54 protein-coding genes and 1 tRNA gene (2 of these 55 cut by a window edge) are annotated in these 56788 nt (G+C 65.7%); 39 read left to right on the top strand and 16 right to left on the bottom strand.

All coding sequences use genetic code 11. The features are described from left to right. The 3 genes in view from OHB26_RS08660 to OHB26_RS08650 are tightly spaced (at most 17 nt apart) and all read right to left on the bottom strand, a layout consistent with a single transcriptional unit that may run on beyond the window. Positions 1-852, bottom strand: partial view of a thiolase domain-containing protein gene (locus OHB26_RS08660; RefSeq protein ID WP_330183681.1) — the 5' portion only. The gene continues 315 nt to the left of window position 1, outside the view; the window shows 852 of its 1167 coding nt (coding positions 1-852); the start codon lies at positions 850-852; the stop codon falls past the left edge of the window. Next, the gene (locus OHB26_RS08655; RefSeq protein ID WP_330183680.1) at positions 849-1928 is read right to left on the bottom strand and encodes a thiolase domain-containing protein; all 1080 of its coding nucleotides are present in this window, start codon (positions 1926-1928) and stop codon (positions 849-851) included. The genes OHB26_RS08660 and OHB26_RS08655 overlap by 4 nt, the downstream gene beginning before the upstream one ends. Before the next feature lie 17 nt (positions 1929-1945). After that, the gene (locus OHB26_RS08650; RefSeq protein WP_330183679.1) at positions 1946-2911 is read right to left on the bottom strand and encodes a Zn-ribbon domain-containing OB-fold protein; all 966 of its coding nucleotides are present in this window, start codon (positions 2909-2911) and stop codon (positions 1946-1948) included. A 62-nt stretch (positions 2912-2973) separates the two neighbouring features. Between OHB26_RS08650 and OHB26_RS08645 the strand changes: the two genes are divergently transcribed. The 3 genes from OHB26_RS08645 (at position 2974) to OHB26_RS08635 (ending at position 6957) form a co-directional block, all read left to right on the top strand. Continuing rightward, positions 2974-4011 carry an LLM class F420-dependent oxidoreductase gene (locus OHB26_RS08645; protein WP_330183678.1) on the top strand — a complete coding sequence of 346 codons (1038 nt, stop codon included), beginning with the start codon at positions 2974-2976 and terminating at the stop codon, positions 4009-4011. A gap of 185 nt (positions 4012-4196) precedes the next feature. Beyond that, entirely contained in the window at positions 4197-5843 is a 1647-nt protein-coding gene (locus OHB26_RS08640; protein ID WP_330183677.1) for an acyl-CoA synthetase, read from the top strand. A 118-nt stretch (positions 5844-5961) separates the two neighbouring features. Then, positions 5962-6957, top strand: coding sequence for a sigma-70 family RNA polymerase sigma factor (locus OHB26_RS08635; protein ID WP_330183676.1), 996 nt, complete (start codon positions 5962-5964; stop codon positions 6955-6957). A gap of 123 nt (positions 6958-7080) precedes the next feature. Here OHB26_RS08635 and OHB26_RS08630 read toward each other — a convergent pair whose 3' ends face one another. Next, positions 7081-7500, bottom strand: a complete 420-nt coding sequence (locus OHB26_RS08630) for a VOC family protein (protein WP_330183675.1) — start codon at positions 7498-7500, stop codon at positions 7081-7083. A 177-nt stretch (positions 7501-7677) separates the two neighbouring features. Here OHB26_RS08630 and OHB26_RS08625 point away from each other — a divergent pair, with 177 nt between their 5' ends. Continuing rightward, entirely contained in the window at positions 7678-8874 is a 1197-nt protein-coding gene (locus OHB26_RS08625; RefSeq protein WP_330183674.1) for a glycosyltransferase, read from the top strand. Between the two features lie 59 nt (positions 8875-8933). Continuing rightward, positions 8934-9629, top strand: a complete 696-nt coding sequence (locus OHB26_RS08620) for a maleylpyruvate isomerase family mycothiol-dependent enzyme (protein WP_330183673.1) — start codon at positions 8934-8936, stop codon at positions 9627-9629. Positions 9630-9817: 188 nt separating this feature from the next. Here OHB26_RS08620 and OHB26_RS08615 read toward each other — a convergent pair whose 3' ends face one another. Further along, entirely contained in the window at positions 9818-10939 is a 1122-nt protein-coding gene (locus OHB26_RS08615) for an acyl-CoA dehydrogenase family protein (RefSeq protein WP_330183672.1), read from the bottom strand. A 96-nt stretch (positions 10940-11035) separates the two neighbouring features. Then, positions 11036-12229: an acyl-CoA dehydrogenase family protein gene (locus OHB26_RS08610; RefSeq protein WP_330183671.1), complete on the bottom strand. Its 1194-nt coding sequence runs from the start codon at positions 12227-12229 to the stop codon at positions 11036-11038. A gap of 155 nt (positions 12230-12384) precedes the next feature. Here OHB26_RS08610 and OHB26_RS08605 point away from each other — a divergent pair, with 155 nt between their 5' ends. The 13 genes from OHB26_RS08605 to OHB26_RS08545 all read left to right on the top strand — a co-directional run bounded on the left by OHB26_RS08605 (position 12385) and on the right by OHB26_RS08545 (position 25111). Then, positions 12385-12573, top strand: a complete 189-nt coding sequence (locus OHB26_RS08605) for a ferredoxin (protein ID WP_330183670.1) — start codon at positions 12385-12387, stop codon at positions 12571-12573. Between the two features lie 45 nt (positions 12574-12618). Then, positions 12619-13518 (top strand): 3-oxoacyl-ACP reductase, encoded by a 900-nt coding sequence (locus tag OHB26_RS08600; RefSeq protein WP_330183669.1) that lies wholly within the window; start codon positions 12619-12621, stop codon positions 13516-13518. Between the two features lie 301 nt (positions 13519-13819). Then, positions 13820-14584, top strand: a complete 765-nt coding sequence (locus OHB26_RS08595) for an MlaE family ABC transporter permease (protein WP_330183668.1) — start codon at positions 13820-13822, stop codon at positions 14582-14584. A 4-nt stretch (positions 14585-14588) separates the two neighbouring features. After that, the gene (locus OHB26_RS08590; RefSeq protein WP_330183667.1) at positions 14589-15440 is read left to right on the top strand and encodes an MlaE family ABC transporter permease; all 852 of its coding nucleotides are present in this window, start codon (positions 14589-14591) and stop codon (positions 15438-15440) included. A 25-nt stretch (positions 15441-15465) separates the two neighbouring features. Continuing rightward, positions 15466-16695, top strand: a complete 1230-nt coding sequence (locus tag OHB26_RS08585) for an MCE family protein (protein ID WP_442942991.1) — start codon at positions 15466-15468, stop codon at positions 16693-16695. Next, a complete protein-coding gene (locus tag OHB26_RS08580; protein ID WP_330183665.1) occupies positions 16692-17720 on the top strand; it encodes an MCE family protein in 1029 nt (342 codons plus the stop codon). Before OHB26_RS08585 ends, OHB26_RS08580 begins: the two co-directional genes overlap by 4 nt. Beyond that, positions 17720-18781, top strand: a complete 1062-nt coding sequence (locus tag OHB26_RS08575; RefSeq protein ID WP_330183664.1) for an MCE family protein — start codon at positions 17720-17722, stop codon at positions 18779-18781. The genes OHB26_RS08580 and OHB26_RS08575 overlap by 1 nt, the downstream gene beginning before the upstream one ends. Then, a complete protein-coding gene (locus tag OHB26_RS08570) occupies positions 18778-20022 on the top strand; it encodes an MCE family protein (protein ID WP_330183663.1) in 1245 nt (414 codons plus the stop codon). The genes OHB26_RS08575 and OHB26_RS08570 overlap by 4 nt, the downstream gene beginning before the upstream one ends. Continuing rightward, on the top strand, positions 20019-21245 hold the full coding sequence (locus OHB26_RS08565) for an MCE family protein (protein ID WP_442942879.1): 1227 nt from the start codon (positions 20019-20021) through the stop codon (positions 21243-21245). Before OHB26_RS08570 ends, OHB26_RS08565 begins: the two co-directional genes overlap by 4 nt. Beyond that, positions 21242-22651 carry an MCE family protein gene (locus OHB26_RS08560; RefSeq protein ID WP_330183662.1) on the top strand — a complete coding sequence of 470 codons (1410 nt, stop codon included), beginning with the start codon at positions 21242-21244 and terminating at the stop codon, positions 22649-22651. The genes OHB26_RS08565 and OHB26_RS08560 overlap by 4 nt, the downstream gene beginning before the upstream one ends. Continuing rightward, positions 22648-23544: a hypothetical protein gene (locus OHB26_RS08555; protein WP_330183661.1), complete on the top strand. Its 897-nt coding sequence runs from the start codon at positions 22648-22650 to the stop codon at positions 23542-23544. The genes OHB26_RS08560 and OHB26_RS08555 overlap by 4 nt, the downstream gene beginning before the upstream one ends. Further along, a complete protein-coding gene (locus tag OHB26_RS08550) occupies positions 23541-24029 on the top strand; it encodes a h domain protein (RefSeq protein WP_330183660.1) in 489 nt (162 codons plus the stop codon). Before OHB26_RS08555 ends, OHB26_RS08550 begins: the two co-directional genes overlap by 4 nt. Before the next feature lie 140 nt (positions 24030-24169). Then, the gene (locus OHB26_RS08545; RefSeq protein ID WP_330183659.1) at positions 24170-25111 is read left to right on the top strand and encodes an oxidoreductase; all 942 of its coding nucleotides are present in this window, start codon (positions 24170-24172) and stop codon (positions 25109-25111) included. 81 nt (positions 25112-25192) lie between these two features. Here OHB26_RS08545 and OHB26_RS08540 read toward each other — a convergent pair whose 3' ends face one another. Both OHB26_RS08540 and OHB26_RS08535 read right to left on the bottom strand, forming a co-directional pair. Then, a complete protein-coding gene (locus tag OHB26_RS08540; protein ID WP_442942878.1) occupies positions 25193-26746 on the bottom strand; it encodes an alpha,alpha-trehalose-phosphate synthase (UDP-forming) in 1554 nt (517 codons plus the stop codon). Beyond that, complete coding sequence (locus OHB26_RS08535) at positions 26682-26858, bottom strand: hypothetical protein (RefSeq protein ID WP_330185920.1); 177 nt, start codon at positions 26856-26858, stop codon at positions 26682-26684. Before OHB26_RS08535 ends, OHB26_RS08540 begins: the two co-directional genes overlap by 65 nt. 198 nt (positions 26859-27056) lie before the next feature. Here OHB26_RS08535 and OHB26_RS08530 point away from each other — a divergent pair, with 198 nt between their 5' ends. From OHB26_RS08530 to OHB26_RS08510, 5 genes are all read left to right on the top strand, one after another. Then, positions 27057-27860: an alpha/beta fold hydrolase gene (locus tag OHB26_RS08530; protein ID WP_330183657.1), complete on the top strand. Its 804-nt coding sequence runs from the start codon at positions 27057-27059 to the stop codon at positions 27858-27860. A gap of 139 nt (positions 27861-27999) precedes the next feature. Beyond that, a complete protein-coding gene (locus OHB26_RS08525) occupies positions 28000-28242 on the top strand; it encodes an MbtH family protein (RefSeq protein WP_019931522.1) in 243 nt (80 codons plus the stop codon). 182 nt (positions 28243-28424) lie between these two features. Further along, positions 28425-28496, top strand: a tRNA-Thr gene (locus OHB26_RS08520). Positions 28497-28706: 210 nt separating this feature from the next. Further along, complete coding sequence (locus tag OHB26_RS08515; RefSeq protein WP_330183656.1) at positions 28707-29441, top strand: response regulator transcription factor; 735 nt, start codon at positions 28707-28709, stop codon at positions 29439-29441. Continuing rightward, positions 29438-30901 (top strand): sensor histidine kinase, encoded by a 1464-nt coding sequence (locus OHB26_RS08510; protein WP_330183655.1) that lies wholly within the window; start codon positions 29438-29440, stop codon positions 30899-30901. Before OHB26_RS08515 ends, OHB26_RS08510 begins: the two co-directional genes overlap by 4 nt. Here the strand turns inward: OHB26_RS08510 and OHB26_RS08505 are convergent. After that, positions 30877-31302 carry an HIT family protein gene (locus OHB26_RS08505; RefSeq protein ID WP_330183654.1) on the bottom strand — a complete coding sequence of 142 codons (426 nt, stop codon included), beginning with the start codon at positions 31300-31302 and terminating at the stop codon, positions 30877-30879. The two genes, OHB26_RS08510 and OHB26_RS08505, sit on opposite strands and share 25 nt — an antisense overlap. Before the next feature lie 294 nt (positions 31303-31596). Between OHB26_RS08505 and purD the strand changes: the two genes are divergently transcribed. Beyond that, positions 31597-32883 (top strand): phosphoribosylamine--glycine ligase, encoded by a 1287-nt coding sequence (purD, locus tag OHB26_RS08500; RefSeq protein WP_330183653.1) that lies wholly within the window; start codon positions 31597-31599, stop codon positions 32881-32883. Between the two features lie 98 nt (positions 32884-32981). Here the strand turns inward: purD and OHB26_RS08495 are convergent, their stop codons facing one another. Continuing rightward, on the bottom strand, positions 32982-33761 hold the full coding sequence (locus OHB26_RS08495; protein WP_330185541.1) for a M23 family metallopeptidase: 780 nt from the start codon (positions 33759-33761) through the stop codon (positions 32982-32984). 593 nt (positions 33762-34354) lie between these two features. On the opposite strand from OHB26_RS08495, the gene OHB26_RS08490 reads away from it, so the two are divergent. From OHB26_RS08490 to OHB26_RS08470, 5 genes are all read left to right on the top strand, one after another. After that, positions 34355-35527, top strand: coding sequence for a pyridoxal phosphate-dependent aminotransferase (locus tag OHB26_RS08490; protein WP_330183652.1), 1173 nt, complete (start codon positions 34355-34357; stop codon positions 35525-35527). A gap of 91 nt (positions 35528-35618) precedes the next feature. Beyond that, positions 35619-36224, top strand: a complete 606-nt coding sequence (locus OHB26_RS08485; protein ID WP_330183651.1) for a TetR/AcrR family transcriptional regulator — start codon at positions 35619-35621, stop codon at positions 36222-36224. 205 nt (positions 36225-36429) lie between these two features. Then, on the top strand, positions 36430-37851 hold the full coding sequence (gene purB, locus OHB26_RS08480; protein ID WP_330183650.1) for an adenylosuccinate lyase: 1422 nt from the start codon (positions 36430-36432) through the stop codon (positions 37849-37851). Positions 37852-37872: 21 nt separating this feature from the next. Next, entirely contained in the window at positions 37873-38310 is a 438-nt protein-coding gene (locus OHB26_RS08475) for an HIT family protein (RefSeq protein ID WP_330183649.1), read from the top strand. 129 nt (positions 38311-38439) lie between these two features. After that, the gene (locus OHB26_RS08470) at positions 38440-39399 is read left to right on the top strand and encodes an alpha/beta hydrolase (protein WP_330183648.1); all 960 of its coding nucleotides are present in this window, start codon (positions 38440-38442) and stop codon (positions 39397-39399) included. Between the two features lies 1 nt (position 39400). On the opposite strand, the gene OHB26_RS08465 is transcribed toward OHB26_RS08470, so the two are convergent. Beyond that, the gene (locus tag OHB26_RS08465; protein WP_330183647.1) at positions 39401-39694 is read right to left on the bottom strand and encodes a DUF397 domain-containing protein; all 294 of its coding nucleotides are present in this window, start codon (positions 39692-39694) and stop codon (positions 39401-39403) included. Positions 39695-40060: 366 nt separating this feature from the next. Here OHB26_RS08465 and OHB26_RS08460 point away from each other — a divergent pair, with 366 nt between their 5' ends. Further along, positions 40061-42223 (top strand): S9 family peptidase, encoded by a 2163-nt coding sequence (locus OHB26_RS08460; protein ID WP_330183646.1) that lies wholly within the window; start codon positions 40061-40063, stop codon positions 42221-42223. A 53-nt stretch (positions 42224-42276) separates the two neighbouring features. Here the strand turns inward: OHB26_RS08460 and OHB26_RS08455 are convergent, their stop codons facing one another. Further along, a complete protein-coding gene (locus OHB26_RS08455; protein WP_330183645.1) occupies positions 42277-43797 on the bottom strand; it encodes an amino acid permease in 1521 nt (506 codons plus the stop codon). After that, positions 43797-45218, bottom strand: coding sequence for a glutamate decarboxylase (locus OHB26_RS08450; protein WP_330183644.1), 1422 nt, complete (start codon positions 45216-45218; stop codon positions 43797-43799). Before OHB26_RS08450 ends, OHB26_RS08455 begins: the two co-directional genes overlap by 1 nt. A 44-nt stretch (positions 45219-45262) precedes the next feature. Between OHB26_RS08450 and OHB26_RS08445 the strand changes: the two genes are divergently transcribed. From OHB26_RS08445 to OHB26_RS08430, 4 genes are read left to right on the top strand one after another with little or no spacing between them, the layout of a single operon-like run. Next, complete coding sequence (locus OHB26_RS08445) at positions 45263-46174, top strand: glutaminase (RefSeq protein WP_330183643.1); 912 nt, start codon at positions 45263-45265, stop codon at positions 46172-46174. Positions 46175-46195: 21 nt separating this feature from the next. After that, positions 46196-47626 carry an APC family permease gene (locus OHB26_RS08440; RefSeq protein WP_330183642.1) on the top strand — a complete coding sequence of 477 codons (1431 nt, stop codon included), beginning with the start codon at positions 46196-46198 and terminating at the stop codon, positions 47624-47626. Continuing rightward, positions 47623-48087 (top strand): hypothetical protein, encoded by a 465-nt coding sequence (locus OHB26_RS08435; protein WP_330183641.1) that lies wholly within the window; start codon positions 47623-47625, stop codon positions 48085-48087. The genes OHB26_RS08440 and OHB26_RS08435 overlap by 4 nt, the downstream gene beginning before the upstream one ends. A gap of 13 nt (positions 48088-48100) precedes the next feature. Next, positions 48101-49459: a dipeptidase gene (locus OHB26_RS08430; protein ID WP_330183640.1), complete on the top strand. Its 1359-nt coding sequence runs from the start codon at positions 48101-48103 to the stop codon at positions 49457-49459. 120 nt (positions 49460-49579) lie between these two features. Here the strand turns inward: OHB26_RS08430 and OHB26_RS08425 are convergent, their stop codons facing one another. After that, complete coding sequence (locus OHB26_RS08425; RefSeq protein WP_330183639.1) at positions 49580-50224, bottom strand: MBL fold metallo-hydrolase; 645 nt, start codon at positions 50222-50224, stop codon at positions 49580-49582. Positions 50225-50406: 182 nt separating this feature from the next. Here OHB26_RS08425 and purS point away from each other — a divergent pair, with 182 nt between their 5' ends. After that, complete coding sequence (gene purS, locus OHB26_RS08420; protein ID WP_330183638.1) at positions 50407-50640, top strand: phosphoribosylformylglycinamidine synthase subunit PurS; 234 nt, start codon at positions 50407-50409, stop codon at positions 50638-50640. Then, the gene (gene purQ / locus OHB26_RS08415) at positions 50637-51314 is read left to right on the top strand and encodes a phosphoribosylformylglycinamidine synthase subunit PurQ (RefSeq protein ID WP_067568440.1); all 678 of its coding nucleotides are present in this window, start codon (positions 50637-50639) and stop codon (positions 51312-51314) included. Before purS ends, purQ begins: the two co-directional genes overlap by 4 nt. 131 nt (positions 51315-51445) lie before the next feature. Here purQ and OHB26_RS08410 read toward each other — a convergent pair whose 3' ends face one another. Further along, positions 51446-52534, bottom strand: a complete 1089-nt coding sequence (locus OHB26_RS08410; RefSeq protein WP_330183637.1) for a substrate-binding domain-containing protein — start codon at positions 52532-52534, stop codon at positions 51446-51448. A gap of 43 nt (positions 52535-52577) precedes the next feature. Here OHB26_RS08410 and OHB26_RS08405 point away from each other — a divergent pair, with 43 nt between their 5' ends. After that, complete coding sequence (locus tag OHB26_RS08405; protein ID WP_330183636.1) at positions 52578-53015, top strand: MarR family winged helix-turn-helix transcriptional regulator; 438 nt, start codon at positions 52578-52580, stop codon at positions 53013-53015. Between the two features lie 104 nt (positions 53016-53119). Here OHB26_RS08405 and OHB26_RS08400 read toward each other — a convergent pair whose 3' ends face one another. After that, positions 53120-54181: an ABC transporter substrate-binding protein gene (locus tag OHB26_RS08400; RefSeq protein WP_330183635.1), complete on the bottom strand. Its 1062-nt coding sequence runs from the start codon at positions 54179-54181 to the stop codon at positions 53120-53122. A gap of 215 nt (positions 54182-54396) precedes the next feature. On the opposite strand from OHB26_RS08400, the gene OHB26_RS08395 reads away from it, so the two are divergent. Beyond that, entirely contained in the window at positions 54397-55716 is a 1320-nt protein-coding gene (locus OHB26_RS08395; protein WP_330183634.1) for a M18 family aminopeptidase, read from the top strand. A gap of 140 nt (positions 55717-55856) precedes the next feature. Continuing rightward, positions 55857-56788, top strand: the 5' portion of a protein-coding gene (locus tag OHB26_RS08390; RefSeq protein WP_330183633.1) for an HNH endonuclease signature motif containing protein. Its footprint extends 565 nt past the window's final position; the window shows 932 of its 1497 coding nt (coding positions 1-932); the start codon lies at positions 55857-55859; the stop codon falls past the right edge of the window.

Below are 56788 nucleotides of genomic sequence, written 5' to 3'. Positions count from 1 at the left end.
GATTTCGGCCGCGTCGATCTCTTCCAGCGGATTGGTGATCCCGGCCTGCTTCCACAGCGCGGCGGCGGCGGCCTGTCCGGCCTTGGGGTTCACCTGATCGCGTCCGGCGTAGGCGAGCGGTTCGGTCCGCATGGCGGTGCCGTGGATCCAGGCCACCTTCTTGCCGGTGGCCTCGACGGCCTTGGCCGAGGCCTCGTCACCGATGACGATGGCGCACGCGCCATCCGAGGACGGGCAGGTCTCGTCGAAACGGATGGGGTCCCAAAGCATTTGGGATGCCATCACCGATTCCATGGTGATGTCCGGCTGCTGCAGGTGCGCGAGCGGGTTCCGCGCGCCGTTGCGGCGATCCTTCACCGCGACCATGGCGCCGATATGCAACGGCGCGTTGGCACGGCGAATGTAGGCGCGCACGTGCGGGGCGAAGTAACCGCCCGCGCCCGCGCCGACCGGCATGGTGAACGGGACCGGATTCGACAGTGCCCACATGGCATTCGACTCGGACTGCTTCTCCCAGGAGAGCGCGAGCACCTTGCCGTGCACGCCCGCCTGCACATGGCTGGCGGCCACGACGGCCGTCGAGCCGCCGACCGAACCGGCGGTGTGCACGCGCAGCAGCGGTTTTCCGGTGGCGCCCAAGGCATCCGAGAGGAACAGCTCCGGCATCATGGAGCCCTCGAAGAAGTCGGGGGCCTTACCGATCACCACGGCGTCGATATCGGCCATGGTCAGGCCGGAATCCTCGAGCGCACGGTCGATAGCCTCGCGGAGCATGCCCGCCATCGAGACATCGGACCGCTTGGTCACGTGATGCGTCTGGCCGGTGCCGAGTACGGCAGCGGGGTTGGTCATGAGCGTGCCTCCAGGGTGGCGACCAGGTTCTGCTGCAGCGCCGGACCGCTACTGGCATGTGCCAGTGCGCGATTCGCGGTGCCATTGAAGATTTCGGTGGCGGCGAAGCCGATGCGCTCGAGCCCGGCCGCGAACATCGGATTACCCGAGAGCGGGCCACCGGACGGGTTGATCCGGGTGGAGCCGTTCAGCCCCAGCGCCCGCGCGAGGATGAGCTCCTCGTGGCTGAACTGCGCGTGCAGCTCGGCGATATCGAAATCGGTTGCGCCACCGTTGATCGCGGCCTTGGCGGCACGCTCGGTGGACTGCGAGACGGTCAGATCGCGCGCACCCAGGATGGGGGAGTCGATGTAGTGCGCGATACCGCTGATCCAGGCCGGACGCTCGCGCAGTTCCCGTGCCTTGTCGCCGACGGCCAGCACGATCGCGGCAGCGCCATCGGTAATGGGCGCGATGTCATGGGCGCGGAACGGATCGGCCACATACTCCGCGGCCAAAAGCTTTTCGACATCCTGCTCGGTGCGCGCGGTGGCGCTGCCGCCCTTGGCGGCGGCATTGGCAGCGGCGCGCGCGGCGACCTCGGCCATCTCGCGCTCGGTCCAGCGACCGGAGTCGATACCGGTACGAGCCTGCAGGCCCGCCATGGAGACCGAGTCCGGGCCGAGCGGCGCGACCAGGTACGGATCGGTCTGCAGCGTCAGCACCTGGCGCAGCGTGCCCGCCGAGGCCTTGCCGAAGCCGTAGACCAGCGCGGTCTCCGCCTGCCCGGTACGCAGTTTCACCCACGCCTCATACAGCGCCCAGGCCGCGTCCATCTCCACGTGCGATTCGTTGATCGGCGGCACCGCGCCGATGGAGTCGATCGCCGAGATGAACGAGAAGGCGCGTCCGGCAAGGTAATCCGAGGAGCCCGAGCACCAGAAATCGATATCGGACTTGGTGATGCCGAGATCGGCGTAGAGCTCGGTGAAGCACGGCGCCAGCATCTCGACGCCATTGGTGGTGCCGAAGGTCTCCGGCACATGCGGTGCGTGGGCGAACCCCACCACCGCGATCTCAGTTGCGTTGCCGCTCAAGGTAATTCAACGCCTCTCTACAGGTGGTGCGCGAACGAGTCGTACTCGGCGTCGGGTTCGCCGGTGGGCCGGAAGTGGTCGATATTGGCCATCGACAGGCCCCACTCCTCGCGCGGCTTCCACACGGCCTCGACCTTCATGCCCATGCGGACCTCACTCGCCTCCACGCCCAGCACCAGGTGCAGGAACGGGATGTCGGTGCCGTCGAGCAGCACGTACGCCGCCACATACGGGGGTTTGAGGCGCTGGCCCATGAAGGGCACGTTGACGATGCAGAAGGTGGTCACGATGCCCTTGTCGGACACCTCGACGTAGTCGTCGGTCGGCTCACCGGTGCGCGGATCCGCGCCGCGCGGCGGGAAGTAGACCTTGCCGTCCATCCGGGCCCGCGCGCCGATCAGCTTGCCCTCGGTGAGCCCCTTCAGGAAGACGGTCTCCTGCGGTGCGGCGGTGTGCTTGAAGGAGAGGTCGATCGGAGTGATGATGCCGGTCACCGGCTCCGCGTCGGCGGCGGAATCGGCGGGGGCGGTGGAGGTCTCACCCGGTTCGAAACAGGCGATGTCGTGGATGTCGCCGGTCCGTTCGGCGGCCCAGCGGGCGCGTACCCGCATACCGGTGCTGATATCGGCCGGTGAGGCCACATCCACCGCATGCAGCAGGGCGGTATCCGCACCGTCCAGCTTGATGAGCGCGTAGGCGAACGGGCGGTCGAAGGGCTGGCCCGGCAGCGGTTCGGCCACCCAGCTCCACGACTGCACGGTGCCGATATCGGCCACGTCGACGAATTCGGTCAGGGCATCCGCGGTGATCGGATCGAATTCCGCGGGCGGCACGATCACGCGCCCATCGGAACCGCGCACCCCGACGACCCGCCCGGCACGCAATCCGGTGAGGAAGCGTCCGATGGTCGGTCCGGTGGAGCGGGTGTAGTCGAACTTCATCACCAGCGGTGCTGCGAGTACTTCGGTGTTCCCCAGAGTCACGCGATCGAGTAGAACAGGTTCTAATGATGGTGGCAAGAGCCCACATGGGAAGGGAACCGGACATGCGCTTTGGGTTGCAACTCGGATACTGGGGCGCGCAGCCGCCCGCCAATACCGCGGAGTTGGTGGCGGCCGCCGAGGAGACCGGATTCGACGCCGTCTTCACCGCCGAGTCCTGGGGTTCGGACGCCTACACCCCGCTCGCCTGGCTGGGGTCGAGCACCAGCCGGGTCCGCCTGGGCACCTCGGTCGTGCAGATGTCCGCGCGCACGCCCACCGCCACCGCCATGGCCGCGCTGACCCTGGATCACCTCAGCGGTGGACGGCATATTCTCGGGCTGGGCGTCTCGGGTCCCCAGGTGGTCGAGGGCTGGTACGGGCAGTCGTTTGCCAAGCCGTTGCAGCGCACCCGCGAATACGTCTCGATCATTCGGCAGGTCCTCGCGCGCGAGGGCAAGGTGCAGAGCGACGGACCGAACTTCCCGCTGCCCTACAACGGTGCGAACGCCACCGGATTCGGCAAACCGCTCAAGTCGATCACCCATCCGCTGCGCGCGGACCTGCCCATCTGGCTCGGTGCGGAGGGCCCCAAGAATGTGGCGCTGACCGCGGAGATCGCCGATGGCTGGCTGGCCATCTACTACACCCCGCGACTGGCCGATATGTACAACGGCTGGCTGGATGAGGGCTTCGCCCGCGCGGGTGCCCGGCGTTCGCGGGAGGACTTCGAGATCGCCGCGACCGCGCAGGTCATCCTGACCGACGACACCAAGGGTGAACTGGATCGGTTGCGGCCGTTCTTGGCGCTGTACATCGGCGGTATGGGTGCGGAGGATATGAACTTCCACGCCGAGGTGTACCGGCGGATGGGCTACGGCGAGCAGGTCGATGAGATCACCCGACTGTTCCGCACCGGACGCAAGGACGAGGCGGCCGCGGCGGTGCCGGACGAGCTGATCCTGGACACCACGATCATCGGCGATGAGGCGCATGTGCGCGAACAGTTGAAGGTGTGGGAGCAGGCGGGCGTCACCATGCTGCTCGTCGGCGTGCGGGATGTGGCGCAGTTCGAGCGGTTGAAGCCGCTCATCCAGTCGTAGAACTCGTTCTAGATTGGCAGCCCACCCGGGGCGGGGTTCGTACCCGCCCGCCCGGGTGGGTTCGCTTTTGTCATGTTCCTTTTCGGCATGCCTGGCCGTAGGCTGTGGCAGGGGCCACACCGGTTTGTCCGATGAGCGGGAAATCGCACCTTGCGATTAGTGAGAACACGTTCTATTTTCGACCTGTGAGCTACAACATAGCGGACCTTGTCGAGCACGCCATCGATCTGATGCCGGAGCGGGTAGCTCTGGTGGACGACCACCGGGAATTCACCTACGCCCAGTTCGAAGCGCGCTGCAACCAGCTTGGCCATTACCTGCAGGAACAGGGCGTCAAGCCCGGTGACAAGGTAGGCATCTACGCGCGTAACACCATTGAGGCCGTCGAGGCCATGGTGGCGATCTTCAAGATCCGCGCGGTGGTCATCAACGTGAACTACCGGTACGTCGAGAACGAGCTGCAGTACATCTTCGAGAACTCGGACATGGTCGCGCTCATCGCCGAGCGTCGCTACAGCGACAAGATCGCCAATGTGCTGCCCAAGGTCCCGGCCATCAAGACCGTGCTGACCATCGAGGACGGCACCGACCTGCCCGCGCCCGCCGGTGCGGTCGAGTACGAGACGGCCCTGGCGGCCAGCTCCGATGTGCGCGACTTCGACGAGCGCTCGGCCGACGACATCTTCATGCTGTACACCGGCGGCACCACCGGCCTGCCCAAGGGCGTCATGTGGCGGCACGAGGACTGGTGGCGCGTACTCGGCGGCGGCATCAACTTCGTCACCGGCGATCGTGTCGAGGACGAATGGCAGCAGGCCAAGGTCGGCGCGGGCAACAGTCAGCTGGTGCGCTACCCGATCCCGCCGCTGATCCACGGTGGTTCGCAGACCGCGGTGTTCCACAGCCTCTTCGACGGCGGCAAGGCCATCATGCTGCCCGAGTTCAGCGGGCACGGCGTGTGGCAGGCCATCGACAAGCACAACATCAACCTGATCTTCATCACCGGTGACGCCATGGCGCGGCCGATGCTGGACGCGTTGAAGGCCGGCAACCCGGAAACCGGTGAGCCGTACAAGCATTCGGCGCTCTGGGCGATGGCCTCCAGCGCCGCGCTGTTCTCGCCCACGCTCAAGGACGAGTTCATCGAGCTGCTCACCACCACCATGATCACCGACTCCATCGGCTCCTCGGAGACCGGTTTCGGCGGTCTGTCCGTGGCCACCAAGGGCGCCACCCACACCGGCGGCCCGCGCGTGAAGATCGACGCCTCCACCAAGGTCATCGACAATGAGGGCAATGAGGTCGAGGCGGGCTCCGGTAAGACCGGCCTGATCGCCCGCACCGGCCACATTCCGCTGGGCTACTACAACGACCCGGTCAAGACCGCGGCGACGTTCAAGGAGTTCAACGGGATTCGCTACTCCATCCCCGGCGACTTCGCCCGCGTGGAGGAGGACGGTTCGGTGACCATGCTCGGTCGCGGTTCGGTCTCCATCAACTCCGGTGGCGAGAAGATCTACCCCGAAGAGGTCGAGGGCGCGCTCAAGGCGCATCCGGAGATCTTCGACGCGCTCGTGGTCGGCGTGCCGGACGAGCGCTGGGGCCAGCGCGTGGTCGCGGTCGTGCAGTGCCGTAGCGAGAACCGGCCGACCCTGGAGGACCTGCGTCCCACGCTGACCCAGGAGATCTCGTCCTACAAGATGCCGCGCAGCCTGTGGTACGTGGACGAGATCAAGCGCTCTCCCGCGGGCAAGCCGGATTACAAGTGGGCCCAGGCGCAGACCGAGGCCCGCGAGGCAGACAACCACTCGCACGCCCCGAGCACCAAGTAGGTCGCCGAGTAAGTCTCGAGCACTCCTGAGACTCCTGTGTCCGCCTGTTGCGAAATGGGCGGGCACAGTCGTTTTCGCTCTCTATTTCTTGTCGGTGCCTTGTGCCAGAGTGTTTGGCATGAGCGAGACAGGCGGCGGATCCACCACGATCACCGACGAGGTACTCAAATCCTTCGAGGGTCATCGGCGTGAGTTGTGCGCCTACGCCTATCGAATGCTCGGCTCCTCGTTCGAGGCCGAGGACGCGGTACAGGAGACCTTCACCCGGGCGTGGAAGTCGTACGACGCGTTCGAGGGCAGGTCGAGCGTGCGGTCCTGGCTCTACAAGATCTGTACCAATGTCTGTCTGGACATGCTCGACGGTCCGCAGCGCCGCGCCCGGCCGATGGATCTCACCGGTGCGAGTACACCCGACACCCCGCTGCCGCCGCCGGAGCCGGATTACGTATGGGTGGAACCGATTCCGAACGGTCTCGCGTTCGGCGCGGACCCGGCCGAGGCCGCCAGCGCGAAGGACACGCTGCGCCTGGCTTTCGTCGCCGCGGTACAGCATCTGCCCGCCACTCAGCGCGCCATCCTGATCATGCGCGAGGTGCTGCGTTTCTCCGCCAACGAGACCGCCGATATGTTGAATGTGTCTCCGGCATCGGTCAACAGCGCGCTGCAGCGTGCCCGCGCCACCATGTCCAAGGCGCAGGAGGTCTCCACCGCCTCCGATGTGTTCGACGAATCCAATGCGCGGCAGCGCAAACTCGTCGACGATTTCGTGGCCGCGTTCGAGTCCTACGATATGACCGCGCTCACCGAATTGCTCAAAGCCGATGTGGCACTGTCCATGCCGCCGTTCTCGCTCTGGATCTCCGGCCCCGAGAATGTCGCGCAGTTCATGCTCACCACCGGTTCGGCCTGCCGCGATTCCCGCATGATCCCCCTCGGCGCCAACGGAATGCCCGCCTTCGGTCACTACAAGCCCAGCGCCGACGAGCCCGGTGTCTGGGTCCCCTGGTCGATCACCGTGCTGGAGCTGGACGGCGATCGCATTGCCGGTCTCAACTTCTTCTTGGATACCGACCGCCTGTTCCCGCTTTTCGGACTTGCGCCGGAACTGCGGTAGAACTGGACTCCGTCGCCGCGTAGGTGGATGCGCCGGGGTGGTCCGGCGCAGCGCGACGACATGCGTGAACGGCCCGCGGGGAGAGATCCCGGCGGGCCGTTCGCATCTCACATGGACGAGAGTTCAGTTCGCACCGGGGTACGCCATGTGGAAGGGCTCCCACTGGTGGCCGTCGGGGTCCAGGAAGGTGCGGCCGTGCATACCCACCTCGGCCTCCTGGGCGCGCTTATCGGCATTGACCTCCTCGGTGCCGCCCGCCGAGAGGGCGGCCGCCACCAGGCTGTCGACCTCGGCGGCGCTGCCCATGGACAGGGCATAGAGGCCACTCACAGTGGCGGTGGTGTCACCGATCGGGCGGGTGCTGAAGGTGGTGAAGAAGTCCTTGGTGAGCAGCATGGCGCAGATGTTGTCGTCGATGACGATGCAGGCCGCGTTCTCGTCGGTGAAATCCTGATTGACCTTCCAGCCCAGCGTCTCGTAGAAGTTCTTGGACCGCTCCAGATCGGCGACTGGGAGGTTGATGAAGATCATCTTGCTGGCCATGGTGTTTCGTCCTCTCATCCGCAAACTCTTTGCGCGTCCGTAGGTGTCACAGGTGAGGACGAGGCACACGAGGGAAACTAATCGGTGCGCCTTCGGTGTGGCCTGTGACACATGATTTGGCGATCGGGAAGTCGCCACGCCGCCGACCGTGACAGAGTGGCTGACAGGAGGTGCCTGATGAAGCACAGCTACCTGGTCGCCCTTACCGGCAGCGGTGGAACCGTGCCGTCGGAGCTGGGGGTGGTGCGCAGGCTGGTCGAGCGCGGGCACCGGGTCACCGTGCTCGCCGAGGAGTCCCTCGCCGCCGAGGTCACGGCCACCGGTGCGCGCCCGCGCTCGCGAGCGGGCGCGGGCTTCGCCCGCGATACCGTCGCCGAAATCGACTCCGAGCGACCGGATCTGGTGCTCGCCTCCTACTTCGCGTTCGGGGCCATGGTGGCGGCGCAGGCGCGGGACCTGCCGTTCATGGTGCTCATACCGGGTATCTACCCGCTGCCGGTGGAGGGCGGACCGCCGCCGGGCACCGGATTCGGGCGGGCCGGGGGACCGGTGGGACGCTGGCGGGATCGGCTGGTCGGATCCATGGTGCAGCGGCGCTGGGATTCCGAGCTGCTGCCGCAGTTGAACGCATTGCGCGCGGATTTCGGGCTGGAGCGGCTGGCGCACTATCAGGATCAGGTCCAGCTGGCGCACCGGCAGCTCGTATTGTCCAGTGAGGCGTTCGATTTCGTGGCGCAGCGGCCGGACGGGGTGCGCTATGTCGGACCCATTCTGGATGATCCGATCTGGGCGTGCGATGCCGAGTGGACGCTCCCCGAGGGCAGCGATCCGCTGGTGCTGGTCTCGCTCTCCAGTACCGAACAGCGCCAGGCCGAATGCCTGCAGCGGATAGCCGATGCGCTCGGGCGGCTGCCGGTGCGCGGGGTGATCACCACCGGTCCCGCGGTGGAGGTCACCGCGATCACCGCACCGCCCAATGTGTCGGTGCTGCCCGCGGCCCCGCATCACGAACTCATGCGGCATGCCAGTGTGGTGATCACGCACGGCGGGCACGGCACGCTGGCGAAGGCGTTCGCCGCCGATCTGCCCGTGGTGCTGCTGCCGCACGGCCGTGATCACGCCGACAACGCCGCGCGGGTGCGTGCGCATCACGCCGGAATCACGTTGTCCCGCACCGCGACTCCGCAGCAGATCGCCGCGGCGGTGCGAAAGGTGCTGCGCACTCCCGTGCACTATCGCGCCGCCGCCGAGCTCGGCCGGGTATTGCGGCGTGACGCCATGAGCGATCTGCTCATGCGTGAATTGGAGCCCTCCGCCGACCACCCCGACCCGATATTCGATCGCATTCTCCCGGTGCGCGAATTCGAATCCTGACGGCGTGGTGCCCAGCGGTACCGGGCGCACCCGGCCGAACGGGGTTTACCGTGATCGGCATGGACTATCTGGCCCTGCTCTGCGCGAAGCTCACCGAATTCGGTGAGCTCATCACGCCGGAAACCGATCTCGCCGCGCCGGTGCCGTCCTGCGGCGACTGGACCTTCTACGACCTCACCGATCATCTCGGCCAGGGCAATATGTGGGTGGTGACCGCCGTCGCCGAGCTGCGCGGTGACTATCAGGGGGCGCCCGCACCGAAAGACGCTGTGGCACTGCGGGAGTGGTACGACGAGACCGCCGATGCGATCGTCGCGGCGCTGTCGGCGGATCCTGAGCAGGAGGCGTGGACCTTCACCCGTTCCATGCCGCGCACCGTCGGATTCTGGCGTCGGCGGCGGGCGCTGGAAACCCTCATGCACCTCTGGGACGGTCAGCACGCGCTCGGCGAGGCCGAGGCCTTCGCCACCGATCTGGCGGTCGACGGGATCAATGAGGTCTTCGAACTCTTCGCGCCCCGCATGATCGACCGCGGTCTGGCCGCCGCACCCGAGGCCGCGCTGCGGGTACGCGCCACCGATATCGCCGAGAGCTGGATCTACGGCCCGGGTGAGCCGGTCGCCGAAATCGCCGGTACCGCTTCGGATCTGCTGCTCGCACTGTGGCAGCGGCTGCCCGCGAACGATCCGGCGCTCGCCTGGGGCGGGGATCGCGTCGCCGGGGAGAAAGTCCTCGCCGGACCCTTGGTTTCCTGAACCTCGAGGAGCTCTCCGTCATCCCGGCATGCTTTTGGCCGGATCCACCGGTTCTGTTGGAGCACTGTGGATCCCGGCCAAGCGTGCGCTGGGATGACGAGGTGGGCCGTGCCCGAGAGCGGGGTGGGCGCATGCGAAAGGCGGCGGCACCGAAGTGTCGCCGCCCCGCATTGCCCTGTGCCGCGCGGTTACGCCTCGGCGAAGGAGGCGCCCAGGGCGCGCAGGTGATCGGTCGCGCCGCCGAGCGCGAACTCATTGTGCTTGGCGGCGGTGAAGTACTGGTTCACGATGTGGTCGCGGTCGATGCCGACGCCGCCGTGGACGTGCACGACGGTGTGGGCGATGCGGTGCCCGGCATCGGCGGCCCAGAACTTGGCGGTGTGCACCTCGGCGGTGGCGGGCTGCCCCTCGGCCAGCAGCCAGGCGGCCTGCTGAACGGCCAGTCGAACACCCTGGACGTCGATGTAGGCGTCGGCGAGGCGCTGCGCCACGGCCTGGAAGCTGCCGATCTTGCGATTGAACTGCTCACGCTCGCGGGCATAGTCGGCGACGAGCTCGAGGCCCTTCTCGACGACGCCGAGCTGGGTGGCGGCCAGGCCGAGCCAGGCGCGCTCCAGCAGCCAGTTCAGGATCTCCGCGCCCTGGGACAGGGTGCCGACCAATTCGGCCGGGGTACCGGTGAATTCGACCTCGGCCTCGGGGGAGCGGTCGGTGACGATCTGATCCTCGACCCGCACCGAGGCATCGGACGGATCCACCAGGAAGACGGCGGGGACGCCATCGACGCTGGCGGACACCAGGATTCGCGCTGCCTGGCGGGCGAACGGAACCGTGGTCTTGAGTCCGGTCAGCCGCCAGCCGCCATTGTCGGCAGCGGAGGTGACCGGCTTGTCGAGCTCCCAGTTGCGCTCTTCGCTCAGTGCCGCGGTGAGGATGATCTCGCCGCTCGCGGCCTGCGCGGCCAGTGCGCGCTGCGCCTCGGAACCGAACCGCGCGAGCGCGCCCGCGCCGAGCACGATCGACCACAGGTACGGCACGGGTGCGACGGACTTGCCGATCTCGCGCAGGATGGAGGTCTGCTCGAGCACGCCGAAGTCGCTGCCGCCCACCGTTTCCGGCAGTGCCGCGGCCAGTACGCCGGTCTCGCCGAGCGAGTTCCACAGTGCTTCGTCGAAGCGCACCACCGGGGTGCCGGCCGCTTCCTTGTTCTTGTCGAGCTCACGCAGTCGGTCGGCGGTGACGAGCTTGCCGGTGACCTCGGCGGTGAGGCGGGCCAGATCCTGCTGCGCCTCGGTGAGAGTGAAATCCATGATGGTTACCTTGGTTTCGGCGATGTGGGCGTCAGGCCCGGAGGCGGCAGCTTGCGTTACCACGCAGGGTCCGCTCACATCGCAAAATTGGCACAGCTAGCGCGTGGCGGCGGGCTGCTTGAGGGCGGTCATGGCGATGATGTCGCGCTGCACCTCATTGGTGCCGCCGCCGAAGGTGAGGATCAGGCAGGCGCGGTGCATACGCTCGAGGCGGCCGCGCAGCTGCGAGCCCGCGGAATCCTGCCGCAGGTACGCCTGCGGGCCGAGGATCTCCATGAGCGCGCGGTACGCCTCGGTGGAGAGTTCGGTGCCGTACACCTTGGTGGCGGAGGCGTCCCACGGCCGGGGCGCGGCGTCGCCACCCTGGTCGGCGCGCGAGGCGATCTCCCAGTTGGTGAGCTTGAGGTACTCCACCTTGGCGTGCACGCGGGCCAGCGCGATCTGCACCCATTCCTGGTCGATGACCCGGGAACCGTTGGCGGTCTTGGTGTTCCGCGCCCATTCGGTGACCTGCGCGACCGCCAGGCCCAGCGGTGCGGCCGAGGTCAATGCGACGCGCTCATGGTTGAGCTGATTGGTGACCAGCCCCCAGCCGCCGTTCTCCGGCCCGACCATATCGGAGTGCTTGACGCGCACGTCCTGGTAGTAGGTGGCGCTGGTGTCCGGTCCGGCCATGGTGTGCACCGGCGTCCAGGAGAAGCCCTCGGCCGTGGTCGGCATGATGAACATCGAAATGCCCTTGTGCTTCTTGGCATTCGGATCGGTGCGGGCGGCCAGCCAGACGTAGTCGGCGTAGGCGATGAGGGAGGTCCACATCTTCTGCCCGTTGATGATCCAGTCGTCGCCGTCACGCACCGCGGAGGTGCGCAGTGAGGCGAGGTCGGTGCCCGCGCCCGGCTCGGAGTAACCGATGGCGAAGTGCAGCTTGCCCGCGGCGATCTGCGGCAGGAAGAACTGCTTCTGCTCCTCGGTGCCGTAATGCATGATGGTCGGCGCGACGGAGTTGATGGTCAGGAACGGCACCGGGGCGCCGGCGATGGCGGCCTCGTCGGTGAAGATCAACTGGTCCATGGTGGAGCGATCCTGGCCGCCGTACTGCTTGGGCCAGCCCAGGGCGAGCCAGCCGTCGCGGCCCATCTCCTCGACGACTTCGCGGTAGACATTGCCCTCGCCGTACTCACCGGTCTGGGATGACAGCGCGGCCCGGCGTTCGGGGGTGATGAGTTTGGCGAAATATTCACGCAGCTCAGCACGAAGCTGTTCCTGTTGCGGCGTGTATGCGATCCGCATAGCGATACCTCTAGCCTTCGTTATCAGGGTTCAGCCGATCATTGCACAGCAGGTGAAACATGTTCCAGTATCAGCTCGTGTAAGGCCGCACTTCCTACCCCGCGTGGGGCTGGTGTTGTTAGGCTCGGCCCACTGTTGTGGCAAAGGAGTTGGCTATGAAGGTCACTGTTGATCTCGACCAGTGCGAGGCGAACGGCATCTGCGTCGGAATCGCCCCCGACGTCTTCGAACTCGATGATGACGACGTTCTGCACATTGTCGGAGCGGAGGTTGCGCCCGGTGATGAGGAAGATGTGAAGACGGCCGTGGCGCAGTGCCCGAAGGCCGCTTTGAAGCTGGTCTGACCCCAGCCTTGCTCGCTGGGTGTAACACGTTCTAGAGTCGGCCCGGTGAGTACTGATGTGAGTCTTACCGGCCGAGTGGCGATCGTCACCGGTGCGGGTGCCGGGCTGGGCCGGGCCGAAGCCTTGGAGCTGGCCCGGGCCGGTGCTTCGGTCATTGTGAACGACCTTGCCGAGAACGACGCGGTCAGCGCAACCCTCGCCGATATCCGCGCGCTCGGCGCCAAGGCGGAGTTCGTGGCGGGCAGTATTGCCGAATCGGCCACCGCCGACGCGCTGATCAGCACCGCCGAGGAGACCTTCGGCGGCCTGGACATCGTGGTCAACAATGCCGGTATCACCCGGGACAAGATGTTGTTCAACATGTCCGACGCCGATTTCGACGCGGTCGTCGCCGTCCACCTGCGCGGGCATTTCCTGCTGACCCGTAATGCGGGCGCGTACTGGCGGGCCAAGTCCAAGGCGGCGGGTGCGCCGGTCTACGGCAGCATCATCAACACCTCCTCCGAGGCCGGTCTGCTCGGCCCCGCCGGACAGGCGAATTACGGTGCGGCCAAAGCCGGTATCACCGCGCTGACTTTGTCTGCCTCGCGCGCGCTGGCCAATTTCGGTGTGCGCGCCAATGCCATCGCGCCGCGTGCGCGTACCTCCATGACGGAGAATGTCTTCTCCGCGGCCCCCGAAGAGGGTCCGGATCCGCTCTCGCCCGATCATGTTGCTCGCCTGGTGGCCTATCTGGCCTCGCCGGCGGCGGCCGCCATCAGCGGTCAGCTCTTCGTCGTCTACGGCCCGATGGTGGCCCTGATGGCCGCCCCGATCGTGGAGCAGCGCTTCGACGCCGAGGGGGAGTGGACCCGTGCGGGTCTCGCCGCCACGCTCGGCGGATATTTTGCCGAACGCCCCGCCGGAGCCACTTTTTCGGCGTCTGCGCTGATGGATCTCGGTTAGTCGACCCTTTGTACCGGTAGCGGGGGGTTTCTCCCCCGTTTCCAGGTTGATCACGCGATCAATCGTTGGTAGGAATGGGAATCAACTATGTGTGGCGCCTCACAAAGGTTCCACGTTCATGATGGTAGACCTGGGGTGAACATGTTCTCGGAACTGGTCAACAGTTCAGAAGTAACCCCAGTTCAAAACCATCGAAACCTTCCGAAGGCTCACTGGAACGTGTTCTAATCTTCGGACGGGACCGAGATCACATTCAAATCTCGGAAGCTATAGCAAGGCAGGGGCAGGAGGAATCGCGGGAATGAATGATGTCCTCGCCGTACCGTTACGGGCGGTCGGAGGGTTCTTCGAACTCGCCGGCGCTGTCGCCCGCGCCGTGGTGCGGCCACCGTTTCAACGACGGGAATTCATCGACCAGTCCTGGTTCATCGCCAGGGTTTCCATCATCCCGACGCTATTGGTGGCAATTCCGTTCACCGTGCTCGTCAGCTTCACCCTCAACATTCTGCTCCGCGAGATCGGCGCGGCCGACCTTTCCGGCGCCGGCGCGGCATTCGGCACGATTACCCAGGTCGGCCCCATGTGCACCGTGCTCATCGTGGCCGGTGCAGGCGCCACCGCCATCTGCGCGGACCTCGGCGCGCGCACCATTCGCGAAGAGATCGACGCGATGAAGGTGCTCGGTATCGACCCGATCCAGCGTCTGGTCGTCCCGCGCGTGCTCGCCTCGACTTTCGTGGCATTCCTGCTCAACGGCCTGGTCTCGACCATCGGCATCCTTGGCGGCTTCCTCTTCTCGGTCTATCTGCAGGGTGCGAACCCGGGCGCGTTCGTCAACGGCCTGACCCTGCTGACCCACCTCCCGGAGCTCGTCATCTCCGAGGTGAAGGCCGCGCTGTTCGGTCTCGTCGCCGGACTGGTCGCCTGCTACCTGGGGTTGAACGTCAAGGGCGGACCCAAGAGTGTCGGCGATGCCGTGAACCAGACCGTCGTCTTCGCCTTCATGGCTTTGTTCGTTATCAACGTGGTTGTAACCGCCGCCGGTATCAAGTTCACGGCGCGGTGATCAGATGGCGTTCGTGATCCAATCTCGTTTTCCGAAGGTGGCCAAACGCTTTCGGCGCTTTACCGAAGCTCTCGATTCGGTCGGTAAGCATGCGGTGTTCTACGGGCGGTCCATCGGATCCGTTCCCAAGGCGCTCATTCACTATCGCACCGAGACGATCCGGCTCATTGCCGAGATCTCCATGGGCACAGGTGCTTTGGCCGTTATCGGCGGCACCGTGGTGATCGTCGGGTTCCTGACGCTGGCCGCCGGCGGCACCATCGCCGTGCAGGGCTACAGCTCGCTCGGCAATATCGGCGTCGAGGCCCTGACCGGCTTCTTCGCCGCCTTCATCAATGTGCGTATCGCGGCACCGGTGATCTCGGGTATCGGCCTGGCGGCGACGCTCGGGGCGGGTACCACGGCACAATTGGGAGCCATGCGCGTCTCGGAGGAGATCGATGCCCTGGAGGTGATGGCCATCCGGCCGGTGCCCTTCCTGGTGGGCACTCGAATTCTGGCGGGCATCATCGCGATCATTCCGCTGTACTCGCTCGCGGTCATCGCCTCGTTCATCGCCAGTCGCTTCGCGACGGTGGTGATCTACGGACAGTCGGCCGGTGTGTACGACCACTACTTCACGACCTTCCTGATCCCCAGCGACATCCTCTGGTCCTTCGCGCAGGCGATCTTCATGGCCATGGCCGTCATGCTGATCCACACCTACTACGGCTATCACGCCGCGGGCGGTCCGGTCGGTGTCGGTGTCGCGGTCGGTAACGCGGTGCGGGCATCGCTGATCGCGGTGGTGATGGTGACACTGCTGATCTCCCTTGCCATTTACGGCACCACCGGCAACTTCCATCTCTCCGGGTAGGGCGGACATGGCGCAAACACGTGACATGGTGACGGGCCCGATCGGCTCGCCCATCGTCGAGAAACCAACAGCCAAGCGATATCTCGAAGAGGGCTGGGTAATCCGCCTGTGCGGTGCCGGACTGGTGCTGAGCATTGTGGCCGTGGTCGTGATCTGCCTGATCAGCTTCGCGGGCGGGTTCCAGGACACCGTCAAGGTGAACGTCTCCGCTCCGCGCAGCGGCCTGGTGCTCGATACCGACGCCAAGGTGAAGATCCGCGGTGTGGAGATCGGTCACGTCACCGGTATCACCGATACCGCGGACGGCGCGAATATCGAACTCGCGATCGATCCGGATAAATTGAAGATGGTGCCCGCCAATGCTCTGGTGGACATTCGATCCACCACGGTATTCGGCGCGAAATACATCAATTTCGAAGAGCCGCAGCAGCCTTCGGGTGATTCGCTGCGGCCCGGTTCCACCGTGCACGCCGGTGCGGTCACCGTGGAATTCAATACCCTGTTCCAGCATCTCAATGATGTGCTGGACAAGGTCGCGCCCGAGAAGCTGAACGCGACGCTGACCGCGCTGGGCACCGCCCTGCAGGGGCGCGGCGACAAGCTGGGGCAGCTGCTGGTCAACAGCGATGATGTGCTCAAGGAGCTCAATCCGAGCCTGCCCGATCTGCAGCGTGATATGGCGACCTCGGTCGGTGTCACCAATCTGTACGCCGATACCGCGCCGGATCTGTTGCGCACCACCGGCAATGTGGCGGTCACGGGTAAGAGCCTGGTCGATGAGAAGGGCAATTTCGACGCGGTGCTGCTGAACCTCATGGGGTTGGCGAACACCACCGGCGATGTGCTCGGCCAGAACGAGCAGCCGCTGATCGATTCGCTGAATCTGTTGCGCCCCACCACCGATCTGCTGCATGAGTACCGCTCGGCGCTGTACTGCCTGGTGGTCGGCGCGTCCGACAATCTCGATGTCGGCAATCGCATTTTCGGTGGTGACGGCCCGTACGTGACGCTGAACGCGAGCTTCATGCCCGGCGGCACCCCGTACGAGTACCCGAAGGATCTGCCGAAGGTGAACGCCACCGGTGGCCCGCACTGCGAGAACATTCTCGATCGCGTGCCGAACAGCCACTCCAACTACCTGGTCACCGATACCACCGAGGGCGAGGTGTGGGCGCCGCCGACATCCACGCATCTCAACGGCCCCAAGGTGTTCCAACTTCTGTTCGCAGGACTTCCGGGGGTGCCCAACCCATGAGCATCAAACCGCAAGCGACCACCGTGAAACTGGGGATCTTCACCCTGGTCATGGTGTTGGTCTTGGCCGGGCTGGGGGTGATCTTCAGCCAGATGCGTTTCTCGCGCTCGACCGGGTACCACGCGATTTTCACCAGCTCGTCGGGGGTGCTGCCGGGTTCGAAGGTGCGCATCGCCGGTGTGCCGGTGGGTTCGGTGTCGCGGGTGACCGTCGGCAAGGACCACCTGGCGCACGTCGACTTCGATATCGACAACGAGTACCACGTCTACTCGGGTACCCAGGCGGCCATTCGCTACGAGAACCTGGTCGGCGACCGCTATCTGGAGCTGATGGAGGGGCCGGGTACCGCCCAGCCGTTGCGTAAGGGCTCGACCATCGGTGTCGAACACACCAAGCCCGCACTGGATCTGGACATGCTGCTCGGCGGATTCAAACCGCTGCTGCGCGGTCTGAATCCGCAGCAGGTCAATGATCTGACCGGTGCGCTGCTGCAGGTGTTCCAGGGCCAGGGTGGAACATTGGTCTCGCTGCTCAACAGCGGCGGTTCGTTCACCAAGACTCTGGCGGACCGGGATGCCCTGATCGGCAGTGTGATCGAGAATCTCAAGACGGTGCTGGCCACCATCGACGCCAAGGATCAGGACTTCGGCACCACTCTGAACGAATTGCAGCGTCTGGTCAGCGGTTTGGCGGCGGATAAAGATCCGATCGGTGACGCGTTGCCTCGATTGGCCGGTGCCACAGGCGATCTCACCAACCTGCTGCAGGTGGTGCGCCCGGACCTGAAGTCGAATGTGACCGAGCTGGGCCGCCTCTCGGCGAACCTCGACGATCAGCAGGACCAGTTGCAGTACGTCATGAACCTGCTGCCGGACACCTATAAGAAGCTGATCCGGATCGGTTCCTACGGTTCGTTCCTGAATATGTACATCTGCGGTGCGAACTTCCTCACCGATGCTCCGGACGGTGGCACGCAGCTCATCAAGATGCCCGGTATGCAGACCACCGGAAGGTGTTCCGGCTGATGGATCAACAACGTTCTCCACTGATCAATATCGGCGTGGTCGGCATCGTGCTCGCGGTGACGGTCTGTCTTACCGCCCTGCAATTCGACCGCCTGCCGTTCGTGCGGTCCGGGGCGGACTACAACGCCTACTTCGCCGATGCGGGCGGGCTGCTTCCGGGTGATCCGGTACAGGTCGCCGGTGTGCGGTCGGGTCGGGTCGACAAGGTCCAGCTGGACGGCGCGAAGGTCAAGGTGCACTTCACGCTCGACGAGTCGATCGTGCTGGGCGGTAAGACCTCCGCCGCCATCAAGACCAATACGATGCTGGGGCGCAAGTCGCTCGAGGTGACTCCCGCTGGTGACGGCGCGATCAAGGCGTCCGACCCGATTCCCTTGGAGCGCACCACCTCTCCGTACTCGCTCAATGACGCGCTCGGCGATCTGGCGACCACGGTGAAGGGGCTCGACACCGACCAGGTCAACAAGACCCTGGACACGCTGTCCGACGCTTTCGCCGATACCCCCGCCCCGCTGCGCTCCGCGCTCGACGGCGTCACCGCGCTGTCGCGCAGTCTGAACGCTCGCGACAAGGCGCTGACCGAACTGCTCTCGCACGCTCAGGGCGTCACCAAGGTGCTCGGAGATCGTGCGGGACAGCTCAATACACTGCTGCTCGACGGCAACAGTCTGCTCGGCGAACTCAATAACCGGCGCACCGCCATCAGCCAGTTGATCGTGTACATCAACGGTCTGGCCCAGCAGCTCTCCGGCTTCGTCAATGACAATGAAGCGCAGCTGAAGCCGACGCTGGACCGGCTGAACTCGGTGCTCGCACTGCTGCAGAAGAACAAGGATCAGATCGGCCAGGCGCTGGACAATATCGGTCCGTTCGAGGCCGCGCTCGGTGAGCAGGTGGGTTCGGGTCCGTACTTCCAGTCGATGGTCGCCAATGGTGAGAGCAAGCCGATCCGGGCCTTGATCGACGCCATGGTCTGGCCGGAGCACCTGCCGGAGTCCTTGCAGAGCTACCTCGACGGGGGCATCTCGATCGTGCCCACACCCAAGGAGCCGCCGAAGTGAACGCGATTCGTAAACTGCCACGTTGGACGCGGTTCGTCGCTGCCGGTCTGGTGGTCGCCGTGGTCGGCTGGCTGGTCTACGGACTGGTCGCCGATATCGGCAAGAAGCACATCACCGCGTACTTCCCCTCGACCAATGGGCTCTATGTGGGCGATGAGGTCCGGGTGCTCGGGGTGAAGGTCGGCAAGATCGACTCGATCGAGCCGGGCAAGGACCGGGTGACCGCCAAGATCACCGTCGACCGGGGTATCGATATTCCCGCCGACGCGGCCGCGGTGATCGTCTCGCCGTCGCTGGTCTCGGCGCGGTTCATCCAGCTCGCGCCCGCCTACACCGGCGGCGCGAAAATGGCCGACGGCGCGTCCATTCCGATCGAGCACACCGCGGTTCCGGTGGAGTGGGACGACATCAAGACCGAGCTGACCAAGCTCTCGGTCGCGCTCGGACCGGTCGGTGAGGACAAGCAGGGTTCGTTCGGCCGGGTCATCGACACCGCCGCCGCGAACCTCGGCAATGGCAACGCGCAGGCGTTCCGGGACACGCTGAAAGAGCTGTCCAGCACGCTGAATACGCTGTCGGACGGTCGCACCGATCTCTTCGGCACCATTCGCAATCTGCAGCAGCTGGTGGATGTGCTGTCCAAGTCCAATGATCAGATCGTGCAGTTCGGCGGCCGACTCGCCTCGGTGGCCTCGGTGCTCTCCGGTGTCTCGACCGATCTCGGTGCGGGACTGGACAATCTCGATATCGCGGTCACCGATGTCAAGCGCTTCCTGGACGAACGCGGTGGTGCGCTCACCGAGGGCATCCAGCGGCTGGGTGATGCCACCCAGGTGCTCGCCGACAAGAAGGGCGATCTGGAGAAGATCATGCACTCCGGCCCGACCGCGCTGGTGAACTTCTACCAGCTCTACAAGCCGGCGCAGGGCACGATCACCGGTGCGGTCTCCGCGCCGAACTTCGCCAATCCGGTCCAATTCCTGTGCGGTATCGCCGGTTCCGTCGGTGAGAAGGATTCGGACAAGAGCGAGGCACTGTGCAAGCAATATCTCGGGCCGGTGCTGAATTCGCTGATCATGAACTACCCGCCGTTGCTGCTCAATCCGGCGACCCAGCAGAACGCCTTCCCCAACCAGCTCACCTACAGCACACCGGATTTGGCGGGCCAGGGCGCCGGTGCTCCGGCGGACGTGGCGCCCAAGAGCCTCACCGATGTGATGCTGCCCGGAGGAGGACGATGATGAACCGCCGACGGATTCGTATCGCCGGCGTCGCGGTCGGCCTGGTCGCGCTGCTCGGCGTGAGCGGATGCGATTGGGACGGACTGAACTCGGTCTCGATGCCCGGTTCGGTCGGAACCGGCGAAGGCTCCTGGAAAGTTCGCATCCAGATGCCGAATGTGACCATGCTGACCCGTAATTCGCCGGTCAAGGTGAATGACGTGCCCGTCGGTACGGTCACCGACATCAAGGTCGAGGGCTGGCACGCACTGGTCACCGTCGGCCTCGACAAGGGCGTGCAATTGCCAGCCAATGCCATCGCGCGGATCGGTCAGACCAGTCTGCTCGGCAGCAATCACATCGAGCTGTCGGCGCCGAAAGACCAACAGGCACAGGGGGCGCTGAAGGACGGCGACCTGATTCCGCTGGAGCGCGCGGGCGCCTTCCCGACGACCGAACAGACGCTGTCCGCGCTGTCGGTGGTGCTCAACGGCGGCGGTATCTCCCAGGTGGAGACCATCACCAAGGAGCTCAACGCCACCTTCACCGGGCGCACCGACTCCATTCGTGATCTGCTCCCGCAGCTGGATCAGCTGACCAGCAATCTGGACAAGCAGACCGGTGACATCATCGGCGCGATGGGCGGGCTCGACCGCTTCGCCGGGGTGCTGTCGAATCAGAAGGATGAGCTCACCTCGGCCATCACCGAGATCCATCCGGCCCTGACCGTGCTTGCGGATCGTCGCGAGGACATCACCAAAACCCTGACGGCGCTTGGTGGTTTGAGCGATATCGTGCAGCGGATCATCGACGGCGGCGGTGACAGCCTCAAGGCAGATCTGGCCAACCTGGCACCGACGCTGCAGACGCTGGCCGATACCGGCGATAAGCTCGCCCACTCGCTGGAGTGGCTGCTGACCTTCCCCTTCCCGATGCGCAATATCGATCGAGTCATCCGGGGCGACTACATGAACCTGGTGATCACCGCGGATATCACCAAGGCCCGGTTGGACTCGAACTTCCTGACCGGTACCCCGCTGGGCGGCACCTTCGGTGGCGCGCAGGCGACCCTCGGTGTCGGGGTACCCCCGACCGCCATGGGCAAGGGTGATCCGATGTCCGATCCGCTGAATCCGCCACCGGCCGCGCCGGTGCCGAGTATCGCCGGGCTGCCGCCGATTCCGGGCCTGCCCGCGATCCCGGGTCTGACCGTGCCCAGTACGCAGGAAGGCGGGGGCCGGTGAAGCTCACCAAGTTCGTCAAGGTTCAGCTCTCCATCTTCTCGGTGCTGACGGTCATCGGCCTGGTGGTGATGGCGGGTAGCTATGTGCACCTGCCCGCCATGTTCGGCATCGGAAGATATGCCGTGACAGTCAAATTGGTGGCGACGGGCGGGCTCTACCCGACCGGCAACGTGTCCTATCGCGGCACCAATGTCGGCAAGGTGGAGGCGGTCAATCTGACCCCGCAGGGGGTCGACGCCAAGCTGTCCATCAACAGCGACTACAAGATCCCGGCCGATGTCACCGCGTACGTGAAGAGCGTCTCGGCGATCGGTGAGCAGTACGTGGACCTGGTCCCGGCCGATGCGCCGAAAGGCGGGAATCTGCACGATGGTTCGGTGATCCCGGTCGAGCAGACCAAGCTGCCGCAGGATGTGGGCAGCATGCTCGATCAGGCGGACCGGCTGCTCTCCTCGGTCGCCGATACCAAGCTGCAAGAGGTCATCAACGACGCCTTCACCGCCTTCAATGGTGCGGGCCCGGATCTGCAGCGCTTCATCGACTCGGCGTCGCTGCTGGTGCAGGAGGCCAAGGACAACACCGGGCAAACGAAGGATCTGCTGGAGAAGCTGGGTCCGTTGCTCGATACCCAGAACCAGTCGGATGAGTCTATTCGCGGCTGGACCAAGGACCTCGCCACCCTGACCGACCAACTGCGCCAGCATGATCCGGCGCTGCGGGCGGTCCTGCAGCACACCCCTTCCGCGGCACAGAAGGCCACCGATACGTTCCAGGATCTGAAGCCGACGCTGCCGATCCTGCTGGCCAATATGGTGACGGTCGGCCAGGTCGGCGTCACCTATCACGCCGGGCTCGAACAGATTCTGGTGATCTACCCGCCGCTGCTCTCGGCGCTGCTCACCGCGATCCGCGGCCCGACCGAATATGGCGCTATGGTCGACTTCATGCTCGGCCTCAATGATCCTCCGGGATGCACCACCGGCTTCCTGCCCGCGGATCAGCGCAGGGCACCGGGTGATGTATCGGAAATCGAGACGCCGGACAACATGTACTGCAAGGTGGCACAGAATGCCCGTGAAGCAGTGCGCGGTATCCGCAACACCCCCTGTGCGGAGGTGCCGGGCAAGCGGGCTCCCAGCCCGGAGCTCTGCCGCGATCCCAACGGCTATCAGCCGCTGGGCGACAACCCGCCCTTCGGTGCGCCGAACCCGGTCGACAACAATGGGCAGCCGCTGAACAACCTGCTGGGCAACCAACCGGCAGCATTCATTACGCACGATGATCCGGGGACCAACACCTTCCTCGGACCAGACGGCCGGACCTACCGGCGGGGGGACATCGGCGCTGACGGCTCCAGTACAGTGCCCTCAAGTTGGCAGCAAATGCTCGAGGAGCAACAACGATGAGCAATACCACGGCAAACGGCGGCCGCTCGCGGCGCCGGGCTGAACGACAGGCGGGTCCGCCGGTCGAGGACGCCCAGCTGACCAAGGCGGAATCCTCCTCTTCGACCACGGCGAAACCGGTGGCATCGAAGGCGATCGAACAGGCTGAAACGACCCCCGTGGTCGCGGCCGAATCGACCGTGCCGGAGGTCGTCGTTACCGTGGACGGTGGCGCGGCGGAGCAATCCGCGGGTGCCATCGACTCCGACACCGCGAAGGTGGATGCCATCGACCTGTCGAAGGCGGTCGATACCGCTGACACGGTGACGGTGGAGACCGCCGAAGCGGTATCGGCCGACCCCGAGAATTCCGCCGACGCGGACTCGGAGGCGTCGGATACCAAGTCGCGCAGCAGGTTCCGCGCACTCGGCCGGGTCGGTATGGCCGCGGCCGTGGTCGCGGTGATCTCCGCGCTGGTATTGGCCGGATCGGGTGGTGTCTTCTTCTACCACCAGCATCAGGCCAATGCCCTGCACGAGCGGCGGGCGGAGTACATCCAGGTCGCCAAACAGACCGTCATCAACCTGTCCACCATGAAGGACGGCACGGCGGATCAGGACATCGATCGCATCTTGTCGGTGGTCTCGGGCGATCTCAAGGCCGAGTACTCGCAGAACCGCGACCTGTACAAGCAGATCTTCCAGCAGATCAAGGTGCAGTCCAATGGCACCGTGCTGGCCGCCGCGATCGAGGACGAGGGTCCGGATTTGGCGCATGTGCTGGTGCTCGGACAGCAGACGGTGACCAATGCGGCGAGCAATCAGCCGCAGCTGAAGGACTACCGGTTCCGGGTGACCGTGACAAAGGACGGCAACGGCAACGTGACCGCCTCGAAACTGGAGTTCGTGGCATGAAATTCAACAAGCGCACCATCCTCGTAGCCTCCGCCGTGATCCTGTTCGTCGCCGCTGTCGCCGCCGCCTCGTTCACCGGTTTCCGGTACTGGTCCGATGTGCAATCGGAAAGCGCGCGCACCGACGCCGTGGCCGCCGCGCAGCACACCGTGGAGACGATGTCCTCGTACCAGTACGAGACCGTCGACAAGGAAATGCCCAAGGCCGCCGACAATATGACCGGCGACCTGCGCGACACCTACCTGAAGCTGATCCAGCAGACGGTCATTCCGACCGCCAAGGAGAAGAAGATCAACGTCCAGGCCACCGTGCAGGCCTCCGGCGTCATCTCCACCGACCGCGATCACGCCGCCGTGCTCATCTTCATGAATCAGGTGACCACCAGCGACAGCCTGCCGCAGGGCACCATCACCAGCTCACGTCTGCGCGTGGAGCTGACCAAGGACGGCTCGCACTGGCTGGCCACCGCGGTCACGCCGGTCTGACCTGCGGCACAACAACATTCGCGATCGCTCTGACAACCGCGCGGCTGTTCGGCTGAGCGGTTCAGAACTGGTCGGCATGTAAAAGTGGATCTAGGCTGCTGATCGAGAAAGTTCTCGATCAGAACAGTCAGGATCGCGCTGTGGGTAATAAGAAAGCGCCGTGGACCACGGCTGATATTCCGGATTTGCAGGGGCGCACCGCCATTGTGACCGGTGCCAGTGCCGGGCTCGGTTCGGAGACCGCACTGCGGCTCGCCGAACGCGGGGCGACGGTTGTGCTGGCGTGCCGGAATGTCGAGAAGGCAGCCGCGGCAGCGGAAGTCATTCGGGCGGTCGTGCCCGGGGCGGAGTTGCCCATTGTGCGACTGGACCTTTCGTCGCAGGAGTCGGTGCGCGCGGCGGCCGCGGAGATCCGGGAGAGCCATGCGCGGATCGATCTGCTGATCAACAATGCGGGCACGCTCAATCGGGAGCGTAGCGAGACCGTGGATGGGTTCGAAACCACTTTCGCGACAAACCATCTCGGGCCGTTCGCCTTCACCGGGTTGCTGTTGGATCGGTTGCTGGCGGCTGAGCGGGCTCGGGTGGTGACCGTCAGCAGTGCCAGTTCGGGGCATGGGTCGACCGTGTTGGATCTGGATGATCTCGGCTTCGAGAAGCGCGCGTACAAGGGTATGCGGGTGTATGGGCAGTCCAAGCTGGCGAATCTGATGTTCACGTTCGAGTTGCAGCGACAGCTCAATGGCACGGGGGCGGAACTTATCGCGCTGGCGGCACATCCGGGAGCGGCGCATTCGGACTTCGTGGACAATATGAGTCCGTTCGTGCGGATGCTGAAGCATCCCGCCATCGACTGGATGACCAGCTGGATGTTGCAGAGCACCCAGATGGGTGCGCTGCCGACGCTGCGGGCGGCCGTCGATCCGGGGGCGCGCGGTGGCGAATTCTACGGGCCCGCACACGGATTGCGCGGGTATCCGGAATTGACCGAGGGAACCGAACAGTCCCGCGATCCCGAGCTCGCGGGCAAGCTGTGGATCGAATCCGAGCAACTCACCGGAGTCACCTACAACTTCGACTGAGTGCGGGTCGAAGCTGAAAACTACGGTGGCCCACCCTCTTCGTGGCGTGAAGAGGGTGGGCCACAGCGGTATCTCGGGACGCTAGTTCCGGTGTACGCCCGGATCCACGTCGTCATCGGTGAGCAGGGCGCTGCCCGCCACCCGATCCTGGGCCAGTGCGTCCAGGAAGGCACGCGCCCAGCGGTCCACATCGTGGGTGAGCACCTGGCGGCGCAGTGAGCGCATCCGGCGGCGACGGGTGTCGCGGTCGTCCTCGATCGCGGCGAGCAGGGCTTCCTTGACGCTCTCCAGATCGTGCGGATTGCACAGGTACGACTGCCGCAATTCCGCTGCCGCACCGGTGAATTCGCTCAGCACCAGCGCGCCGTTCAAACCGCCCTGGCAAGCCACGTACTCCTTGGCGACCAGGTTCATACCGTCGCGCAGCGGGGTCACCACCATGACGTCGGCGGCCACGAAGAACGAGACGAGTTCCTCGCGGGGGATGGGGCGGTGCAGATAGTGCACCACCGGATAACCCACCCGGGAGTACTCGCCGTTGATCCGGCCCACCTGGCGTTCGATATCGCCGCGCATCTGGATATAGGAGTCCACCCGTTCCCGGCTCGGGGTGGCCAACTGCACCATCACCGTATCGGCGGGATCGATGCGCTCCTCGTGCAGCAGCTCCTCGAGCGCGGCCAACCGGATATCGATGCCCTTGGTGTAGTCCAGGCGGTCCACGCCCAACAGGATCGTCTTCGGATTACCCAGCTCCGCACGGATTTTCGACGCGCGCTCACGCACGCTGCGGCGGCGTGAGTACTCGTCCAACTCGGTGGAGGTGATGGAGATCGGGAACGCGCCGACGCGCACGGTGCGGAAACCCACCTGCACCACACCGAGTTTCGAGCGCACGCCCACATTGCCGCGCGAAGTCGGCTGTCCGGCAAGCCTTCTCGCCAGGTACAGGAAATTCTGCGCACCGCCCGGCAGATGGAAGCCGATCAGATCCGCACCCAGCAGACCCTCGACGATCTCTGTGCGCCAAGGCATCTGCATGAACAGTTCCACCGGCGGGAACGGAATGTGCAGGAAGAAGCCGATGGTCAGATCCGGGCGCAGCATGCGCAGCATCTTGGGCACCAGTTGCAACTGGTAATCCTGCACCCAGACGGTCGCGCCCTCGGCGGCCACCTTCGCGGTGTGCTCGGCGAAACGCCTGTTCACCTGCACATACGCCTGCCACCACTTACGGTCGTAGACCGGCCGCACGATCACATCGTGATACAGCGGCCACAGCGTGGCATTGGAGAAACCCTCGTAGTAGTCGGCGACCTCCTCCGACGAGAGCGGTACCGGATGCAGTTCCAGACCGTCCTCGACGATCGGATCGAGATCCACATCGGGTACGCCCGCCCAGCCGACCCAGGCGCCCTTGTTGTTTCGCAGCACCGGCTCCAGTGCGGTCACCAGACCGCCGGGACTGCGCTTCCAGCGAGTGGTGCCGTCCGGCAGTTTCTCGAGGTCGACCGGTAAGCGGTTGGCGACGACGACGAAACCTGAACCGGCGCTGTCCGGGTTCACTGTCTCATTCGCCCCGCGTATTGGGGCCGATGCCCAGCATCGACAGCAGCATGCGGCATTCGTCGGCATCGGTGGCGTACGCGGCTACGACACGCTGGGCCTGTCGGGCTGTCTCGTCGGCGAGTGGTTCCAGATCGTCGTCCGCGATGTCTTTTGCGCTGCTGTTCGCGGCCATCATCATGTCCTCTCGGAAAGTCTGCTCAGCTTGCGAGGCCCCCATACTATCCGGAGCAATCCGGCGAACTCTGTCCTGCGTGTACAGCGAGCCCGAAACGCAATGCGCGATAGGGACGATTCACCTGCGGATGTCCGGGTCGAACGGCCTGGCTTACGGTGGTGACAGGAAACGTCGCTGGAATCAGGTGAAGGGGTCGCAGTAATGCCGTTGGCCACGGTGCACGGAATCTCGCTGAACTACCAGATCAAGGGGTCCGGACCGCTGGTCGTCATGATCATGGGGACGGGCAGCGGCGGCCGGGTGTGGGAACTGCACCAGGTGCCCGCGTTGGTCGCGGCCGGATACCGGGTCTGCACCTTCGACAATCGAGGTATCGCGCCGTCCTACGAGGCCGCCCAGGGCATGACCATCGACGAACTGGTCCGCGACACCGCCGGACTCATCGAATTCCTCGGCGAGGGACCGGCATTGGTGGTCGGCCAGTCCATGGGCTCACGGGTCGCCCAGGAGTTGGCGCTGGCCCGGCCGGACCTGGTGCGCAAGGCCGTCTTCCTGGCCGGGCACGCCCGCCTGGACCAGCTGCAGAAGACGCTCTCGGCCGGTGAGCACGAACTCGACGCCTCCGGGGTGCGGCTGCCCGCCAAATACGAGGCCGCCATCTCCGCGCTGATGAACCTCTCCCCGGCCACCCTGGCCGATACCCACGCCGCCCGGGACTGGCTGGACCTGTTCGAATTCACCGGTGGCCCGGCCGCACCGGGTGTGCGCGCCCAGCGCCGCATGGACCACGACTTCGACCGCACCGCCGCCTACCGGGGCATTACCGTGCCCTGCCTGTCCGTCGGCTTCGCGGACGATCGGATGATTCCGCCGTACCTGTCCCGCGAGGTCGCCGAGGCCATTCCCGGCGCGCGGTATCAAGAGGTCCCGGACGCCGGGCACTTCGGCTACCTGGAACAACCCGAGACTGTGAACAAGATCCTGCTGGAATTCTTCGCGGCGTGAAGGTAACCGCCCAGCCGTAACGCGAGCCTTGCTAGGGTCGAAACAACGTCGGGGGCTCGTCCTTGCGCTGTGGTGCCAACCCAGTGGCAAGATGATCCGTCAGCGTTCCTGTACAAGCGCCAGTATCCAGTGAGGTGAAATGAGCACCAATCCTTTCGATGACGAAGACGGCCGGTTCTTCGTCCTGGTCAACGACGAGGAACAGCACTCCCTGTGGCCCGCATTCGCCGAGGTTCCGGCGGGCTGGCGGGTTGTGTTCGGTGAGGACTCGCGCGCCGCGTGCGTCGAGTACGTCGAGAAGAACTGGACGGATATGCGTCCGAAGAGCCTTCGTGATGCCATGGCCGCCGACGATGCGGCCCGTCAGGCGGCGCAGTCCTGACACAGAGCGGTTGACCAGATACTGCGCAGGAACGGTTCCGGAACGCGGTCGGTGGCGTCACGAGCGCCGCACGGCCGCTTTCGGTCCAGCTCAGTGATGTATCGATCGACCGGGACGTCGGCTTTTCCGCGCAGCCGACTTCCCCGGTTATGATGGCACCGATTTTTGAAAGGTCACCGTCCGCCTCCTTAGCTCAGTGGTAGAGCACCGCTCTTGTAAAGCGAAGGTCGTCAGTTCAATCCTGACAGGGGGCTCAACTCCGCCTCTCCGCGACTCTTGCCGGTCGTGGGGAGGCGGTTCCTTTTTGCACCGGGCCGGCGGTTGGGCACGGGGCCGGGTTTCGGGCGTACCCCGGGAGTCACCCCGACCGTTGCGAAATCAGTTGTCCCTTCGGCATTCGGGCTCCCAGGAAACTCCCAGGTTTGGTACAGGGAGTTCGACGATCCGGGCAGCAGTATGGGGTCATGACAGGTGTGCCCGGGTCCCGTGAAGCCGAAGCCAGAGTGCTGGTTGTCGATGATGAGCCGATGATCGTGGAGCTCCTGTCGGTGAGTCTGCGGTATCAGGGGTTCGAGGTGGCCACCGCCGGATCCGGGACCGAGGGGCTGGATCGGGCCAAGATGTTCCGGCCGGACGCCCTCATCGTCGATGTGATGATGCCGGGGATGGACGGGTTCGGGCTGCTGCGGCGACTGCGCGCCGACGGGATCGACGCACCCGTGCTCTTTCTGACCGCGCGCGACGAGGTCGAGGACAAGATCACCGGATTGACCCTCGGCGCGGACGATTACGTCACCAAACCGTTCAGCCTCGAAGAGGTGGTGGCGCGGCTGCGCGTGATTCTGCGCCGGGCCGGCCGCGCCGCGCCGGAGGAGAAGTCCTCGCGGCTGCGCTTCGCCGATATCGAACTCGACGACGACACCCACGAGGTGTGGAAGGCCGGGGAACCGGTTCCGTTGTCGCCCACCGAGTTCACGCTGCTGCGGTACTTCATGATCAACGCGGGCACGGTGCTGAGCAAACCGCGCATTCTGGATCACGTGTGGCGCTACGACTTCGGCGGAGAGGTGGGCGTGGTGGAGACCTATGTGTCCTATCTGCGCAAGAAGGTCGATACCGGACCCGATCGGCTCATCCACACCCTGCGCGGGGTCGGCTACGTCATGCGGGAGCCGCATCGCCGGTCGGCCGCTAAATGAGCCCACGCGCCCGGTTGTCGGATCGGCTCGCCGCGGTACCGCTGCGCACCACCCTCGCCCTGGCGCTGGTCTCGCTCGCGGGAATCGGGCTGCTGGTCTCCGGGATCGCGGTCACCACCCTCATGCGCGATGTGCTCATCGATCGCATCGACCGGCAGTTGAGCGAGGCCGCGCACAGCTGGGCCGCACCCGGAGCGCGTCGGCCCGAGACCCTGCCCGCACCACCGGCGGGTAAAGAGCGCCCGGCCGATCTGCTCTATGTGCAGGTACTGGATTCGAACGGACAGCTGACCCTGCACCTGGATGTCGGCACCGGACAGCCCGATGTGCCGGACGATCTCGGCCGGCACCCCATCACCGTCGGCTCCATCGGCAACTCCGGTGAGGAGTGGCGGGTCATGCGCCTCACCAATCAGAACGGCTCCAGCATTGTGGCGCTGCGCATGGATCAGACCCAGAGCATCCTGGATCGGCTCATCCTGCTGCAGGTGGTGATCGGGGCGCTGGTGATGGCGGCGCTCGCCATCGTCGCGCGACTGGTGATCCGGCGCAGTCTGCGACCGCTGGAGGAGGTGGAGCGCACCGCCGCCGCTATTGCCGGAGGGGACCTGCATCAGCGAGTTCCGGTGCGTAACAACGACACCGAGGTGGATCGGCTGTCGCAGTCGCTGAACACCATGCTCACCCAGATCCAGCAGGCGTTCGCCGCCACCGAGGCGTCCGAGGAGGGTGCGCGGCGCTCCGAGGCCAAGATGCGGCAGTTCGTCGCCGACGCCAGCCATGAACTGCGTACGCCGCTGACCACCATCAAGGGCTTCTCCGAGCTGTATCGGCAGGGCGCGATCACCGAACCCGAGCTGCTCATGGATCGCATCGAACGCGAATCCAAGCGGATGGGTCTGCTGGTCGAGGACCTGCTCATGCTGGCCCGACTGGACGCGCAGCGGCCGGTGGAGCGGCGGCCGGTGGATCTGCTCACCCTGGCCAGCGATGCGGTGCACAATGCCCGGGCACTCGCCGCGGTACAGCGGGGGGAAGGGCCCGAGCGCCCCATCGATCTGGAGATCCGTTCCGGCACCGGGACTTTGGAGATCACCGGGGATGAGACTCGGCTGCGGCAGATCCTGGCCAATCTGCTCAATAACGCGCTCGTGCACACCCCGCCCGAGGCCGCGGTCACCGTGCGGCTCACCCCCTCGACGGACGATGTACTGGTCGAGGTCGCCGATACCGGGCCCGGGCTCACGCCCGAGCAGGCCGAGCGGGTCTTCGAACGCTTCTATCGCACCGATGCCTCACGCAGCCGGGTCAGCGGCGGCACCGGATTGGGGCTCTCGATCGTGCGGGCACTGGTCACCGCGCACGGTGGCGAGGTATCGGTGACCAGTGCGCCGGGGGAAGGGACGACCTTCAGCGTGCGATTGCCGCGAACCGGTCAGTCCGGGACATTCGCGCCGTAACCCAGATCGCGCAGCGCCTGCTTGATCTTGGCCTGCGCCTCGTCCAGGGACTCCTTGCTCGGCTCGGTATCCGCACCGGTGATATCGAAGTCGCCGAGCTCGAACGCCGGGAAGACGTGCAGGTGCAGATGCGGCACCTCCAGACCCGCGATGAGCAGGCCCGCGCGCGGGGCATCCCAGGCGGCCCGCACCGCACGGCCGATCTTCTGGGCGACCCCGGTCATCCGGGCCATGGTCTCCGGATCGAGGTCCTGCCACTGGTCGATCTCCTTGCGCGGCACCACCAGCGTGTGCCCCTGCGTCACCGGCGCGATGGTGAGGAAGGCGACGAATTCATCGTCCTCCCAGACGAATCGGCCCGGCAGCTGACCTTCGATGATCATTGAGAAAACAGAAGCCATATTCGGCAGATTACGCGCGGTGGGTGAAGGCCGCCCCCGGCACCGCGAGCCCGGCCGCGGCGCGTCGGTCTGCCCGGCAGCGAGCCTGACAAGCGCGTAGTGCCGGACCAGCTGAGCGCTCCGACGGGATGCCGGTGCCCTCGCGCGCCGCGACGCCGGGTCCCCGCGTGGGATGTGATGGCGTGGCCCCGGTGCATGGCGCGCCGGATGTCAGGCGTGCCGCATCAGCACCCGACCGCACCTCGCGCGGAACCGCCGGGTGCACGTTGGTGCGCACGCTTTAAGCTGTCTGCCGTGCGCGTACTCGTCATCGGTTCCGGAGCCCGTGAACATGCCCTCGCCCTGGCCCTGCGCCGGGACCCGGCGGTGACCGAGGTATCGGTCGCGCCCGGCAACGCGGGGATCGCCCAGCATGTCGACGTGCGAGCCGTCGACCCCAGCTCCGGGGAAGAGGTGGCCGCGCTCGCCAAGGAGCTCGGCGTCGACCTCGTCGTGGTCGGACCCGAGGTGCCGCTGGTGCTCGGTGTCGCGGATGCGGTGCGAGCCGCCGGGATTCCGGCCTTCGGACCGTCCGCCGCGGCCGCGCGGATCGAAGGGTCCAAGGCCTTCGCCAAGGATGTGATGAACGCGGCGGGCGTGCGCACCGCGCACAGTGAGATCGTCGATCATCCGGGTGAGCTGGACGCGGCGCTGGATCGCTTCGGGCCGACCTGGGTCGTCAAGGATGACGGGCTGGCCGCGGGTAAGGGCGTCGTGGTGACGGCCGACCGGTCGGTCGCGCGCGAGCACGGGGCCGAACTGCTGGAGAACGGGCATCCGGTCCTGCTGGAATCCTTCCTGGACGGACCCGAGGTATCGCTGTTCTGCCTGGTCGACGGTGAGACCGTGGTGCCGCTGCTGCCCGCGCAGGATCACAAGCGCGTCGGCGACGGGGATACCGGGCCGAACACCGGCGGTATGGGCGCGTACACCCCGCTGCCGTGGCTGACCGATGCCACGCTGCGGTCCATTGTCGATGATGTGGTGAAACCCGTTGCGGCCGAAATGGTTCGGCGTGGCGTGCCGTTCAGCGGTCTGCTCTACGCCGGGCTCGCCGTCGGATCGGCCGGACCCGCGGTCATCGAATTCAATTGCCGCTTCGGCGATCCCGAGACCCAGGCGGTACTGGCGCTGCTGGACAGCCCGCTCGGCGAACTGCTCTACGCCACCGCCACCGGAACCCTGGCCGACGTGCAGGCGCCGCGCTGGAAGGACGGCGCGGCCGTCACCGTCGTGCTCGCCGCCGAGAACTACCCGGGGCGTCCGCGCTCCGGTGATGTCATCACCGGCGCCGAATCCTCCGGCACCGGAACCGAATCCGAGGTGCTGCACGCGGGAACCGCACTGCGCGAGGACGGTTCGATCGTCTCCTCCGGTGGTCGGGTGCTCGCCATCGTCGGCCAGGGCGCTGACCTGTCCGAGGCACGTAAGAACGCCTACGACCGCTTGGCCGGAATCAAGCTGCCCGGCGGCCACTTCCGCACCGATATCGCCCTGGCGGCGGTCGAGGGCCGGATCACCGTCCCCGAACCGGCGGTCTGACCCCTCGTCATCCCGGCATGCTTTCGGCCGGGATCCACACCATCGGCTGATGTGCGGCCAGTGTGGATCCCGGCCGAAAACGCGCCGGGATGACGGAGTCAGTTCAGCGAGATCCCACGCTGGGCCAGCCACGCCTGCGGGTCCACGTGCTGGCCGCTGATGATGATCTCGAAGTGCAGGTGCGGACCGGTGGAGTCGCCGCGATTGCCGATGCGGGCGATCTGCATACCCGCCGGGACGCGCTCGCCGACGGAGACGAAGAAGTCGTACATGTGCCCGTAGACGGAGATGGTGCCGTCATCGTGCCGGATGCGCACCCAGAGCCCGAAGCCCTGCGCCGGGCCCGCGTCGATGACCGTGCCCGCCGCCACCGCGTAGATGGGTGAGCCCAGCGGTCCCGCGATATCGATACCCGCGTGGAAAGTGCCCCAGCGCGAACCGAATCCGGAGGTGAACGCGCCCACCGCGGGTAGGACGAAGCCGCCGGCCCCGGGTAGTACGAAGCCCGGCGGCAGCGTGCCCGCCGGTGCCGGACCCGCCATCCAGGGCTGCTGTTCACCATTGACCGCGGCCGCCGCCTCCGCCTTGGCGCGCTCCAGCGTCGAGCGGGCCGCCGCGGCCACCACCGCCGACTCACGCAGTCGCTCACCATTGTTGATGGCGTCCAGATAGCGTTTCGCCGACTGCGCGGCGGTATGCACCTGGAGTGGATTGGCCACCGGAACCCGCAGCGCCACACCGGGTTCCACCGGTGCGTCGGTCGGAATCAGGCCCAGGCCGCTGTCCGCGGCCGCGAATACCAGCACCGCGGTCATCCCGCCGATCAGCACCCGATGCCGAACCGCCCAGGCGCGCGCCACCGGAGCCTGTCGCCGCATCTCGCCCTTGCCGCGCTGGACCAGCTCGTCGAGCTCGGCGCGGGATCGCGGTCGCTTCCCCCAGAATTCGAGGGCGTGATCCCGGACCACCGGCGCCTGCTCGCGCGCTCGGATCAGCGCCCGCGTCCCCGCCCGCGCGCCCCTGGCGAGTTGTGCGCGGGCGATCGTCGACGTCTTTCCCGGTGCGTCGAGTCGCAGCCGCACTCCGGGCAGAAAACTGTCCACGCCCGCCCGGAACTCGCGCCGCCCGGACTCCTGCGCATCGGTTCCGGACTCCTGTGCGTTCATTCCGGAGGTCGCGTTCGTTCCGGGGTGCGCGTTCGATCCGGAGTCAGGGTCTGTTCCGGGGTCCGGGTCAGTCCCGGTATCGGGGTCTGCGGTGGGCCGGGGGTCCTCGGCGGTGGATGGGGTTCGGTTCACCGCGGAGTGCGCGGTCGCATGGGTGTCGCTGTTCCCCGGTGGTGCGGCATCCCGGTGCTCTGCTGCCGAGTCCTCCTCGGTGGTCGTCGGTCCCCCCTGCATGCGAGCCTCCTCAGGCATTCCGGCGGCCATTGCCGGACAGGCGGGGGAGTTGGTGCTCTACCGTCTGTCGAGTGCGTATCGAATCTCGCCGGTCGACCATTCCACCTTTTTACGTGATGGATGTCTGGAAGGCAGCAGCTGAACGGGCCCGAACTCACGGGGATGTGCTGGTGCTGGCCGCCGGACAGCCCTCAACCCCCGCTCCGCGGGCGGTTTTGCGGGCCACCAAAGCGGCCATGGACTCCGAATTGCTGGGTTATACCGAGACATTCGGGATTCTGCCGCTGCGGGAGGCGATCGCGGAGCACCACCGGAGTACCTATGGCGTGCAGGTCAGCGCCGATGACGTGGTGGTGACGACCGGATCCTCGGGCGCGTTCACCCTGATCTTCCTGGCGGCCTTCGACGCCGGTGACACCGTGGTGGTGGCGCGACCGGGCTATCCGGCCTATCGCAATACGCTGACCGCGCTGGGCTGCGAGGTGATCGAGCTGGACTGCGGTCCCGAGACCCGATTCCAGCCGACCGTGGCCATGCTCGAGGCACTGCCCGAACCGCCCGCCGGATTGATCGTGGCGAGTCCGGCCAATCCGACCGGGACCATGATCGCCCCGGCCGAGCTGGCCGCGCTGGCGCGCTGGTGCGATGCGCACGGCACGCTGCTGATCTCGGACGAGATCTATCACGGCATCGTCTACGACACGGCGTTGTCTACAAGCACCGAGCCGACGTCCTCGGCGTGGGAGACCTCCCGGGAATCGATCGTCATCGGCTCGGTCTCGAAGTACTTCTCCATGACCGGTTGGCGACTCGGCTGGATGCTGGTCCCCGAGGGTATGCGCCCGGCCCTGCAACGCCTCGCCTCGAATATGACCGTCTGCCCGCCCGCCATTTCGCAGTACGCGGCCGTGCACGCCTTCGGAGCGGAGGCCAAGGCCGAACTCGACGGGCATGTGGCGCGCTATACCGCGAATCGGCAACTGCTGCTTTCGGGTTTGCCCAAGCTCGGTATCACCGATCTGGCTCCGGCGGACGGCGCGTTCTACGCGTACGCGGATATCGCGCACCTGACCGATGATTCGATGGCGTGGTGTACCGAGGTGCTCGATCGAACCGGGGTCGCGCTCGCGCCCGGTATCGACTTCGACACCGTGAACGGTGTTCATACCGTGCGGTTCTCGTTCGCCGGGGCGGGTGCCGATATCGAAGAAGCACTCGACCGGTTGGGACGATATCTGGCCTGAACGGCCCTGCGGAACGCACTTCGTAGGGAATAGGCACAGATCGCACAGATTCGGCACAGATGAACCGATGAGGACTGGCACGATTGCATCCGTGACCACTGCGACGACTCCGAAAGGCGAACGGCGTCGCCAAGCGCTGGTTTGTGCCGCCGCCGAGCTACTCCTCGAGGGTGGCTTCGAGGCGGTTCGGCACCGCTCGGTAGCGACGCGCGCGGAGCTACCGCTCGCGTCCACCACCTACTACTTCGAATCGCTGGAGGATCTGATCGCGCGCGCGGTCGAATTCTCCGGCAATGCCGAACTCGAGGCCATGCGCCGCCGCGTCGGTGAGGTGACCCATCGCCGCCGCGCCGCGGAGGCGACCGTGGATCTGGTGCTGGATCTGCTCGTCGGCCCCGAGCACGCCGACGCCGACGCCCGCGGCCAACTCATCGCCCGCTATGAGCGCTCGGTGGCCTCGGCCCGCCATCCGGAGCTACGCGAGGTCCAACTCCGACTACGCGCTCAGCTCGACGAGCTGCTGGCGGACGTGCTGCGCCGCTCCGACCGCATAGTCCGCCCGGAACAGGCCCGCAGACTCGTCGCGGTGGTCGACGGCGCGGTGGTGACCGCCCTCGGCGAGGCCGACCCCCAACCGCGGCGCATGGCCCGCGGCGCCCTCCTGGAAGTGATCGATATCGTCGCTCCCCCCACCTGATCGCCCCCGCCCAACATCCGTACACCCTCAAAGGACATGCTCCCCAAGGACATGCCCCCAAGGACATGCACTCCAAGTTCGCGGCCCGTCTCGGTTCTGGACTGAGCGGAGCGGAGGAGCGAAGCGGGGGAGCGGAGGGAGGGAAGAACCGAGACTTCGGGGGCCGCGAACCGCCCGGAGCGAAGCGGAGGGCAAAATAGACACAGTGAGCTTTGTGCCGAACGTCCTCGCCACCCGTTACGCCAGCCCCGAGTTGGTTCGCCTGTGGTCGCCGGAGAACAAGATCGTTCTCGAGCGGCGGCTGTGGCTGGAGGTGCTGCGGGCGCAGGCCGAGCTCGGGATCGATGTGCCCACGGGGGTCGTCGAGGATTATGAGCGCGTCATCGATCAGGTCGATCTGGCCTCGATCGCCGAGCGCGAGCGGGTCACCCGGCACGATGTGAAGGCCCGCATCGAGGAGTTCAACGCCCTCGCCGGACATGAGCATGTGCACAAGGGCATGACCTCGCGCGACCTCACCGAGAATGTCGAGCAGCTGCAGATCCGGCTCTCGCTGGAGCATGTGTACGCGCACGGTGTCGCCATCGCGGCGCGGCTGGCCGAGCGGGCCGCGGAGTATCAGTCCCTGGTCATGGCCGGTCGCTCGCACAATGTGGCGGCGCAGGCCACCACGCTGGGCAAGCGTTTCGCCTCGGCCGCGGACGAACTGCTGATCGCGCTCACCCGGCTGCGGGAGCTCATCGACCGCTATCCGCTGCGCGGTATCAAGGGTCCGATGGGCACCGCGCAGGACATGCTGGATCTACTCGACGGTGATGCCGCCAAACTGGCGCAGCTGGAGCAGAAGGTGTCGCACCACCTCGGCTTCAAGAATGTCTTCACCAGCGTCGGCCAGGTGTACCCGCGCTCGCTGGATCATGACGTGATCTCCACACTGGTCCAGATCGGCGCCGGCCCTTCGTCTTTCGCGCACACCATTCGCCTGATGGCCGGGCATGAACTGGTCACCGAGGGTTTCCAGAAGGGGCAGGTCGGCTCGTCGGCCATGCCGCACAAGATGAACACCCGCTCGGCCGAGCGGGTGAACGGCCTGCAGGTGATCCTGCGCGGTTACGGCTCCATGGCCGCCGAGTTGGCGGGCGCGCAGTGGAACGAGGGCGATGTCTTCTGCTCGGTGATCCGCCGGGTCGCGCTGCCGGACGCCTTCTTCGCCATCGACGGCATGATGGAGACCTTCCTGACCATTCTGGCCGAGTTCGGCGCCTACCCGGCCGTCATCGACCGTGAGCTGAACCGCTACCTGCCGTTCCTGGCCACCACCCGGCTGCTGATGGCCGCTGTGCGGGCCGGTGTGGGCCGGGAGACCGCGCACGAGGTCATCAAGGAGCATGCGGTCGCGGTGGCGCTGGCCATGCGTGAGCAGGGCCGTGAGCCCGATCTGCTGGATCGTCTGGCCGCCGATGACCGGATGCCGCTGGATCGCGCCGCGCTCGAGGCCGCGCTGGAGGATCGTTCGGCCTTCATCGGCGCGGCCGAGGCGCAGACCGCGGAGGTCATCGCGCAGGTGCAGAAGCTGGTCTCGGCGCATCCGGAGGCGGCCCGCTACACCCCGGCTCCGATTCTGTAGCGGCGCAACTAGTCTCGGGGCGTGAATCCGTACACGATTTTCTCCGAGATCATCGCCGGGCAGGCCGAGGCCAGCAAGGTGTACGAGGACGATGATGTCCTGGCGTTCATGGATATTCGCCCCGTGACGCCGGGACATCTGCTGGTGATTCCCAAGATTCCGGCGCGCAGTCTGGCGGAGCTGGATCCGGCCCTGGGCGGCAAGCTGTTTCAGGTCGGGCAGCGCTTGGCGGCGGCGCTGCGCGCATCCGAGGTGAACTGCGACGGCGTGAATTTCTTCCTGGCCGACGGGGTGACGGCGGGCCAGGAGGTTTTCCATGTGCATCTGCATGTGATTCCGCGTACGCCGGGCGATGGTTTCGGCCTGCGTGCGCGGCCCACCTCACCGCGCCGCGCGGACCTGGATTACCTGGCCGGATCTATTCGTGGCGTGTTGAATCGAGAACCTGGTAATTCATAGCTGATTGGCATTAACATATGCGAACCGATTGGTTTGCCAAGGACGCGCCAAAGACCGAATATTCCTCGCGGTTGCTGCCACTCGAGTTACGTTGGAAATCGATTGTGGTGGGCTGATGGAGGTGAGGCCATGCGTAGAAGTATTGTTGCCGCAGCGGTTTTCGCGTTCGCCGCGGGTTTGCTCGGTCCGGTGCTGGCGCCGCCGGTTACCGCTCATGCCGCGCAGGTGGTGCGGGTCGACGAATTGAATGCGAACCGCTCCGCGCTCTTCATCGATTCCCCGGCCATGGGCCGGACGATCCAGGTGCAGGTCCTGCACCCGGCCGGTGGCGGGGAACGCGCCAGCTACTACCTCCTGGACGGTCTGGACCCGGGGGCGACCCAGAGCACCTGGACCAATGCCACCGACGCCGAACCCTTCTTCCGCGGTAAGAACGTGAATGTGGTGCTGCCCATGGGCGGCCAGGCCAGCTACTACACCGACTGGGCCGCCGACGATCCGCGTTTCGGCCGGTACAAGTGGGAAACCTTCCTGACCGCGGAGCTGCCGCCGATCATCGACGACTACTTCGCCGGTAACGGGGTGAACGCCATCGGCGGACTCTCCATGGGTGGTGTGGCGGCCTTCTCGCTCGCGGTACGGCATCCGGAGCTCTATCGCGCCGTCGCCGGCTACAGCGCCTGCCCCGACCTCAACATCGCGCAGGGCGCGATCCTGTTCTCCATCGCGAATCGCGGTGGTAATCCGTTCAATATGTGGGGTGGGCCCGGCGATCCGGCCTGGGCCGCGCACAATCCGGCGCTCATGGCCGATCGGCTGCGCGGTAAGACCATCTACCTCTCCACCGGCACCGGACTGCCCGGCCCGCACGAGTTGGAGATCAAACCGCAACTGCCGGAGAACATCTTCTTCGGCGGGCCCATCGAACTCGGTGTGAACGCATGTGTGAATTCGTTCGCGGGGCATCTGAAGGATCTGAATATTCCGGCGATCGTGGATTACAGCCCGGTGGGCACGCATTCGTGGTCGTATTGGCAGGACACGCTGCATGAATCCTGGCCGACCATCGGCGGGGCGATCGGCGCCTGAATCATTTTCCGGGACGGTTGAATTCGCCGTCCTTGGCCCCGGCGACGAAGGCGCGCCACTCGCCGGGGGTGAAGACCAGCACCGGTCCATCCGGATTGCGGGAGTCGCGCAGGCCGATGTTTCCGCTGGCCAGAAAGGCGATTTCGACACCCTCGGTGCTGTCGTCGCCGCGCCGCCAGACGGCGTCGGACTCGATCTCGCGGTTCTTCGCCGCGGCGGGTGAAGAGACGGACTCGGCTTCCACTTCGAACTCCCTATACGCCGGGTACTGGTCGGTGATGTAGATCGCACTCATAATGCCAGGGTTTGCGGAGCCTGCGGATCGGATATTCCATTCTGTGTCCGCGGAAGGAGGTATGTGGTGCGCACGCCATGGTCAGAACAGCGAGCAGCTCCCATCTCCGACAGCTGTGATGTGGTGCCGGAGCGGTTCAACGCCGAACTGGCGCAAAGCATTCTGAGTGTGCATAGAAGCTGTCCGACCGATCAGTGCGCCCGGCGCAAGGCGGCGGTCTTCTTCCTGTACGACCAGGCCCGGCATCGGGTCCCGTCGCGTACGCGACGGCGGTAGCTCAGCGACGTAGCAGACGTCGGGGCAGAACAAGAGTGTCGAGCCGCTCCGGAGTGACCCCGGAGCGGGCTCACCACTAACGTTGTCCCTATGGCTCTGGACAGCAGTGGTAGCGCGATATCGAATTCCGGCCCGGTGGTGACCGCGCCGATTGCCAAGCGGGTGCCGAGCGAGCGTGTGCACCACGGCGATGTCTTCGTCGACGAGTACGAATGGCTGCGGGATAAGAAGGACCCCGAGGTCATCGCGTATCTGGAGGCGGAGAACGCCTATACCGAGGCGCAGACCGAGAAGTTGCGGCCGCTGCGGGAGAAGATCTACGACGAAATCAAGGCCCGTACCCAGGAGACCGATCTGTCGTTGCCCACTCGAATGGGCGACTACTGGTACTTCTCGCGCACCTTCGAGGGTAAGCAGCACGGTGTGGCCTGCCGCTGCCCCATCGCGGACAAGGACGACTGGAATCCGCCGGAGTTGGCGGCCGGAGTCGAGATTCCGGGCGAAGAGGTGCTGCTGGACGCCAATGAGCTGGCCGAGGGGTACGACTTCTTCGCCCTGGGCGCCTACTCGCTGACCGATGCGGGCGACATGCTCGCCTATTCGGTCGATACCGAAGGCGATGAGCGCTTCACCCTGCGCATCAAGGATTTGCGCACCGGCGAACTGCTTCCGGAGGAGATCTCCGGCATCGCGCACGGCGCGACCTGGTCGCTGGATGGCACGCACATCTTCTATCAGACGGTGGACGATGCCTGGCGCGCCGACAGTGTGTGGCGCCACCGGATCGGTACCGACCGGTCTGCCGATGTGCGGGTGTTCCACGAGCCCGACGCGGCCTTCTCGGTCGGAATCGGTGCGACGCATTCCAAGCGATTCCTGGTCATCGGGGTCAGCTCCAAGATCACCACGGAAGAGTGGATTCTGGAGGCGGACAACCCCGAAGGCGACTTCCGCGTCATTCTGCCGCGCCGCGAGGGCGTGGAGTACGGCACCGAGCACGCGGTGATCGGCGGCGAGGACAAGCTGCTCATCCTGCACAACGATGTGGTCGACGGTGTGAAGGCGGTCAATTCCGTACTCGCGGTCGCGCCGCTGCACGATCCGGCCGATATGACCGTGCTCATTCCGCACCGGGACGATGTGCGCCTGGAGAGTATCGACGCCTTCTCCGACAAGCTGGTGCTCGGCTACCGCCGGGAGGCGCTGCCGCGAGTCGCGGTGTGGCCGTTGACCTCCGAGGGTTTCGGCGAGTTGAAGGATATCGACTTCGATCTCGCACTCTTCTCCGCCGGGCTGAGCAGTAACCCCGAATGGGAGCAGCCCATGCTGCGCATCGGGGTCACCTCGTTCATCACGCCCACCCAGGTCTTCGATTATCTGCCCGAGACCGGCGAGATGATCCTGCGCAAGGAGCAAGTGGTGCTCGGCGGCTACAAGGCCGAAGACTATGTGCAGCAGCGGGATTGGGCGGTCGCCGCGGACGGCACCCGGGTGCCGATCTCGCTGGTGCGGCGTAAGGATGCGCCGGCGGGTGCGAAACCCACGCTGCTGTACGGCTATGGCTCCTACGAGGCGGCCATGGACCCGTACTTCTCGGTGCCGCGACTGTCGCTGCTGGATCGCGGCATGGTGTTCGCGGTCGCGCATGTGCGCGGCGGCGGCGAGATGGGCCGGCTCTGGTACGACAACGGCAAAATGCTCAGCAAGAAGAACACCTTCACCGATTTCATCTCCGTGGCACAGCATTTGGTCGATACCGGGGTGACCGCGCCCGATCGTCTGGTGGCGGACGGCGGTAGCGCGGGCGGGCTGCTGATGGGCGCGGTGGCGAATATGGCGCCGGAGCTGTTCAGCGGCATTCTCACCAGTGTGCCGTTCGTGGATCCGCTGACCTCGATCCTGGATCCGTCCCTGCCGCTCACCGTCACCGAATGGGACGAGTGGGGTAATCCCTTGGCGGACAAGGAGGTCTACGACTACATGAAGACCTACGCGCCGTACGAGAATGTGGTGGCCCAGGACTATCCGGCGATTCTGGCCATCACCGGGCTCAATGACACCCGGGTGCTGTACGTGGAACCGGCCAAGTGGGTCGCGAAACTGCGCGCCACCAAAACCGGTCACTCCCAGGTGCTGCTCAAGACGGAGATGACCGCGGGCCACGGCGGTGTCAGCGGGCGCTATGAGAAGTGGAAGGAAATCGCCTTCGAATGGGCCTGGCTGCTGGACACCGTCGGGCTCGCCGACGCCTGATCCCAGGTATGAGAAGGGGTTCGGGGACCGAGTCCCCGAACCCTTCTACCTGGTTACGTGTGCGTGAGGTGGGAGCGATCGGCGCTGGGCCCCAGCGCCTTCGCTTTCACCGCATCCGAGGGTATCCAGGAGGGTTTCTTCATCCGTTCGATGATCATCGGGATGAGGCTGAACACGATGGCGCCGCCCGCGACCAGGCCGATATAGGTCGCCTTATTGCCGATGGGCAGTTGCGACGGCGGCACGAACGCCAGCACGAACGCGAAAGCCACCGCCAGGAAACCGATTCCGGCGAACAACCAGATTCCGGCCTTGCCGCCCGGAATCTTGAAGGCGCGCGGTAGCTCCGGCCGGCTGTAGCGCAGCCGGATGGCGGCGGCGTACATGAACATGTAGATGATCAGGTACAGGCTCACCGCCATGGCCGAGATCAGGAAGAACGCCGAGCTGACATCGTCCATGAACAGGTAGATCGAGGACAGCGCGGTCACGATGACGCCCTGGATGACCAGGATATTGACCTGTACGCCACGGTTGTTCACCTGCTGCAGCATCGGCGGCAGCATGCCGTCGTGCGCGGTGGCGAGCACACCGCGGCTGGGGCCCATGATCCAGGCGAGCACGCCCGCGAGCGCGCCGTAGGCGATCAGCGCGGCGAGTACGCGCACCGGCCAGGCGGAGTGCGTCATCTCGGTGAAGCCGATCGAAAAGGCGTCGAACACACCGGTATTGAGGTTCATCGTCTTATAGGGCACGATGCCCGCGACCGCGAGCGCGCCCAGGGTGAAGATGGCGAACGCGGTGACGGCCGCGATCATGATGGCCGCGGGATATCCCTTGGCCGGATCCTTCAACTCCATGGCGTGCACGCCCTGCGCCTCGACGCCCGCGAAATTCAGCAGAATGCCCGCCAGGAAGGCCAGCCCGGACAGGCCCGCGATATACGGGAAGAAGCGCGGGGAATCATGTCCCTCGACCACTTCGGTGACCGCGGGGTCGGCGGTGTGCTCCCAGCCGACGGAGTGCCCGGTGCTGAGCCACCAGATGAACACCGCCACCAGCAGCAGTCCCGGCAGCGCCGTCCCGAGCAGGAAGCCCGCACGAGTCACCTTGAGCGCGAACTGATTACTGACGAATGCCACCAGCGTGCACAGCCAGAACGCGGCGATCGCGAAGATGCCGACGAAGATGTGGTTGTTCGCCAGATCCGGCCGGTCGGCGGCGAAGGCCACACCGGCCGCGGCGAAACTCATACCGGTGGGATAGAAGACGATCACCTGAATCCAGGACAGGAAGATGATCCAGAAGCCGACCTTCTTCCCGAAGGCCCCGCTGATCCAGGCGTAGAGACCGCCGGCCTGCCTACCGAACGCGCTACCCAGTTCCGCGGCGACGAGTCCCGCCGGAATCAGGAACAGGAGGGTGGAGAAGCCGATGTAGAAGAACATCGTCAACTCTTCCTCGGCCATCATGGGCAGGCCGCGCAGCGAGGTGACAATCGATGCGGCGGTGGTGAATCCGAGCGCGGAGACGCTGAGGTACCTGACCGGAGTCGCCCGATGCGCGCCGCCCACTACTTCTTACCCTTCGCCGCGACGGGGTGGGTCTCGGCGTCCTCGGTGGGCACAGCGGGCGTGGCATTGTGGGTGAAGCCGCCCGCCTCCTCCCGGGTGAGCGACGTGGTGAGCGGGTGCGCGTTGAGCTGCTTGAGGCAGCGCATGAGGTCCGCGAGCAGCAGATCGGCCATATCGAGGGTGAAACCGTGCCGCAGCACCGCGCGCATGATGGTCTCGTCATCGCGGTCGGCGGGCAGCGGATACGCGGCGATGAGCCAGCCGCGGGTGCGCAGTTTGTCGGACAGGTCGTAGAGGTTGAAGGTGCGCTCGCCCTTCAATTTCCACGAGACGGCGGTGATACCGCGGTTGGGATCGCCGTCGTGGATCATTTCGAAGAGTCCGGTATCGGTCAGACCGTTCGCGAGATGCTGTGCGGCACGGTAGATCTCGTACTGCACCTGGGCGTAGCCGGTGCGGCCGAGCCGGATGAAGTCGTAGTACTGGGTGATGACCTGCCCACCCGGCCGGGAGAAATTGAGATTGAAGGTGGCCATGGAGCCGCCGAGATAATCGACATTGAAGATGAGCTCCTTGGGCAGATCGGCGGCGGTGCGCCAGATGGCCCAGCCCGCGCCCAGCGGGGCGAGTCCGGTCTTGTGGCCGGAGGCATTGATGGATTTCACCCGGGGCAGCCGGAAGTCCCACACCACCTCGGGCGCGCAGAACGGGGCCAGGAAGCCACCACTCGCCGCATCGACGTGAATGGGGATGTCGAGTCCGGTCTCGCGCTCCAGTTCGTCCAGGGCCCTACTGATTCCGGCCACGTCCTCGAACAGGCCGGTGAAGGTCTGTCCGAAGGTGGGCACCACCATGATGGTGTTCTCATCGCAGTAGGCGGCCACATCGTCCGGGTGCATGGTGAGTTTGTCTCCGCGCAGCGGGATCTGCCGGATCTCCACATCGAAGTAGCGGGCGAACTTCTCCCAGCACACCTGGACCGGACCGCAGACGAAATTGGGGATGCCGGTGCCACCGCGCTTGCGCCAGCGGAATTTCGCGGCCAGCCCGCCGAGCATGGCGGCCTCGCTGGAGCCGGTGGTTGAGGTGCCGAGGGTCTTCATGGCATCGGGGGAGTGCCAGAGGTCGGCGACCATACGCACACAGCGCTGTTCGAGTTCGGCGGTCTGCGGGTATTCGTCCTTGTCGACAATGTTCTTGTCGAGGGATTCGTTCATGAGCCGGCGGGCCTGGTCGTCGATCCAGGTGGTGCAGAAGGTCGCCAGATTCATTCGAGAGACCCCGTCGAGCATCAGTTCGTCATGCACGATCTCGTACGCCACCTGCGCGAACATCTCGGCGACCGGGAATCCGGCCTTGGGGGCGCTGCGGCGCAGGCCGGGCATGGCGAAGAGATCATCGGATTCCGGATTGCCGCTCATTTAGCCTCCCAGAGATGGTTGCTGAACGATTACTATTCAGCTCCATGGACTATCAGAATGTCATAGGACAGGTGATGTCCGCCGCAGCGCCACACATCGGTGAAGGTGCGGTCGCCGATTACATTCCGGGTCTGGCCGCAGTCGATCCCAAACAGTTCGGCATTGCCGTCGCCACCGCCGAAGGGCAGGTCTACGGCGATGGTGACGTGGGGGTTCCCTTTGCGATAGAGAGTATTTCCAAGGTTTTCGCGCTCGCGCTGGTGTTGTCGCGCAAGGGCACCGTCATCTGGGATCGGGTGCGGCGGGAGCCCTCGGGTATGCCGTTCAATGACCTCATCGAGCTGGAGTTGGAGCGGGGGATTCCGCGTAACCCGTATATCAACCCCGGTGCAATTGTGGTAGCTGATCAATTGCTGTTCGATACCGGCGATGCCGTTGCCGCACTGCGGGATCTCTTCCGCGCCGAGACCGGAAACCGGGCCCTCGATGTCGACAGCGTCATTGCCGAATCCGAACTGCGCAGCGGTGAACGCAATCGCGCCATCGGCTATCTCATGTCCAGTTTCGGCAATATGCGCAATCCGGTGGAGTTGGCGCTGGACCACTATTTCCGGCAGTGCTCGTTCGACATCACCTGTACCGAGTTGGCCAAGGCCGGACTCCTGGTCGCCCGGCACGGCCTGCGTGCCGACGGCAGCCGTTTGCTGGAACGCGCGGATGCTCGCCATCTCACCGCGCTCATGACCACCTGCGGCACCTATGACGCGGCGGGTGAGTTCGCCTACCGGGTCGGATTGCCGTGCAAGAGTGGGGTCGGCGGCGCGATCCTGGCCGTCGTACCCGATCGCTGCTCGATTGCTGTCTGGGGCCCCGGCCTCGACCCGAAGGGTAATTCGGTTACCGGTGGGGTCGCGCTGGAGGCATTCGCGCGCGCCACCGGGTTCTCGGTGTTCTGACGAACCAACGGGAGGCGGATCATGGCAAGCACGACCACTACGGTCGCGAAAGGTACTGCCACCAAATACATCTCGTGGGTGACCCTGGCGCTCATGACCACCAGCTCGGTGGCGAGTCTGCGCTCCTCGCCCACCATGGCCGTGTACGGGCTGGCGTGTGTATTCCTGTACCTGCTGCCCGCGCTGTTGTTCCTGCTGCCGACGGCTTTCGTCGCAGCCGAGCTGGCCTCGGGATGGGCTGGCGGGGTGTACAAGTGGGTCGGTGAGGGGCTGTCCCAGCCCATGGGGTTCCTGGCGGTGTGGTGTCAGTTCGCCATGACCATCTTCTACTATCCGAGCCTATTGGCCTATGTGGCAAGCACTTTCGCCTACATCATCAATCCGTCGCTGGCGGCCGACGGCACCTATGTGGCCATCGTCATCATCGTCATCTATTGGGCGGGCGTATTCGTCTCCTCGCAGGGCACCAAAACCGTTGCGGGACTGTCGAGTATGGGGCTGATCATCGGCACGCTGATCCCGGGTGTGCTGCTGGTGGTGCTCGGCCTGGTCTTCCTGGCGCAGGGCAATCCGTCGGCCGCGCCCATGGATGCCGGGCATCTGCTGCCCGCCTGGACCGGACTGGCCAGCCTGGTGCTCATCGTCAACAACTTCCTGTCCTATGCGGGCATGGAGATGAACGCGGTGCACGTATCCACGCTGCAGGATCCGGGGAAGGAGTATCCGAAGGCCATGGCGCTGGCGGTGGCCCTGGTGCTGGTCATCTTCATCGTGCCCGCCGTGGTGATCAGCTGGGTGGTGCCGTCGCAGAATCTGAGCCTGACCGCCGGTGTCATGCAGGCGTTCGACGGTTTCTTCAATCACTTCCACATCGGTTTCCTGACACCGATTCTGGGCGTCATGCTGGTGGCGGCGGCGCTGGGCGGCATGCTCACCTGGCTGGCCGGACCGTCCAAGGGGCTGCTGCTCATCGGGCGCAAGGAGGGGTATCTGCCGCCCGTCCTGACCCGGGTGAACAAGCATGGGGTGCAACAGAACATGCTGGTCGCGCAGGGTGTGGTGACCACGCTGCTGGCCCTGCTCTATGCCTTCATTCCGGATGTCTCCAGTGCGTACTGGATTCTGTCGGTGATCACCACACAGGTGTATCTGATCATGTACGTGCTCATGTTCGCCGCGGCTATCCAGTTGCGGCGCAAGCAACCCGATCATCCGCGCGGGTATCGCGCGCCCGCGCTCATCGCACTCTGCGGGCTCGGGACGGTCTCGTCCATCGCGGCGTTCCTCATCGGCTTCGTACCGCCCTCGCAGTACGGCAGCGGAGGGGCGCTCGGATATGTGCTGCTCATCGGGCTCGGTATGGGCGTGGTCGGCCTGCTGATTCCGTTCCTGTTCTTCAAGTTCCGCAAACCGGGCTGGAAGATCGCGGTCCCCGAGGAGGCGCTGGCATGACCGAGGTCGAGATCGAACAGCTGGAAGGGGCCTCCGCGCGATCCCGGCGGATCGTCTACTGGTCGGTGGCGGTGGTACTGGTGGCCATCGCGGTGGCCGGGGTGATCATCTTCCGGGAGGACCGCGACAGCGATGCGGCGCTGCGCAAGGCGCAAGTACTCCAATCTCGGTTACTGGAGGAGGGATTGGCCGCACCCGATCCGCGGGTGATCGCGGATTCGCTCGGCGAGGACGGCGGCCTGGTCTGTTCGGATCCGAGTTCGCCACTCATCAAGGCCAGGTATCAGGCGTCCATCAGCAATGGGGCCAGCGGGCCGGGGAGCCGGCCGGTCATCGCCGACGCCCAGATCTTCACCGCGACCGCGCTCGCCATCGAGATCTACTGTCCCGACCGGCTTGCCGCCTATCTGGAAGAGACCGGAACACTGCGCAAGGGTGACACAGTCAAGAGCGATCGCTGATGGAGGAGAGGTAATGACCGAAGACGCCCTGCGCACCGCCGTGCGCGAACTCATGCCGCGCGCGAAAACCGATCTGACCGAATTGGTTTCGTACAAATCCGTCTACGACGCCCGGCAGTTCCCGGTCGAGGAGTGTGTGAAGGCCGCACAGTGGGTCGCGGATGCCTTTGCCGCCGAGGGGCTTACGGATGTGGGTTTGCACGAGACGCCGGATGGCAGCAATGCGGTGATCGCGCGCTATCCCGCGCCGCCCGGTGCGCCGACGGTCATGCTGTACTGCCACTACGATGTGCAGCCGCCGCTCGGTGACGATGCCTGGCAGACGCCGGTCTGGGAACTGACCGAGCAAGCGGACGGGCGCTGGTACGGGCGCGGTAGCGCGGACTGTAAAGGCAATATCGTCACGCACCTGACCGCGCTGCGGGCGCTGCGAAAAGTGTTGGGGGACAAGTACCCCGTGGGTATCACCCTGGTTGCCGAGGGCTCGGAGGAGCAGGGCACCGGTGGCCTCGAGGCGTTCGTTCCGAAGAATGTGGACCTGCTGCGGTCGGACACGCTGCTCATCTGCGACTGCGGCAATTTCGCGGTCGGCGTGCCCACCTTCACCCAGACCCTGCGCGGCAATGTGAATGTGCTCGTCACCATCGAAACCCTCGATGGGCCACTGCATTCCGGTATGTTCGGCGGACCCGCGCCCGATGCCCTCGCCGCGCTCATCCACGTCCTGGCCAGCCTGCGCGACGCGGACGGCAACACCACCGTCGACGGCCTCCCCAATGATCAGAAGTGGGATGGGGTGCAGTACCCGGAGAACCAATTCCGCGCCGACGCCAATGTGCTCGACGGTGTGGATATCGTCGGCGGCGGCACCGTCTCCGATATGGTCTGGGCGCGACCGGCTCTCACGGTGCTGGGTATGGATGTGCCCCCGGTGGTCGGCTCCTCGGCCGCCATCCAGCCCAAAGCCCGGGCCCGCCTCAACCTGCGCATCCCGCCCGGCGTGGAACCGCAGGACGCGCTGAAAGCCCTTACCGCGCACCTGGAATCGCATACGCCCTGGCATGCCGAGGTCACCATCGAGACCGAGGCCACCGGCTCACCCTTCCGCGCCGCGACCGACGGACCCGCCCGCAAGGCGATGGAAGCCGCCTTCGCCGCGTCCTACGGCCGTGCGGCCACCACCGAAGGTCAGGGCGGTTCCATCCCGCTCTGCAATGTCTTCGCCGACACCTATCCGAATGCGGAGATCATGCTGATGGGCGTCGAGGAACCGAAATGCCTGATCCACGCTCCGAACGAGAGCGTGGATCCCTCCGAGATCGAGCATATGGCGCTGGCCGAGGCTCTGTTCTTGGCGTCCTACGCCAAGTAGCTCGAGACCGATGGTGCGGGCGGCGATTCAGCGCTATGGGGTCGATGTCCGAGTAACTGAATTCCCTATCGACACAATGGGGACGCTGAATCGCAAGCCCTGAAAAATGGGGGCAGCGGCCTAGAAGTCGGCGTGGTCCTCCGCCTGAATCACCTTGAATTCGGTATTGGCGGGGGACATTTCGTTGAAGCGGCCGAAATAGATGCCCTGGGCGGCCGGTTCGATGATGCCGAAGTGAATGGGGAACGCCGTCGTCGGATTCACCGCGCGCAGATAGTCCACCGCTTCGCTGATCCGCATCCACGGTGCGGCCGCCGGGAGGGCCAGGACGCCCACCGGGACCGGCGGCACCCAGAGCGAATCACCCGGATGCACCAGCTGTGCGGGATCGTCCGGGGTGCCCAGCTGGAATACGGTGTTGTCGATGACCGGGATCTCCGGGTGGATCACCGCATGCCGGCCGCCACCGCCGGTGATCTGGACATCCTTGACCTTGAGCACATTCCCCGCATGCACCGCCTCCCACGGTTCACCGCGCTGCTGGGCGGTCTGCGGATCGCTCAGCAGCCGCGCCTGCGGATTGGCGTCGATGAGCGCCTCGATGCGATTCGGGCAGATGTGATCGGGATGCTGATGGGTGACGGCGATCGCGTCCAACCCGGTGATCCCTTCGAACCCGTGTGAGAAGTTGCCGGGATCGAACAGAATCTTCGCGCCGTTCAACTCCACCAAGATGCAGGAATGTCCGAAATGGGCAATGCGCATGCCTGCCACGGTAGTCCCGCACCCGGATGCGCACCACGGTGGTTGTGGCGTGTGCCACGGGGGTTCCACCCGGTCGTGGGTGTTCCAGCCGCGCCAACTACGCTGATCAGCGAAACCCCCGCTCGGCCGCACTGTGTGGAACACGGTCGTCCGGGCCCGCCCCACCAGCTGAGGAGCAACGCGTGGCACGTGTCGTGGTCGAGGTGATGCCGAAGGCCGAAATCCTGGATCCGCAGGGTCAGGCCATTGTCGGCGCGCTGGGGCGCCTGGGTCACCCCGGGATCTCGGAGGTGCGGCAGGGCAAGCGATTCGAGCTCGAGGTCGCCGACGACGTCAGCGAATCCGAGCTCGAGCAGATCGCCGAATCGCTGCTCGCCAACACCGTCATCGAGGACTGGAAGGTCGTCCGGCTGTGACCGCACGCATCGGAGTCATCACCTTCCCGGGCACCCTGGACGATGTCGACGCCGCCCGCGCGGTCAAGCTCGCCGGGGCCGAGGCGGTCAGCCTCTGGCACGGGGACGCCGATCTGAAGGGTGTCGACGCGGTCATCGTGCCCGGCGGCTTCTCCTACGGCGACTACCTGCGCACCGGCGCCATCGCCCGGTTCGCGCCGGTCATGGAGAAGGTCATCGAGGCGGCGGGCTCCGGCCTGCCGACCCTGGGCATCTGCAACGGCTTCCAGATCCTGTGCGAGGCCGGACTGCTGCCGGGTGTGCTCACCCGCAATGAGGGCCTGCACTTCATCTGCCGCGACCAGTGGCTGACCGTCGAGGCCGCGAATACCGCGTGGACCTCCCGGTACGAGCCCGGTGCGCAGATCCTGGTGCCGCTCAAGTCCGGTGAGGGCCGCTACCAGGCGTCCGCGCCGGTGCTGGACGAGCTGGAAGGCGAGGGCCGCGTGGTCTTCCGCTACTCCGGCGACAATCCGAACGGTTCGCAGCGCGGTATCGCGGGCATCAGCTCCGCGAACGGTCGCGTGGTCGGGCTCATGCCGCATCCGGAGCACGCCACCGAGGCGCTCACCGGACCCAGCGATGACGGGCTGGGCATGTTCCTGTCCGTGCTGGACGCGCTGGTCTCGGCCTGACCTCTCCGTCATTCCGGCTCGATCAACCCCGTCGTCCCGGCATGCTTTTGGCCGGGATCCACAGCGACACAGTGGATCCCGGCCAAGAAGCGCGCCGGGACGACGGGGTTTTCTGCGTTGACGAGGTTTTCTCAGGCGCAGAGCCGGTCCAGGACCTCGAATTCCACGCCCTCGGCGCGCGCGATATAGCTCGGGAACAGCACCTGATTGCCGTCGAATCCGATTGCGCCCGTGGATGTTTCGAGAGATCCCAGTTCGCCGACCACCTCGTGTAGGCGGCGCACATCCAATGATCCGGCCGCCTTGGCCATGGCGCAGAGCGTGCGGATCGCCTCGTACTCGGTATTGCTGAAGTTGGTGAGCTTGGGCGCGAAGTCGCCGTGCAGTCGCCGATAGCGTTCGGCGCGTTCGCGGCCGGCGGGACCATTCACGAAGAAGCTGGATGGCACATACAGATTCCGGTTGGCCTTGGCCCCGCCCGCGAGCAACACGTTGTCATCGACCGCGGGGCTCACGCGCAATTGCCTTTCATCGCGTCCGATTTGGGCGAATTGTCGGTTAAACCGCGCCACATCCGCACCCACCAGCAACACGATCACCCCATCCGCGCGATCCAATCGCGGATCACTCAGAAACCCCTCGAAATCCGCGCCGAACGGAACGAATCGTTCCAGCGGTACGAACTCCTCCAGCGACAGCGCCCCGCGCTCGGCCAACTCCGCCCGCACCACCTCCGCGGTCCGCCGCGGCCACACATAGTCATTGCCGATGATCGCCCACCGCCGCGCCCCGAACTCGCGCCGCAGCCAGCGCAGCGCGGGCAGCAACTGCCGCCCCGGATCCGATCCCACCAGGAACAATCCCGGCGGCCGCTCATCCAAACCCTCATGATCGGTCGCGAACAGATACGGCACCCGCCCCGCGTTCACCCGCGTCACCGCCCGCCGCACCGCCGAGGTATGCCAGCCGGTGATGGCGTGCACCATTCCCGTGGCCAGCAGTGCGGAAACCTCCAGGGCCACCTCGCCGGGCTCGCGGCCGCCGTCAATGTGGGTGGCGCGTAATTCCCGCCCGAGAATTCCTGTGCCCCTGTTGATTTCTTCGACCGCCAATGAAATGGCGGCCTCACAGGAGGGTGCGAAGATACCGCCGGGCCCTTGTAGCGGCACTATGTTCAGGATCTCGATACTGTTCTCGGGGCTCCCGCGGAACGAGGTCATCGGATACCCTCTCCTCGTTCAAGTGAATTTGACGGGCGGGAATATGGCGACAATTCTAGGTGGGATTTCCACACTGCATGGGGCGCTGCGGGCCGCGGAACGCAGTTGGCTTCGTCACCTCGACGCCGCGCTGTGCGCCAGGCGGTTGACCGCCGACCAATGGTGCATGCTGTCCAATCTCTCCTCCGATACCGGCATCACCATGAGTGAGCTCGCCGCCCGCGCGCAACTCCCGCCCTCCTCCGCCACCCGGCACGCCGACCATCTGGCCGAGCGCGGACTCATCTTCCGCGTCGCCGCCTCCGATGACCGCCGCCGCATTCTCATCGGCCTGAGCCGCCGCGGTGTGGAGTTGGTGGACGAGGTGCGCACCGAGGAGATGCGCGCCGAGGCCGAGCTACGCCGCCGCCTCGGCGGCGGAGACTATCTGGAGCTACTGCGCCTGCTCGAACGCGTCTCGGACGTACCGTTCGCGCAGTGAGCACCGTGAGAATCACGCGGTCAGCACCGTGAGAATCACGCGGTCAGCACCGTGAGAATCACGCGGTCAGCACCGTGAGAATCACGCGGTCAGCACCGTGAGAATCACGCGGTCAGCACCGTGAGAATCACACCCTCGGCATGGGCTATGCGCACCGGCCGCAGGATCTGATCGTCCCAGAACCGGAACTCTCCGGCCGGTCCGGTCAGCACCGACCGCTCTCGCAGCGCCGCGTGGATATCCGGAATCGACGGCGCCCCAACCGCTTCCACCATGGCCCGCAGGGCCTGCACGGACAGGTAGGAGCCGTACGCGAACCGCCCGAAAGCGGGCGCGAAGTCATTACGCGTGCGCAGATACCGCTCCCGCAATTCGCGGTCGGTCGCCGGATCGGCCAGCGTGCTCGAGGCCACGAACACGTTCGCGTTCGCCCCCGGACCACCCGCGAGCAGGATGTTCTCATCGAAGGACGGCCCCAGCCGGACCTGCCGTGCGGCCCGCCCGGATTCGGTGAACGCCCGATTGAAGCGCACCGCGTCACCCGGAATCAGGAAGAGCAGCACCCCGTCCGCCGCCTCCAGCCGCGGATCGGTGAGCACCCCGGTGAATTCCCGCGTCCCCATCGGCAGGACGAACTCCCCGACCACCCGGTGCGGTGCGGTCAGGCGCCGCCGCAATCGCGCCGACATACGTAGCGCCCAGCGATAGTCGCTGGTCAGAATGGCCCAATTGCGCAGGCCGTATTCGCGATTCAGCCAGCGCATGGTCGTGTAGGTGAGCGCGCCCGGATGTTCGCCGATCATGAAGGTGCCGGATTGGGACGGGGCCAAACCGTCATGTCCGATTCCGAAGACGCACGGCACCCGCCCGGCCGCCGCGCGCATCACCGCCATTCGCCCGGCGGCAGTGGGGCTTCCGGTGATCGCCTGGACCAGACCGGTGGACAGCAGAGCGGACACCTCCGCGCCCAGCCGTTCGGGTTCGACACCGCCGTCGACCAGGGTCAGGCAGAGTTCACGGCCCAGAATGCCGGTGTCTGAATTGATCTCGTCGAGCGCCAGCTGGGCCAATGCCTCACAGGAGGGTCCGTACACACCGGCGTGCCCCTGCAGCGGTGCGATGTGCAGGACCTCGAATCGCGCACCCGGAGGATTCGTGGCTCGCATGGCCGCCACCCCTGCTGCCGTGGGACGGACGGATCCCGGCTCCGGGATCTCCGCGTCGATTGTAGGCCGGGTGCTGGGAATTCTTTCCGCGAAATCCTCTATTTCCCAGCCCAATCCGAATACCAGGCAATATGCCCATCGCCGCCACACCGAGCGGGCATGGGATAGGGCGGCTCTCTGCGGAAACTGAATAGTGAATGCTTAGGATCGCAGTCATGCCCGTTGCCGAGACCACCGCGACCGCCGCCGGACTGTGCGAATTCATCGACGCCTCACCCTCGCCGTTCCACGTCTGCCGCACCGTCGCCGCCGAACTCGACGACCACGGTTTCACCCGGTTGTCGGAGTCCGCGCCCTGGCCCTCCAATAGCGCGGGCCGCTACTACGTGGTGCGCGGCGGCTCCCTGGTCGCCTGGGCCGACGGCGGACCGGGTGCGCCCACCGGATTCCGCACCGGGCAGGCCACCCCGTTCCGAGTCGTCGGCGCGCATACCGACAGCCCGAATCTGCGGGTCAAACAGCATCCCGACACCGCGGTGGCGGGCTGGCAGATGGTCGGGCTGGAGCCCTACGGCGGGGCCTGGCTCAACTCGTGGCTGGACCGCGACCTCGGCATCTCCGGACGGCTCTCGGTACGCGACGGAAATGTGGTGCGGGAGCGACTGATTCGCATCGACGAACCGATCCTGCGGGTACCGCAGCTGGCCATCCATCTCTCCGAGGATCGGCGCGGGGTGACCCTGGACCCGCAGCGGCATGTGAACGCGGTGTGGGGGATCGGCGGGGAACCGCGCTCGTTCCTGGCCTTCATCGCCGAACGCTCCGGCATCGAAACCGGTGCGGTGCTGGGCTGGGAACTCATGACCCATGATCTGGTGCCGTCCAAGCTGATCGGCCGCGACCTGGATCTGATCAGCGCACCGCGACTGGACAACCAGGGCACCTGCTACGCCGGGCTGCGGGCATTCCTGGCGGCCGTCGCCGAACCCGGTGCGGCCGTACCGGTGCTCGCCATGTTCGATCACGAGGAGGTCGGCAGCCAATCCGATCGCGGGGCCCAGTCCGGGCTGCTGCCCACGGTTTTGGAGCGCATCGTGCTGACCCGAGGCGGCGGGCGGGCCGAATACCTGGCCGCCCTGGCCGGATCGGTCTGCGCGTCCGGCGATATGGCGCACGCGACGCATCCGAACTACCCGGATCGGCACGAACCCATGCACCGCATCGAGGTGAATGGCGGACCGGTGCTCAAAGTCAACCAGAACCTGCGCTATGCCACCGATGCCGCGGGCGCGGGCGCCTTCGCCCTGGCCTGCGCGCAAGCCGATGTGCCGCTACAGCGCTACGTGCATCGTGCCGATCTGCCGTGCGGCTCCACCATCGGACCGATGACCGCGGCCCGCACCGGCATGCCCACCGTCGATGTCGGCGCGGCCCAACTCGCCATGCACTCCGCTCGCGAAATGATGGGTGCGGCAGACGTTCCCGCCTACGCGGCGGCGCTGGCGGCCTTCCTCACCCCGGAAACCTCGCGCTGAGAACAAAGACAAAGACGCCCGGACGAGAAGAAAAGAAGACAAGAAGAAAGACGAAGATGAAAAGAAAGAGAGTCTGAATAGCCTTGTATCACAAGGGAATTGAGCTGTTCGGTGCTGTTCTGTTACGGTAGAATAAAGCTATGGGATCCGGGGGAGAAACCGCAATCGTAGTCGCCGTTCTGGCGCTGCGCGCTGCGGCGGACGCCCTGCTCGCGGCGTCCCCGCTTCCGCTGTCCGATGACGAGTTCGCTGCGGTGATGTGTGAGACGGAAAAGGTCACGCGGCAATTGGATGCCGCCAAAACCGGATTCGTCGATGAAACTCGCCGCCGCGATTTGCATGGCAAGGCGAACGTGAACTCTCCGGCGCTGTATCTGGAGCAGTCACTGCGGCTGTCTCGTGCGGACGCGTGCAGGAGGGTGCGGGTCGCGGACAAGCTCGCGGTGCGCCGCGTGGCGGGGCAGGTGTTGGAACCGGAACTGCCCGTGGTCGCCGAAGCGCAGCGCGCGGGCGATATCTCCGCAGATCACGTCACCCGGATCCTGCAAGCCATGGAGCGTCTGCCCGGCAGTCTCGATATCGACCTGCGAGAAGCAGCCGAGGCACATCTGACCCAGTACGCGAGCACCGGCTGGCCTGATGATGTGCGCAAACTGGGCGAGGACATCCTGCGTCGGGTCGATCCCGACGGCAAACTCTGCGGTGACACCGACCGGCAGCGCATGCGTGGCCTTACCGTCGGCACGCAACGGGTGGATGGCATGTCCGCGTTGATCGGGGAGATCACGCCCGAGTTGCGTGCGGTGTTCGAACCGGTGTTGGCCAAGCTGGCGCGTCCGGGCATGTGTAGTCCGGAGGATCCCGAGAGCCCGCGCACCACCGCCGAATCCGTCGACCGCGAACGCCTCGAAGCCGCCGCGAAGCGTGACACCCGCACCGCCGCCCAGCGCAATCACGATGCGATGCTGGCCTTCCTGCGCTACGAAGCCGACCCCGCCATCCTGGGCACCCACCGCGGTCTGCCGGTCGGAACGATCCTGACGATGAGCCTGACCGATCTGGAGAACCGCTC

The sequence above is a fragment of the Nocardia sp. NBC_01503 genome (assembly GCF_036327755.1).
In the GTDB taxonomy this organism is placed as follows: Bacteria; Actinomycetota; Actinomycetes; order Mycobacteriales; family Mycobacteriaceae; genus Nocardia.
The sequence above is the reverse complement of the archived record's forward strand: the minus strand, read 5'-3'. Positions and strand labels throughout refer to the sequence as shown.

Bases quoted from the DNA above. Each gene is read 5' to 3' on its own strand.
- OHB26_RS08540 (WP_442942878.1), bottom strand. From the start codon at position 26,746: ATGCCGACGAATGCCGCATGCTGCTGTCGATGCTGGGCATCGGCCCCA.
- OHB26_RS08615 (WP_330183672.1), bottom strand. From the start codon at position 10,939: ATGGATTTCACTCTCACCGAGGCGCAGCAGGATCTGGCCCGCCTCACC.
- OHB26_RS08610 (WP_330183671.1), bottom strand. From the start codon at position 12,229: ATGCGGATCGCATACACGCCGCAACAGGAACAGCTTCGTGCTGAGCTG.
- OHB26_RS08565 (WP_442942879.1), top strand. From the start codon at position 20,019: ATGATGAACCGCCGACGGATTCGTATCGCCGGCGTCGCGGTCGGCCTG.
- OHB26_RS08495 (WP_330185541.1), bottom strand. From the start codon at position 33,761: ATGCGGCGACAGGCTCCGGTGGCGCGCGCCTGGGCGGTTCGGCATCGG.
- OHB26_RS08400 (WP_330183635.1), bottom strand. From the start codon at position 54,181: ATGCGAGCCACGAATCCTCCGGGTGCGCGATTCGAGGTCCTGCACATC.
- OHB26_RS08590 (WP_330183667.1), top strand. From the start codon at position 14,589: ATGGCGTTCGTGATCCAATCTCGTTTTCCGAAGGTGGCCAAACGCTTT.
- OHB26_RS08535 (WP_330185920.1), bottom strand. From the start codon at position 26,858: ATGATGATGGCCGCGAACAGCAGCGCAAAAGACATCGCGGACGACGAT.
- OHB26_RS08645 (WP_330183678.1), top strand. From the start codon at position 2,974: ATGCGCTTTGGGTTGCAACTCGGATACTGGGGCGCGCAGCCGCCCGCC.
- OHB26_RS08625 (WP_330183674.1), top strand. From the start codon at position 7,678: ATGAAGCACAGCTACCTGGTCGCCCTTACCGGCAGCGGTGGAACCGTG.
- OHB26_RS08470 (WP_330183648.1), top strand. From the start codon at position 38,440: ATGCGTAGAAGTATTGTTGCCGCAGCGGTTTTCGCGTTCGCCGCGGGT.
- OHB26_RS08510 (WP_330183655.1), top strand. From the start codon at position 29,438: ATGAGCCCACGCGCCCGGTTGTCGGATCGGCTCGCCGCGGTACCGCTG.
- OHB26_RS08530 (WP_330183657.1), top strand. From the start codon at position 27,057: ATGCCGTTGGCCACGGTGCACGGAATCTCGCTGAACTACCAGATCAAG.
- OHB26_RS08440 (WP_330183642.1), top strand. From the start codon at position 46,196: ATGGCAAGCACGACCACTACGGTCGCGAAAGGTACTGCCACCAAATAC.
- OHB26_RS08405 (WP_330183636.1), top strand. From the start codon at position 52,578: ATGGCGACAATTCTAGGTGGGATTTCCACACTGCATGGGGCGCTGCGG.
- OHB26_RS08395 (WP_330183634.1), top strand. From the start codon at position 54,397: ATGCCCGTTGCCGAGACCACCGCGACCGCCGCCGGACTGTGCGAATTC.
- OHB26_RS08505 (WP_330183654.1), bottom strand. From the start codon at position 31,302: ATGGCTTCTGTTTTCTCAATGATCATCGAAGGTCAGCTGCCGGGCCGA.
- OHB26_RS08425 (WP_330183639.1), bottom strand. From the start codon at position 50,224: ATGCGCATTGCCCATTTCGGACATTCCTGCATCTTGGTGGAGTTGAAC.
- OHB26_RS08635 (WP_330183676.1), top strand. From the start codon at position 5,962: ATGAGCGAGACAGGCGGCGGATCCACCACGATCACCGACGAGGTACTC.
- OHB26_RS08460 (WP_330183646.1), top strand. From the start codon at position 40,061: ATGGCTCTGGACAGCAGTGGTAGCGCGATATCGAATTCCGGCCCGGTG.
- OHB26_RS08580 (WP_330183665.1), top strand. From the start codon at position 16,692: ATGAGCATCAAACCGCAAGCGACCACCGTGAAACTGGGGATCTTCACC.
- OHB26_RS08620 (WP_330183673.1), top strand. From the start codon at position 8,934: ATGGACTATCTGGCCCTGCTCTGCGCGAAGCTCACCGAATTCGGTGAG.
- OHB26_RS08555 (WP_330183661.1), top strand. From the start codon at position 22,648: ATGAGCAATACCACGGCAAACGGCGGCCGCTCGCGGCGCCGGGCTGAA.
- OHB26_RS08605 (WP_330183670.1), top strand. From the start codon at position 12,385: ATGAAGGTCACTGTTGATCTCGACCAGTGCGAGGCGAACGGCATCTGC.
- OHB26_RS08575 (WP_330183664.1), top strand. From the start codon at position 17,720: ATGGATCAACAACGTTCTCCACTGATCAATATCGGCGTGGTCGGCATC.
- OHB26_RS08630 (WP_330183675.1), bottom strand. From the start codon at position 7,500: ATGGCCAGCAAGATGATCTTCATCAACCTCCCAGTCGCCGATCTGGAG.
- OHB26_RS08450 (WP_330183644.1), bottom strand. From the start codon at position 45,218: ATGAGCGGCAATCCGGAATCCGATGATCTCTTCGCCATGCCCGGCCTG.
- OHB26_RS08550 (WP_330183660.1), top strand. From the start codon at position 23,541: ATGAAATTCAACAAGCGCACCATCCTCGTAGCCTCCGCCGTGATCCTG.
- OHB26_RS08525 (WP_019931522.1), top strand. From the start codon at position 28,000: ATGAGCACCAATCCTTTCGATGACGAAGACGGCCGGTTCTTCGTCCTG.
- OHB26_RS08595 (WP_330183668.1), top strand. From the start codon at position 13,820: ATGAATGATGTCCTCGCCGTACCGTTACGGGCGGTCGGAGGGTTCTTC.
- OHB26_RS08430 (WP_330183640.1), top strand. From the start codon at position 48,101: ATGACCGAAGACGCCCTGCGCACCGCCGTGCGCGAACTCATGCCGCGC.
- OHB26_RS08410 (WP_330183637.1), bottom strand. From the start codon at position 52,534: ATGACCTCGTTCCGCGGGAGCCCCGAGAACAGTATCGAGATCCTGAAC.
- OHB26_RS08585 (WP_442942991.1), top strand. From the start codon at position 15,466: ATGGTGACGGGCCCGATCGGCTCGCCCATCGTCGAGAAACCAACAGCC.
- OHB26_RS08435 (WP_330183641.1), top strand. From the start codon at position 47,623: ATGACCGAGGTCGAGATCGAACAGCTGGAAGGGGCCTCCGCGCGATCC.
- OHB26_RS08465 (WP_330183647.1), bottom strand. From the start codon at position 39,694: ATGAGTGCGATCTACATCACCGACCAGTACCCGGCGTATAGGGAGTTC.
- OHB26_RS08515 (WP_330183656.1), top strand. From the start codon at position 28,707: ATGACAGGTGTGCCCGGGTCCCGTGAAGCCGAAGCCAGAGTGCTGGTT.
- OHB26_RS08445 (WP_330183643.1), top strand. From the start codon at position 45,263: ATGGACTATCAGAATGTCATAGGACAGGTGATGTCCGCCGCAGCGCCA.